At 70.1% G+C, this 57,671-nt stretch carries 43 protein-coding genes, 1 tRNA gene and 6 pseudogenes (1 of these 50 running past the window's edge); 28 read left to right on the top strand and 22 right to left on the bottom strand.

The window, feature by feature from the left end; genetic code table 11:
* Positions 1 to 380 carry the 5' portion of a helix-turn-helix domain-containing protein gene (locus OG485_RS19795; protein WP_328674566.1) on the bottom strand. Its footprint begins 472 nt before the window's first position, so 380 of the gene's 852 nt are visible here — the first part of the coding sequence; its start codon is at positions 378 to 380; the stop codon falls past the left edge of the window.
* 211 nt (positions 381 to 591) lie between these two features.
* Here OG485_RS19795 and OG485_RS19790 point away from each other — a divergent pair, with 211 nt between their 5' ends.
* The 4 genes from OG485_RS19790 to OG485_RS19775 all read left to right on the top strand — a co-directional run bounded on the left by OG485_RS19790 (position 592) and on the right by OG485_RS19775 (position 3,008).
* Positions 592 to 1,032 (top strand): ATP-binding protein, encoded by a 441-nt coding sequence (locus OG485_RS19790; RefSeq protein ID WP_328669658.1) that lies wholly within the window; start codon positions 592 to 594, stop codon positions 1,030 to 1,032.
* A 101-nt stretch (positions 1,033 to 1,133) separates the two neighbouring features.
* A complete protein-coding gene (locus OG485_RS19785) occupies positions 1,134 to 1,409 on the top strand; it encodes a hypothetical protein (protein WP_328669657.1) in 276 nt (91 codons plus the stop codon).
* On the top strand, positions 1,406 to 1,687 hold the full coding sequence (locus OG485_RS19780; RefSeq protein ID WP_328669656.1) for a hypothetical protein: 282 nt from the start codon (positions 1,406 to 1,408) through the stop codon (positions 1,685 to 1,687). The genes OG485_RS19785 and OG485_RS19780 overlap by 4 nt, the downstream gene beginning before the upstream one ends.
* A 487-nt stretch (positions 1,688 to 2,174) precedes the next feature.
* Positions 2,175 to 3,008, top strand: coding sequence for a calcium-binding protein (locus OG485_RS19775; protein WP_328669655.1), 834 nt, complete (start codon positions 2,175 to 2,177; stop codon positions 3,006 to 3,008).
* Positions 3,009 to 3,146: 138 nt separating this feature from the next.
* Here the strand turns inward: OG485_RS19775 and OG485_RS19770 are convergent, their stop codons facing one another.
* Positions 3,147 to 4,661 carry a CehA/McbA family metallohydrolase gene (locus OG485_RS19770; protein ID WP_328669654.1) on the bottom strand — a complete coding sequence of 505 codons (1,515 nt, stop codon included), beginning with the start codon at positions 4,659 to 4,661 and terminating at the stop codon, positions 3,147 to 3,149.
* Positions 4,662 to 4,855: 194 nt separating this feature from the next.
* Between OG485_RS19770 and OG485_RS19765 the strand changes: the two genes are divergently transcribed.
* From OG485_RS19765 to OG485_RS19750, 4 genes are all read left to right on the top strand, one after another.
* Positions 4,856 to 7,450, top strand: coding sequence for a bifunctional FO biosynthesis protein CofGH (locus OG485_RS19765; RefSeq protein ID WP_328669653.1), 2,595 nt, complete (start codon positions 4,856 to 4,858; stop codon positions 7,448 to 7,450).
* A gap of 375 nt (positions 7,451 to 7,825) precedes the next feature.
* Positions 7,826 to 8,950, top strand: a complete 1,125-nt coding sequence (locus tag OG485_RS19760; protein ID WP_328669652.1) for a peptidoglycan recognition protein family protein — start codon at positions 7,826 to 7,828, stop codon at positions 8,948 to 8,950.
* Positions 8,951 to 9,134: 184 nt separating this feature from the next.
* On the top strand, positions 9,135 to 12,452 hold the full coding sequence (locus OG485_RS19755) for a tetratricopeptide repeat protein (RefSeq protein ID WP_328669651.1): 3,318 nt from the start codon (positions 9,135 to 9,137) through the stop codon (positions 12,450 to 12,452).
* Between the two features lie 233 nt (positions 12,453 to 12,685).
* Positions 12,686 to 13,795, top strand: a complete 1,110-nt coding sequence (locus tag OG485_RS19750) for an ADP-ribosylglycohydrolase family protein (RefSeq protein WP_328669650.1) — start codon at positions 12,686 to 12,688, stop codon at positions 13,793 to 13,795.
* A 36-nt stretch (positions 13,796 to 13,831) separates the two neighbouring features.
* Here the strand turns inward: OG485_RS19750 and OG485_RS19745 are convergent, their stop codons facing one another.
* Together OG485_RS19745 and OG485_RS19740 are read right to left on the bottom strand one after the other, a co-directional pair.
* A complete protein-coding gene (locus OG485_RS19745) occupies positions 13,832 to 15,403 on the bottom strand; it encodes a sodium:solute symporter family protein (protein WP_328669649.1) in 1,572 nt (523 codons plus the stop codon).
* 356 nt (positions 15,404 to 15,759) lie between these two features.
* On the bottom strand, positions 15,760 to 16,545 hold the full coding sequence (locus tag OG485_RS19740) for an SDR family oxidoreductase (RefSeq protein ID WP_328669648.1): 786 nt from the start codon (positions 16,543 to 16,545) through the stop codon (positions 15,760 to 15,762).
* Between the two features lie 163 nt (positions 16,546 to 16,708).
* On the opposite strand from OG485_RS19740, the gene OG485_RS19735 reads away from it, so the two are divergent.
* A complete protein-coding gene (locus tag OG485_RS19735; protein ID WP_328669647.1) occupies positions 16,709 to 17,548 on the top strand; it encodes a hypothetical protein in 840 nt (279 codons plus the stop codon).
* 234 nt (positions 17,549 to 17,782) lie between these two features.
* On the opposite strand, the gene OG485_RS19730 is transcribed toward OG485_RS19735, so the two are convergent.
* From OG485_RS19730 to OG485_RS19720, 3 genes are all read right to left on the bottom strand, one after another.
* Positions 17,783 to 17,992 (bottom strand): DUF397 domain-containing protein, encoded by a 210-nt coding sequence (locus tag OG485_RS19730; RefSeq protein ID WP_328669646.1) that lies wholly within the window; start codon positions 17,990 to 17,992, stop codon positions 17,783 to 17,785.
* A 282-nt stretch (positions 17,993 to 18,274) separates the two neighbouring features.
* Complete coding sequence (locus OG485_RS19725) at positions 18,275 to 19,132, bottom strand: helix-turn-helix domain-containing protein (RefSeq protein ID WP_328669645.1); 858 nt, start codon at positions 19,130 to 19,132, stop codon at positions 18,275 to 18,277.
* 533 nt (positions 19,133 to 19,665) lie between these two features.
* Positions 19,666 to 20,421, bottom strand: a complete 756-nt coding sequence (locus OG485_RS19720) for a GOLPH3/VPS74 family protein (RefSeq protein ID WP_328669644.1) — start codon at positions 20,419 to 20,421, stop codon at positions 19,666 to 19,668.
* A gap of 399 nt (positions 20,422 to 20,820) precedes the next feature.
* Here OG485_RS19720 and OG485_RS19715 point away from each other — a divergent pair, with 399 nt between their 5' ends.
* Both OG485_RS19715 and OG485_RS19710 read left to right on the top strand, forming a co-directional pair.
* Positions 20,821 to 23,517, top strand: a complete 2,697-nt coding sequence (locus OG485_RS19715) for a D-alanyl-D-alanine carboxypeptidase (protein WP_328669643.1) — start codon at positions 20,821 to 20,823, stop codon at positions 23,515 to 23,517.
* A gap of 202 nt (positions 23,518 to 23,719) precedes the next feature.
* On the top strand, positions 23,720 to 25,678 hold the full coding sequence (locus tag OG485_RS19710) for an MFS transporter (protein ID WP_328669642.1): 1,959 nt from the start codon (positions 23,720 to 23,722) through the stop codon (positions 25,676 to 25,678).
* Positions 25,679 to 25,760: 82 nt separating this feature from the next.
* Here the strand turns inward: OG485_RS19710 and OG485_RS19705 are convergent, their stop codons facing one another.
* The 4 genes and pseudogenes from OG485_RS19705 to OG485_RS19690 all read right to left on the bottom strand — a co-directional run.
* On the bottom strand, positions 25,761 to 26,696 hold the full coding sequence (locus OG485_RS19705) for an alpha/beta fold hydrolase (protein ID WP_328669641.1): 936 nt from the start codon (positions 26,694 to 26,696) through the stop codon (positions 25,761 to 25,763).
* A gap of 179 nt (positions 26,697 to 26,875) precedes the next feature.
* Positions 26,876 to 27,742 carry a MerR family transcriptional regulator gene (locus tag OG485_RS19700; protein WP_328669640.1) on the bottom strand — a complete coding sequence of 289 codons (867 nt, stop codon included), beginning with the start codon at positions 27,740 to 27,742 and terminating at the stop codon, positions 26,876 to 26,878.
* 74 nt (positions 27,743 to 27,816) lie between these two features.
* Positions 27,817 to 28,323: a glutathione peroxidase gene (locus tag OG485_RS19695; protein ID WP_328669639.1), complete on the bottom strand. Its 507-nt coding sequence runs from the start codon at positions 28,321 to 28,323 to the stop codon at positions 27,817 to 27,819.
* Positions 28,324 to 28,611: 288 nt separating this feature from the next.
* A pseudogene (locus tag OG485_RS19690) lies at positions 28,612 to 29,568 on the bottom strand (ArsR/SmtB family transcription factor); the annotation flags it as partial.
* Positions 29,569 to 29,795: 227 nt separating this feature from the next.
* On the opposite strand from OG485_RS19690, the gene OG485_RS19685 reads away from it, so the two are divergent.
* From OG485_RS19685 to OG485_RS19675, 3 genes are all read left to right on the top strand, one after another.
* Positions 29,796 to 31,028, top strand: coding sequence for an MFS transporter (locus OG485_RS19685; protein WP_328669637.1), 1,233 nt, complete (start codon positions 29,796 to 29,798; stop codon positions 31,026 to 31,028).
* A 151-nt stretch (positions 31,029 to 31,179) separates the two neighbouring features.
* The gene (locus OG485_RS19680; RefSeq protein WP_328669636.1) at positions 31,180 to 32,061 is read left to right on the top strand and encodes a calcium-binding protein; all 882 of its coding nucleotides are present in this window, start codon (positions 31,180 to 31,182) and stop codon (positions 32,059 to 32,061) included.
* A 242-nt stretch (positions 32,062 to 32,303) separates the two neighbouring features.
* Positions 32,304 to 32,603 (top strand): hypothetical protein, encoded by a 300-nt coding sequence (locus tag OG485_RS19675; protein WP_328669635.1) that lies wholly within the window; start codon positions 32,304 to 32,306, stop codon positions 32,601 to 32,603.
* Positions 32,604 to 32,715: 112 nt separating this feature from the next.
* Here the strand turns inward: OG485_RS19675 and OG485_RS19670 are convergent, their stop codons facing one another.
* The gene (locus tag OG485_RS19670; protein ID WP_328669634.1) at positions 32,716 to 33,174 is read right to left on the bottom strand and encodes a hypothetical protein; all 459 of its coding nucleotides are present in this window, start codon (positions 33,172 to 33,174) and stop codon (positions 32,716 to 32,718) included.
* A 274-nt stretch (positions 33,175 to 33,448) separates the two neighbouring features.
* Here OG485_RS19670 and OG485_RS19665 point away from each other — a divergent pair, with 274 nt between their 5' ends.
* Positions 33,449 to 33,844: a VOC family protein gene (locus tag OG485_RS19665; RefSeq protein ID WP_328669633.1), complete on the top strand. Its 396-nt coding sequence runs from the start codon at positions 33,449 to 33,451 to the stop codon at positions 33,842 to 33,844.
* A 1,096-nt stretch (positions 33,845 to 34,940) separates the two neighbouring features.
* Complete coding sequence (locus OG485_RS19660; protein WP_328669632.1) at positions 34,941 to 37,106, top strand: FG-GAP repeat domain-containing protein; 2,166 nt, start codon at positions 34,941 to 34,943, stop codon at positions 37,104 to 37,106.
* Between the two features lie 405 nt (positions 37,107 to 37,511).
* Here the strand turns inward: OG485_RS19660 and OG485_RS19655 are convergent.
* Positions 37,512 to 37,670, bottom strand: a pseudogene (locus tag OG485_RS19655) (alpha/beta fold hydrolase); the annotation flags it as partial.
* A 17-nt stretch (positions 37,671 to 37,687) separates the two neighbouring features.
* Between OG485_RS19655 and OG485_RS19650 the strand changes: the two are divergent.
* From OG485_RS19650 to OG485_RS19630, 5 genes and pseudogenes are all read left to right on the top strand, one after another.
* A complete protein-coding gene (locus OG485_RS19650; protein ID WP_328669631.1) occupies positions 37,688 to 37,981 on the top strand; it encodes a hypothetical protein in 294 nt (97 codons plus the stop codon).
* Between the two features lie 249 nt (positions 37,982 to 38,230).
* Positions 38,231 to 38,911: a hypothetical protein gene (locus OG485_RS19645; protein WP_328669630.1), complete on the top strand. Its 681-nt coding sequence runs from the start codon at positions 38,231 to 38,233 to the stop codon at positions 38,909 to 38,911.
* Between the two features lie 632 nt (positions 38,912 to 39,543).
* A pseudogene (locus OG485_RS19640) lies at positions 39,544 to 40,703 on the top strand (IS3 family transposase).
* Positions 40,704 to 41,568: 865 nt separating this feature from the next.
* On the top strand, positions 41,569 to 42,438 hold the full coding sequence (locus OG485_RS19635) for an IS5 family transposase (protein ID WP_328669629.1): 870 nt from the start codon (positions 41,569 to 41,571) through the stop codon (positions 42,436 to 42,438).
* Between the two features lie 135 nt (positions 42,439 to 42,573).
* Positions 42,574 to 43,047 carry a hypothetical protein gene (locus OG485_RS19630; RefSeq protein ID WP_328669628.1) on the top strand — a complete coding sequence of 158 codons (474 nt, stop codon included), beginning with the start codon at positions 42,574 to 42,576 and terminating at the stop codon, positions 43,045 to 43,047.
* Positions 43,048 to 43,452: 405 nt separating this feature from the next.
* Here OG485_RS19630 and OG485_RS19625 read toward each other — a convergent pair.
* Positions 43,453 to 43,746: pseudogene (locus tag OG485_RS19625) on the bottom strand (NUDIX hydrolase); the annotation flags it as partial.
* Between OG485_RS19625 and OG485_RS19620 the strand changes: the two are divergent.
* A pseudogene (locus OG485_RS19620) lies at positions 43,724 to 44,126 on the top strand (tyrosine-type recombinase/integrase); the annotation flags it as partial. The pseudogenes OG485_RS19625 and OG485_RS19620 sit on opposite strands and share 23 nt — an antisense overlap.
* Before the next feature lie 68 nt (positions 44,127 to 44,194).
* Here the strand turns inward: OG485_RS19620 and OG485_RS19615 are convergent.
* The 3 genes and pseudogenes from OG485_RS19615 to OG485_RS44035 form a co-directional block, all read right to left on the bottom strand.
* Positions 44,195 to 44,701, bottom strand: a complete 507-nt coding sequence (locus tag OG485_RS19615; protein ID WP_328669627.1) for a hypothetical protein — start codon at positions 44,699 to 44,701, stop codon at positions 44,195 to 44,197.
* 106 nt (positions 44,702 to 44,807) lie between these two features.
* Positions 44,808 to 44,883 (bottom strand) — tRNA-Arg (locus OG485_RS19610).
* Between the two features lie 292 nt (positions 44,884 to 45,175).
* Positions 45,176 to 45,286, bottom strand: a pseudogene (locus OG485_RS44035) (IS5/IS1182 family transposase); the annotation flags it as partial.
* Here OG485_RS44035 and OG485_RS19605 point away from each other — a divergent pair.
* On the top strand, positions 45,287 to 45,730 hold the full coding sequence (locus tag OG485_RS19605; RefSeq protein ID WP_328669626.1) for a hypothetical protein: 444 nt from the start codon (positions 45,287 to 45,289) through the stop codon (positions 45,728 to 45,730).
* Positions 45,731 to 45,904: 174 nt separating this feature from the next.
* Positions 45,905 to 46,177, top strand: a complete 273-nt coding sequence (locus OG485_RS19600) for a hypothetical protein (protein ID WP_328669625.1) — start codon at positions 45,905 to 45,907, stop codon at positions 46,175 to 46,177.
* Positions 46,178 to 46,518: 341 nt separating this feature from the next.
* On the opposite strand, the gene OG485_RS19595 is transcribed toward OG485_RS19600, so the two are convergent.
* The 3 genes from OG485_RS19595 to OG485_RS19585 all read right to left on the bottom strand — a co-directional run bounded on the left by OG485_RS19595 (position 46,519) and on the right by OG485_RS19585 (position 51,063).
* Positions 46,519 to 47,187, bottom strand: coding sequence for a ScbR family autoregulator-binding transcription factor (locus tag OG485_RS19595; RefSeq protein WP_328669624.1), 669 nt, complete (start codon positions 47,185 to 47,187; stop codon positions 46,519 to 46,521).
* 208 nt (positions 47,188 to 47,395) lie between these two features.
* On the bottom strand, positions 47,396 to 49,279 hold the full coding sequence (locus OG485_RS19590) for an IclR family transcriptional regulator domain-containing protein (RefSeq protein ID WP_328669623.1): 1,884 nt from the start codon (positions 49,277 to 49,279) through the stop codon (positions 47,396 to 47,398).
* Positions 49,280 to 49,788: 509 nt separating this feature from the next.
* Positions 49,789 to 51,063, bottom strand: a complete 1,275-nt coding sequence (locus OG485_RS19585) for a M6 family metalloprotease domain-containing protein (protein ID WP_328669622.1) — start codon at positions 51,061 to 51,063, stop codon at positions 49,789 to 49,791.
* A 279-nt stretch (positions 51,064 to 51,342) separates the two neighbouring features.
* On the opposite strand from OG485_RS19585, the gene OG485_RS19580 reads away from it, so the two are divergent.
* Entirely contained in the window at positions 51,343 to 51,987 is a 645-nt protein-coding gene (locus tag OG485_RS19580; RefSeq protein WP_328669621.1) for a TetR/AcrR family transcriptional regulator, read from the top strand.
* Between the two features lie 285 nt (positions 51,988 to 52,272).
* On the top strand, positions 52,273 to 53,823 hold the full coding sequence (locus tag OG485_RS19575) for an MFS transporter (protein ID WP_328669620.1): 1,551 nt from the start codon (positions 52,273 to 52,275) through the stop codon (positions 53,821 to 53,823).
* A gap of 319 nt (positions 53,824 to 54,142) precedes the next feature.
* Here the strand turns inward: OG485_RS19575 and OG485_RS19570 are convergent, their stop codons facing one another.
* Positions 54,143 to 54,652: a MarR family winged helix-turn-helix transcriptional regulator gene (locus tag OG485_RS19570; RefSeq protein ID WP_326787211.1), complete on the bottom strand. Its 510-nt coding sequence runs from the start codon at positions 54,650 to 54,652 to the stop codon at positions 54,143 to 54,145.
* 139 nt (positions 54,653 to 54,791) lie between these two features.
* Here OG485_RS19570 and OG485_RS19565 point away from each other — a divergent pair, with 139 nt between their 5' ends.
* The gene (locus OG485_RS19565; protein WP_328669619.1) at positions 54,792 to 55,598 is read left to right on the top strand and encodes a dioxygenase family protein; all 807 of its coding nucleotides are present in this window, start codon (positions 54,792 to 54,794) and stop codon (positions 55,596 to 55,598) included.
* A 151-nt stretch (positions 55,599 to 55,749) separates the two neighbouring features.
* Here OG485_RS19565 and OG485_RS19560 read toward each other — a convergent pair whose 3' ends face one another.
* Positions 55,750 to 56,274 (bottom strand): GNAT family N-acetyltransferase, encoded by a 525-nt coding sequence (locus OG485_RS19560; RefSeq protein WP_328669618.1) that lies wholly within the window; start codon positions 56,272 to 56,274, stop codon positions 55,750 to 55,752.
* Positions 56,275 to 56,443: 169 nt separating this feature from the next.
* Here OG485_RS19560 and OG485_RS19555 point away from each other — a divergent pair, with 169 nt between their 5' ends.
* Positions 56,444 to 57,442, top strand: coding sequence for a sigma-70 family RNA polymerase sigma factor (locus OG485_RS19555; RefSeq protein WP_326787214.1), 999 nt, complete (start codon positions 56,444 to 56,446; stop codon positions 57,440 to 57,442).
* Positions 57,443 to 57,671 lie beyond the last annotated feature (229 nt).

Raw genomic sequence — 57,671 nt, 5'->3', positions numbered from 1 at the left:
ACGGTCTGGAGCAGGCCGGGGATGTGCATGCTGTGTGCGGTGTAGAGACTCGTGCCGTGGTGTTCGATCTCGGCAAGGTCGAGCAGCCTTGACGGCAGGATCTCCCGAAACGTCTCCCACCAGCCTCGCGTCTTGTCCGTCGCCATCTCGACCAAGGCTTCGACGAAAGCCTGATCGGGGCACGAGTACAAGCGGGCCAGGGCTCGGATGCGGTCGGGGCTCACGCCGAACCGCGCCACTTCGACGTTGGAGAGCTGCCCTTGACTCGTCCCGAGGGAACGCGCTGCCTCGGTTGACGTCATGCCCGCGCGCTCGCGCATCTTGCGCAGCTCTGCGGCCAGGCGGATTCGCCGCGCCGTGGGGGCAGGCCGTGCAGTCATGCGAACTCCTCTGGCACGCAAGTTCAGTTGAGTTGTCACTCACACGAGGGAAGTCGGGCGCGATCATCTCGAACTCGCGCAAATTTCATTTGCGGGGGCCCTATCTTCGTAAGCAGGCGCCCCGCCCAGAAGAACCCCGTTCGACGGAGCGGCCAGGTCACTGGGCACCGGAGACGAAGAGTCAACCCCCTCTCGTGATCGGAGACTTCCGATGGCCACCGTATCGCCGCCCTGGGCCTACACCCTCCAACTCCCGCACGATCCCCGTGCCCCCGGTATCGCCCGAGCCACCCTCCGCACCGTCCTCGCCGCCCACGACCTCATCGAACTCGCCCCCACCGCCGAACTCCTGGCCTCCGAACTGCTCACCAACGCCCACCTGCACACCAGCGGTCCGTACGCCCTCCGTGTCCTCTCGACCGAGCCGGACCGGCTGACGGTCGCCGTCTGGGACACCGACCCGAGAGTCCCGCCCGGCTACGGGCAGCCCCATGCTTCCGTGCCCCCGGCGGATGCCGAACACGGCCGCGGCCTGCACCTCGTACGGGCCTGCGCCGACGCGTGGGGTGTGTCCGTGCTGCGTGAGATGGGCGCGTCGAGAGGCGGGAAACTGCTGTGGGCGGAGTGCGGGGGCGGGGCGGCGGCCCGGTGACCGCGCAGGTGTCGCTTTCGCGGCCATGCGTGCGATGTCCGTCCTCCCCGGGCGGCGCCATACTGAGAGGTGCAGCCATGCCCGTTCGTCAGGAGCAGACCATGAGCGCACAGCCTGAGTACGCCGGGGGAACGGCCCCCCTCCCGGAGATCCGGACCGTGGACGATCTGCGCAGGGTGCTCAGCCGCTACGGGTTCCCCGGCGACCGGGAGAGGTTCGAGGACGAGCTGGCAACTGCCATAGGAGCCTCGCCGACCAACGACTTCGAAGGCGCGGCGGCCGTGGTCAGGGCCTACCGTCACAGGGTCCAGATCAGGAATTCCCCGGAGATCATGGCCGCCCTCGAAGACGCGCGTGCGGGAGGCAGTGGTACATGAACGAAATCCCGCTGGAGGAGGCCGAGCCCGCCAAGAAGGCGCTCACCGGCCTCACGGAGGGGGAGCGGGAGGCCGTCCGGGACGCACTGGCGGCCATCGGACGGGACCCGGCGGTCGGCCGCGAGATTCCTGGCTGGCGCCCTCCCTCCGTGGAGTACACGTACACCACACCGCTGGCCCGGGACTCGGCCGAAGCGATCACCGTCGTCTACACGCACACTCCCGGGCTGGGAGTGACCGTCGTGTACTACTTCCGAGATCCTCTGATGGTGGACTGACCAGCACGAATGTCACTCACGGCCGTCGGCTCCGCCAGGCAGTTTCGTCTGGATCACCGGGACGTCGATCCGGGCATGTCGCTGACTGACACTCGGCGGCCGCAGGCAGACCCGCACGCACCGACAGGACCGCGCTGTGGGCGCGGCGAGAGGCGGAAAGCTGCTGTGGGCGGAGTGCGGGGCGGGGCGGGCGCCCGGTGAACCGAAGAGAAGGCGGCATGCCGGTGTCCGGCCGGTAAATGGCAGGGGAATCAAGGTCGCCTGCGTGAACTGAGTGGAATTCCGCTACAACCCCTGCCCGGGGTGCGGTGTCCAAACGCGTGAACCAGAAATAACAGCAGCCCCGCACGTAGGTGCGGGCGCACGACTTGATCACCGATCACCGATCACCGATCGCTGACCGCCGTGACGACGGTGACGGCGAATTCACCGGCGCTTTTCTTCGTCGGGCCTGATCATCACTGATTCCGCGAAGGGTTACTTCCGCATGCGCACGTTAAGGACAATTTCCGCCACCGCCTCTCTCGCCCTCGCCCTCGGCGGAGGCCTGTTCTCGGTGTCCACCGCCCAGGCGGCCACGGCGAGCTCGGCCTCCATCAGCCTCGCCCCCTACCACGTGCTCCGGTACAAGGCCGCCGCCGGGCAGACCAACAACCTGAGAGTCACCGCGAAGAGAGTCGACGTCGGCTCCTTGGACTACTACGAACTCCACGTCACCTTCCGCGACAGGTACGACATCACCATCTCCACGGACGGGTGCCGCTATCCGTCGGCGGCCGACCACAAGGTCGTCGAGTGCACGGTGGTGGTCGGTACGGGCGGCACCCACGACTCGGACTACGAGGCCTACCTCGGTGACGGCAACGACACCGCGACGGTCGCCGACGCGGAGGCCACGATCGACGGCGGCACGGGCAACGACGTCATCAAGGGCGATTCCGGCGCCGCGTTGTACGGGGGCGACGGCAACGACCACCTCGACGGCGGCAACGGCTTCTACGGCGACGGCGCGGACGGCGGCGCGGGCAACGACACGCTCACCAACTGCGAGTTCAAGTGCCAAGGCGGGCCCGGCAACGACAGCCTCACCGGCACTTCCACCGGGCACCAGAACGACTTGTACGGTGACGACGGCAACGACGTCATCCACGCCGGCGCCGGTGCCGACTTCGTCTACGGCGGCAGGGGCAACGACAAGCTGTACGGCGACAGCGGCAACGACACGATCTACGGCAACACCGGGAACGACCTGCTGCACGGCGGCACGGGCACGGACAAGCTCTCCGGCGGCGCCGGCACCGACAAGGTCTACCAGAACTAGAAACAAGAGCCAGGGCCAGGACCAGGGTCAGGGCCAGAACTGGAGCCGGCCCCAGATCAACGAGAACTCAGGGCCCCCAGGGGCGGGCGTGAGGGAGCACGGTCTCCCTCACGCTCTCTCCCTCACGCTCCCCTTGGGCTACGACCCCAGGAAGACCGGGTTCGTGAACGCCGCCAGCGCCCCCGGCACCGGCCCCGCCGCCGTCTCGTGGCGCAGCTCCGCGCGGACGTATGCCGCGTAGGACGCCGTCGTACGCCACTCCACCGTGCCGGATCCCGCGACCGGCAGCGGGTCGCTGGTGAACAGCGTGCCCTGGTCGGTGACGAAGCGGACCGTGCAGCGCGGGGCGCCGGTGACCTCCAGGCGGACGGTGACCGGGGTGTCCGGAGCGACCCTCAACCGCTCCCCGATGCCCGCGTGTTCGCCCTTCGCGCCGGACGCGGTGAAGGCGAGGGAGACCAGCTTGGACTCGGCGACATAGGAGCGGCCCGCGCGGATGCCCTCCTGGATGGCCTCGCGGGTCAGGTCGTCGGCGAGGACGACCGTCTGCGGGCTGCCGACCGGGTCGGGGGAGCGGTGCGCGTCGCTGTTGCCCATCGCCGGGAGCCAGTCGTGTCCCCCGCGCACGGAGGCGACCAGCATGCTGTCCCAGTCGGCGAGGGCGACCTCGTCGTCGGGGGTGTACGGGCCGTTCCACACCTCGACCGCGTCCGCCTCGCCGAAGCCGAACTTCCAGCCGCAGCCGACACAGGTGGCGTGCGGGTGCGCGGGCACCACGAGCCCGCCGGCCCCGCGGATCCGGCGCGCGAACCGGCCGAACCGGTTGTCACGGGCCCGGTAGCGCCAGTCGACGAAGGTCCCGGGCTCCGTGCCGAGCGCCAGCACGTGCCCGTTTCGGGTGGTGACCTCCTCGCCCAGCATGATCAGCAGATCGTCGCCCGCCTGGTCCGCCCAGTGCGGATGCGCGGCGTGCGTGTTGTGGTCCGAGGAATTGATGAAGTCCAGGCCCGCCGCCCGCGCCAGCGCCGCGATCTCCGCGGGGGTGCGCCGGCCGTCCGAGTACCAGGAGTGCAGATGGCAGTCGCCCCGGTACCAGGCACGGCCGCGGCCCTTGGCACGCGAGGGCGGGTACACCGGTTCCGGAGCCGGAGCGGGCTTCCCGTACGTGAGGGTGATCGTGACCTCGTACGCCAGTCCCTGCGGCGCCACCGTGTACGGGCCGAGCGCGATGTGCCAGGTGCCGGGGCGGACCGGCCCGGGGATGTAGCCGGGGGTCGCGTCGTCCGAGCGGATGAAGAACTCCGTGCGCGCGCCGCCCGACCAGCCCCGGAAACCCCGGCCGCCCAGCTCCGTGCCGTGCTCGTCGAAGATGCCGATGTCGAGGGCGTTGCCCGCCGTGCCGGCCGGGACGGACGGCCTCTCATAGGTGTAGGAGACCTTGATCTCCGCGACCCCGGCCGGTACTTCGACCGGGAGATACACGAAGTCGGGGGAGCCGGTGGGGAGGGTGCCGCGCACCGTCCGGGTCTCCTGGTCGTCCGCCGCTTCCGCGTGCGCGCCGCTGGGGAAGGTCACGCTTCCCAACGTAAGCGCGGCCGCCGCTCCCGTCACGAACAGCGCGCGTCTGCCGATGCCGTGGTCGTCCTCGCACATACTGCTGCTCCCCTGGGGCCGGGTGTGACAGTGACATGAGTGATGCGAAGTGCCACGGACCACTGTGCGAGCGGGCGGTGAACGCGGGTGCACACCGGGGGAATCGACGTCTTGCGGGGAGACCGACAGATGACGCGCGCCCCGAATCGGGCACGCCCGCCGATACCTGATCACCTCGACCGTATGCTCGAAGGATGACGACCTCCGCTACGGGCACGACTCCCGGATCCGGGCCGACGGCGAACTCCATGCGACGAGCGCTCAGGCGCGCCCGGGACGGCGTCGCGCTCGACGTGACCGAGGCCGCGGTGCTGCTCCAGGCGCGCGGCACGGACCTGGACGACCTGGCCGCCTCCGCCGCGCGGGTCCGGGACGCCGGCCTGGAGGCGGTCGGCCGGCCCGGTGTCATCACGTACTCCAAGAGCGTCTTCATCCCGCTGACCCGGCTGTGCCGGGACAAGTGCCACTACTGCACCTTCGTCACCGTCCCCGGCAAGCTGCGCCGGGCCGGCCACGGGATGTTCATGTCCCCGGACGAGGTCCTCGACATCGCCCGCCGGGGCGCCGGACTCGGCTGCAAGGAAGCGCTGATCACCCTCGGCGACAAGCCCGAGGACCGCTGGCCCGAGGCCCGCGAATGGCTGGACGCGCACGGCTACGACGACACGATCGCCTACGTACGGGCCATCTCGATCCGCATCCTGGAGGAGACGGGCCTGCTGCCGCACCTCAACCCGGGTGTGATGTCGTGGACCGACTTCCAGCGGCTCAAGCCCGTCGCGCCGTCGATGGGCATGATGCTGGAGACCACCGCGACCCGGCTGTGGTCCGAGCCCGGCGGCCCGCACCACGGCTCCCCGGACAAGGAGCCCGCCGTCCGGCTGCGGGTCCTGGAGGACGCGGGCCGCTCCTCCGTCCCCTTCACCAGCGGGCTGCTGATCGGCATCGGCGAGACCTACGAGGAGCGCGCCGACTCCCTGTTCGCGCTGCGCCGCGTCTCCCGGTCCCACCACGGCATCCAGGAACTGATCATCCAGAACTTCCGCGCCAAGCCGGACACCGCGATGCGCGGCATGCCGGACGCGGAGCTGGACGAGCTGATCGCCACCGTCGCCGTCGCCCGGCACATCATGGGCCCGGCCGCCTGCCTCCAGGCCCCGCCCAACCTGGTCGACAGCGAGTACGGGCGGCTCATCGGCGCCGGGATCGACGACTGGGGCGGGGTCTCGCCGCTGACCATCGACCACGTCAACCCGGAGCGCCCCTGGCCGCAGATCGAGCTGCTGCGCGAGCGGTCGGCCGACGCGGGCTTCGAACTCCGCGAACGGCTTTGTGTCTACCCGGAGTTCGTGCAGCGCGGCGAGCCCTGGCTGGACCCCCGCCTGCTGCCCCACGTACGGGCCCTGGCGGACCCTGAGACGGGCCTAGCGCTTCCGGACGCGGTCGTGGAGGGCCACCCGTGGCAGGAGCCCGAGGAGGCCTTCACGTCCTCGGGGCGCACCGATCTGCACCACACCATCGACACCGAGGGCCGCACCGGTGACCGCCGCGACGACTTCGACACCGTGTACGGCGACTGGGAGGCGCTGCGGGAGGCCGCGGCCCCCGGTATGGTGCCGTCCCGCATCGACACCGACGTACGCGCCGCGCTCGCGACCGCGGCCGACGACCCGACGAAGCTGACCGACGACGAGGCCCTCGCGCTGCTGCACGCCGACGGCCCGGCGCTGGACGCCCTGTGCCGGATCGCCGACGACGTGCGCAGGGCGGCGGTCGGCGACGACGTCACGTACATCGTCACCCGCAACATCAACTTCACCAACGTCTGCTACACCGGCTGCCGCTTCTGCGCCTTCGCCCAGCGCCGCACGGACGCCGACGCCTACACGCTCTCCCTGGACCAGGTCGCGGACCGTGCCGCCCAGGCCTGGGACCTCGGCGCGGTCGAGGTGTGCATGCAGGGCGGCATCCACCCGGACCTGCCCGGCACCGCCTACTTCGACATCGCGAAGGCCGTCAAGGAACGCGTCCCCGGCATGCACGTCCACGCCTTCTCCCCGATGGAGGTGGTGAACGGCGCCACCCGCACCGGCCTGTCCATCCGCGAATGGCTGACGGCGGCCAAGGAAGCGGGCCTGGACACCATCCCCGGCACGGCCGCGGAGATCCTGGACGACGAGGTCCGCTGGGTCCTGACGAAGGGCAAACTGCCCGCGGCGACCTGGATCGAAGTGGTCACCACGGCCCACGAACTCGGCATCCGCTCGTCCTCCACCATGATGTACGGCCATGTCGACCAGCCCCGGCACTGGCTCGGCCACTTCCGCACGCTCTCCCGTATCCAGCAGCAGACGGGCGGCTTCACGGAGTTCGTGACCCTCCCCTTCATCCACACCAACGCCCCCGTCTACCTGGCCGGCATCGCCCGCCCCGGCCCGACGACCCGTGACAACCGCGCGGTCATGGCGATGGCCCGCCTCCTGCTGCACCCGCACATCCCCAACATCCAGACCAGCTGGGTCAAACTGGGCACCGAGGGTGCGGCCGAGATGCTCCGATCCGGCGCCAACGACCTGGGCGGCACCCTGATGGAGGAGACCATCTCCCGTATGGCGGGCTCCAGTTACGGCTCCTACAAGTCGGTCAAGGAACTGGTCGCGGTGGCCGAGGCGGCGGGCCGCCCCGCCAGGCCCCGCACCACCCTCTACGGCGAGGTCCCCCAGGAACGGCAGCGCGCGGCGGCGGCCTCGGACGGCCATCTGCCGGACCTGCTGCCGGTGCTCGACTGAGGGAAGAGGATCAGGATCGGCCGAGACCCGACTGTCCGAAGGGGCCCGTCGGGCGCTCGGTCTGCCGTCGGGTGGGGCGACGTGCCGGCACCACGCGTGGGCCTACATCGCGGCTGACGGGATGTCATACCAGCGTGCGGGGAGCCGCCTTGTGTGTTCTGACGGGCAACTCCCCATGACTGAACGGCTTTTGGGCAGCGAGATGCGCCCCCGGTCGAGTGATGCGTACCGCTGCCTCGTATAAAGAGTCAGTAAAGAGTCAGTTCTGGGGGAGGCCGCTTCCTGTCTGCCCTCTGCGGCCCGCCCGGCGTGCGGTCCGTAGGTGGAGGTGGGCGGCAAGTTCCCCTCGCTCTACGCCACTTGAAAGGATCCATTGTGCGCAAGAAGCTTTTGAACCGTCGTGCCGTCCTCATGGCGGCCGGTGCCGCGGCCGGCGTCGCGACCGGCCTGGTAGCCGTTCCGGCGATCGGTGCGACAACCCCCGCCACGACGACTTCGGGTGCGCGTACGGTCCGTGTGCCGCGTACGCGTGCGAAGTCCGTCACCGGTGCCGCCGCGCGGACCGTACAGGCCGAATTCCCCGTGGAGCACGTCGGTGTCAGCTGGACCGGGCCCAGGCGGGGCGCGAGCATCCGGCTGATAGGCCAGGACGGCAGCCGTGGCGCGTGGACGGCGCTGCAGCCGGTCTGCGGGGCCGGTGCCGACGGGGATGCCGGGGACCCGGCGAAGAGCGTGAGCGCGCTGGTGCCGGCCGGCGGGGCCGCCGGGTACGAGCTGCGGCTGCCGGACGGTGCGACCGACGTACGTTCCACCGCCCTCGACACGGTCAACGGGCCGTCCGCGAAGGTCGCCACGGCCGCCGCGACTGTGGGGCGGATCGCGGACGTCGAGTACATCACCCGAGCCGGGTGGGGCGCCGACGAGTCCCTCCGCTTCAAGGCGGACGGTACCGAGAACTCGCCGCAGGCCTACTATCCGGCCCAGGTGATGACCGTGCACCACACGGCGGGCGTCAACGGCGACCCCGACCCGGCGGCCACCATCCGGTCGTACTACTACCTCCACGCGATCACCAACGACTGGGGCGACATCGGCTACCACTACCTGATCGACGAGGCCGGCCTCGTCTACGAGGGCCGTTACTCGGGCACGGACGGCATCCCCGCCCATGACGCCGACGGGAAGATGGTGACCGCCTTCCACACCTCCGGCAACAACTCGGGCAACCTCGGCATCGCCCTGCTCTGCAACTCGAACGAACAGCCCCCGACGGCCGCGGCCCGCCAGTCGCTCGTCCGGCTGCTGGGTGCGCTGTCCACGTACCACGGCTTCGACCCCGAGGCCGCCGTCACCTTCGTCAACCCGGTCAACGGCGTCAGCAAGAACGTCCAGATGATCAACGGCCACCGTGACTGGCTCTCCACCGAGTGCCCTGGCACCACGCTGTACGGCGACCTTCCCGCCCTGCGCACGGACGCCGCGGCGGAGCTGTCCCGCTGAATCACCGGCATCGCTTCGGCGTTGACGGGGCCCCGCCCTCTCGGCGCCCCGCCGGAACCCCGGGTTCCGGCGGGGCGTCCGTGCATCGGCCGCCCTCACCGCCGTTCGCCCGGAGGTGGGTTGGGCCACACTGGGGATGCCGGTTCGGGCGGGCCGGTGGTGTGGTGGAGGAGGGAAGAGGCGCATGGTGCGGGGGCAGCCGTCGATGCAGGAGCTGATCGAGGGGCGGAGGCGCCACGGGTTCGTCGGGCGCGGGGCCGAACGGGCCACGTTCCGCGCCAACTTCGACCTGCCTCCCGAGGACGAGCGGCACCGGTTCCTGTTCCACGTGCACGGCAACGCGGGCGTCGGCAAGACGTTCCTGGTCCGCGAGATGGAACAACTGGCGCGTGAGCGCGGCGCGCTGACGGCCTACGTCGACGAGAGCGTCGGCAGCCTGCCCGAGGCCATGGCGGCGCTGAGCCGCCGGTTCGCCGCGCAGGGGCACCGGTTCAAGGAACTGGACCGCCTGCTGGCCGCGTACCACGAGCGGCGGCACGAGGCGGAGGCCGCCCTCCTCGCCCCGCACGAGCCCGAGCGGCCCGGCCCCTCGGCGGGCAGCCTGACGGTGGCACGGGTCGGACTGGTGGGGCTGGGCATGGTGCCCGGGGTCGGCGCCTTCGCCGGAGTCCTGGATCCCGCCCAACTGGCCCAGGGTGCAGACCGATTGAGGGCGGGACTCGGGGCGCGCCTGCGCAACGAGGAGGACGAGCGGCTGGTCCTGTCACCGCACGCCGTGCTCACCCCGGTCCTCGTCAGGGAGCTCTCCGAGGCGGCGTCGGCCGCACCGTGGATCGTCCTGTTCTTCGACACCTACGAGCGGACGGGACCGTTCCTCGACGCCTGGCTCCACGCGGTGATGGCGACCCGGGAGCACGGCCTGCTGCCCGCCACCGTCGTCGTGGTGACCGCGGGGCAGCGCCCCTTCGACACCTCCCGCTGGGGCGGCTTCACCGACTTCGTCACCGACCTGCCCCTCGGCCCCTTCACGGAGACCGAGACGCGCGGCCTCCTCGCGGACAAGGGGGTCGTGGCGGAGCCCGTGGTCGAGGAGGTGCTGCGCCTGACGGGCGGACTGCCCCTGCTGGTCTCGACGCTGGCCGAGCAGCGCCCCGCCGACCCCGACGACATCGGCGACCCCTCGGCCACCGCCGTCGAACGCTTCCTGAAGTGGGAACCGGACCCGGTCCGCCGGGCGGTGGCCCTGGCCTGCGCCCTTCCCCGGAGCCTCGACCTGGATGTGTTCCGGGCCGCCGTGGAGTGCCCCGACGACGACGCCGACGCGTTGTTCGGCTGGCTGCGCGGACTGCCGTTCGTGGACGGCCGCGGCGACCGGGTCCGGTACCACGGCCTGGTCCGCGAGCCGATGCTCCGGCTGCAGCGGCGCCATTCCCCACGCGGCTGGACCGAGCGCCACGAGAGGCTCGCGGAGGTCTTCGGCCACTGGAGCGACGAGGCGGGGACCGGACTGTTCGATCCCGACGAGCTGTGGAAACACGAGCCGTGGCGACGGCTGCGGCTGGAGGCGTCGTACCACCGGCTGTGCGCCCGGCCGCGCGCGGCGCTGGGTGACGCGCTGAGCGACGTGGTCGAGGCCTGCGGGACCGGTCAGGTGGCCGGACGCAACTGGGCCAGGATGATCGAGGAGGCCGGAGACGCGGCGGGCGACCCGGCCCTGCGCGACCTGGGCCGGGGACTGGCCGAGGCACTGGCGGACGACGAGGACGGGGTGGCCGCGGCGATGGACCTGCTGCTGGCCCGCTCCGCGCTGCACGGCGCCGGCCGCGCACTGGCCCACGGGGTGCGGGCCAGGGAACTGCGCAACGCCGGGGAGTACGAGCGGGCCCTGGCCGAGTACGAGCGGGCCGTCGAGATCGATCCGGACGAGGCGCGGGTGCACTACGGCCGTGGCTTCACCCACCAGTTGCGGGGCGACTTCACCGCGGCGCTGGCCGCCTTCGACCGCGCGGACGAACTGCGGCCGGGCACGGGGTGGATCATCGCGGAGCGGGCGGAGACACACCGCCTGGCGGGCCGCTTCGAGGAGGCGGTGGCCGACTTCGACCGGGCCGTCGCCCTCGACCCGACGGACGCCGACTCACTGGCTTCCCGAGCGGTGTGCCGGCATGCCCTCGATCAGTGCGAGGCGGCGCGCGCCGACTTCGACCGTGCGCTGGGCATGGACGGGACCCACCTCTGGGCGCTCGTCCGCAGGGCGCGGCTGCACCGTGACATGGACGCATGGGACAAGGCGTTCGCCGATCTGGACCGGGCCGCCCGCCTGGAGCCGGACTCCGCCTGGGTCGCGTCGGAACGGGGTGACACCTACCGGCTCGCCGGCCGTTTCGAGGAGGCCGTCGCCGAACTCGGCCGGGCCGTCGGCCTCAGGGCCGACTACGCCTCGCCCCTGGCGGGCCGCGGAGTGTCGCACCACGAGCTGGGCGACAGCGCGCGGGCCCTGGCCGATCTCGACCGCGCCGTCGCGCTGGAGCCGGACTACTCCTGGGCCCTGGTGATGCGGGCCCGGGTGAGGTGGGGTCTTGAGGACCTGTCCGGCGCGAACGAGGATCTGCGGCGCGCGCTCGCGGCGAGTCCGGACGCCGACTGGATCGAGGTCGAACTGGGCAACGCACTCCGGATCGAGGAGAGGCACCAGGAGGCGATCACCGTTTTCCGGCACGTCCTCGACCGGGACCCCGGCAACACCTCGGCGCTCGGCTGCCTGGGAGCGACCTACCGTGACCTGAAGGACTACGAGAAGGCGCTGACCTGCCTCGACCGGGCCCTGGCCGACGGCCCGGACTACGCGTTCGCCTACGAGAAGCGGGCCCAGGTGTTCCTGGCGACCGGACGGACCGAGCGGGCCCTCGCCGACTGGGAACGGCTGATCGCCCTGGGCTCGGACGGGGACAAGGCGCGCTGCAGGATCGTGGAGACGCTGATCCACTGCGGCCGGCGGGACGAGGCGATGGCCCGGCTGTCCGAGGCGGGCCCTGAGCCGGGTCCGGACGACCCGCTCGACCTCGACTACGTGCGCGTCGAGGTCCTCCGGCACACCGGGGAGTGGGCGCGGGCCCGGCACCTCGCGGAACGGCTCCGTGCCGAGGAACCGGTGCCGGGCACGTTCCAGCTGGCGATGACCGAGGCGCGGTCCCGGGGCAGGACGGCCGCGGAACCCTGGTGGCGTGAGCTGGAACGGCTCCTGGACACGGACGCCCCGGACGAGCTGACCCGCCGGTCGGGCCGGTGCATCATCGGCTGGGCTCTCGGGGACTGGGCCGACGCCGACCGGGGGCTGGCCGAGGTCCTGGCCATGGAACCCGAATGGGACGATCTGGCCGAGCTCGCGGACATCCTCAGCGAGCTCCTCGCCGGCCCCGGTGCCGATCCCTCCCGTCTCACCCCGCGCCTCACGGCGGTCACCGCGGCCCGCGACGCGGTCCGGGCGCGCTACACGGACTGACGGCGCGGCCCGAAGCCCGCGCCTTCTCCCGCCGACCAACCGGACCCGATCGGCTTTCTCCTGAAGACCGGCCGGACCGATCGGCTTTCTCTCGAGGGCCGACCGGACCCGATCATTCGGGGACGCCGGAAGCACATCCCCTTTCTGGATCCGGGGCCTCAGCCGACCGTTCCCGTTCGATTACAGTGCTGCCCTGTCGGACGTGCGTACGGACAGTGCCTCAGGAGGTCTCGGTGGGTGCGACAGCCGTCTGGGGCCGCGGGGAGCAGCAGGACTTCCGGAGCCGGGTCCGCGGGACGCTTCTGGGCACGGCCGTCGGCGACGCGCTGGGCGCCCCGGTCGACGGGCTCTCGCTGGAGAGGATCCGGGAGACCCACGGCGCGGAGGGCCTCGTCGGGCCGGCCCCCGCGTACGGGCGGCGCGGCGCCGTCACCCACCTCACCCAGCTCGCCCTGTTCGGCGTCGACGGGCTCATCCGCGCCCAGGTGCGCCGCGACACCGGTGCCTGGCATCCGCCCTCCGACGTGCACCGCGCCTACCGCCGCTGGGCGGCCACCCAGAGCGACTGGGGGCCCGACGAACGCCGCAAGGACGACGGCTGGCTGGCCCGCGAGGAGTGGCTCTACGCCCGCCGCGACCCCGCCACGGCCTGTCTGCTCGGCCTCGCCGACGACATCATGGGGACGCTGGACGCGCCCAAGAACCCCGGCGAGCGGGGTCCCGGGGCCGCCGCCCGTTCCGCGCCCTTCGGGCTGCTCGTCGGCTGGGAGCCGCAGCTCGTGATGCAGCTCGCCGTCGAGTGCGCCGCCCAGACGCACGGCCACCCCTCGGCGTACCTGACGGCGGGCGCGTACGCCGTGATCGTGCACGCGCTCGCCCGCGGCGAGAACCCCGACGCGGCCGTGCAGCAGGCCCTCGCGCTGCTCGCGGCCCGGCCCGGGCACCAGCCGGTCGCCGCCGCGCTCCAGCACGCCCTGGGCGCCGTACGGCAGGGCATGCCCTCACCCGAGCGGGTCCAGGAGCTCGCCGTGAGCGGCATCGCCGAGGGGCCGCTGGCCGCCGCGGTGTACTGCGTGCTCGTCGGTGAGGACGTCCGGCACGGTCTGTGCCTCTCGGTGAACCACGGCGGGCCCTCCGCCGTCACCGGCGCCCTCGCGGGAGGTCTGCTGGGCGCCCTGCACGGCGAGACGGCCCTCCCGCCGGCCTGGCTGGCCGAACTGGAGGGCCGTCCCACGGTGCTGGTCCTCGCGGACGACTTCGCGATGGAGATGACCCAGGGGCCCGCGCTGCACGGGCCCGCCGGATCGTCCCCGGGCTGGCTCGCCCGCTACCCCCGCGCCTGAACCGGGAACGCGACGGGCCCGGTTCCGGTCGGGGCGCTAGTCCTTCACGGGCGTGCCCACCACCCCGTCCGGCGCACCCGCCGGTGCCGGGACCGCCGCGGCGGCCGATCCGCCGTCGTCCGTGTTGATGATCTCGATGAGGGCGTCCCGCTCCGGGGTGTCCTCGGGCTTCAGGAAGCCGATGAGGATGTACAGGACGAGCGAGATCGCCATCGGCACGGAGACCTGGTACTCCAGCTTCACGTCCGTGCGCTGGGAGAAGTCCAGGTTGTAGTTGACGAAGAAGAAGGCGAGCAGACCGCAGGCCCAGCTGGTCAGCGCCGCCGTCGGGCCGGACTTACGGAACGGCCGCAGCAGACCCAGGATGAACGGGATCGCGATCGGTCCCATGAGCCCCGCCACCCACTTGATGACGACCGTGATGATGTCCTTGAACGTGGGGGAGTTGACCTGGGTGGCCACCGCCATGGAGAAGCCGAGGAAGGCGACGGTGGTGACGCGGCCCGCGATGAGCCCGGCACGGGTGTCCCAGGCGCGCGCGGTCTTGGAGAGCACCGGCGCCACGTCCCGGGTGAACACGGCCGCGATGGCGTTCGCGTCCGAGGAGCACATGGCCATGGTGTGCGAGAAGAACCCGACCACGACCAGGCCCAGCAGCCCGTGCGGCAGCAGCTGGTCGGCCATCAGGCCGTACGCGTCCGAGCCGTCCGGCTTCTGCGCCGTGACGAGCAGCGGCGAGAGCCACATGGGGATGAACAGGATGACCGGCCACACGAACCAGAGCCCGGCGGACAGGAACGCGGAGCGCGTGGCCTGCTTGGCGCTGCCCGTGGCCATGTAGCGCTGGGCCTGGTTCCACATGCCGCCGTTGTACTCGAACAGCTTGATGAACAGGTACGCGATGAAGAACACCGTCAGGTACGGGCCCGCGAACCCGTTCGCGTGACCGTGCAGCTTCGGTGAGTCCAGCGCCTTGGAGAGACCGCCCTGGTCGGAGATCTTGTTCAGCGCGATGACCAGCATCGCCAGACCGGCCATCAACTGGATGATGAACTGGCCGAGTTCGGTCAGCGCGTCGGCCCACAGCCCGCCGATCGTGCAGTACACGGCCGTGATGCCGCCGGTGATGACGATGCCCTGGGTGAGCGTGACGCCGGTGAAGACGCTGAGCAGGGTGGCGATGGCCGCCCACTTCGCGCCGACGTCCACGATCTTCAGCAGGATGCCGGACCAGGCCAGCGCCTGCTGCGTCGGCACGTTGTAGCGGTCCTTGAGGTATTCGAGCGGTGAGGCGACGTGCAGCCGTGAGCGCAGCCGGTTGAGCCGGGGCGCGAAGGCCTTGGCGCCGATGGCCACGCCGATGGCGATGGGCAGCGCCCAGGTGACGTACGAGGTGATGCCGTAGGTGTACGCGATGCCGGCGTAGCCGGTGAACATCACCGCGCTGTAGCCCGACATGTGGTGCGAGATGCCGGACAGCCACCACGGCATCTTGCCGCCCGCGGTGAAGAAGTCGCTGACATCGTCCACACGCTTGTGGGACCAGACACCGATCGCGGTCATCACGCCGAAGTACGCGACCAGGACGGCCCAGTCGAGACCGTTCATGTGCCCCCTCCAGGGGTCCGCCTTGTGAACTTGCAGATACCGGACGGCACTTCGCCAGTACGCGTGGTTCCCCCCTGCTCGGGGGAGGGCGGCGCCCCCGTGCGGGAGCGGGGACTTCGGGGATTGAACCGCTGGTCCGACCGGCCGGTCAAGACCTCGCGCGGTCACAGATATGAACACAGATCAGAAAGCAGAACGATTTTGCCTCTACTTTACCCACCGGGCTGTTGTCGTGCTCGTGACGTGGACCACACCATGAGCGGGCACTTCGTCAGACCACAGCAGCAATGACACGTCGGCAGCCGTACGGGATGCGGGTCCCGTGCGCCTGCGAGAGGAGCCGCCTGCCGGATCGACTACCGCATGAGTTCGCCCGCGTTCACGAGCAGGGACTGGCCCGTGATCGCCCGGGCCCGGTCGGACGCCAGGAACACCGCGGCGTCGGCGACGTCCCCGTCCGTGGCCAGCTCGGGCAGGGCCATCCGCTCGGTGAGCCGCTTCAGGACGTCCGCCTCGGGCACCTGCTCGGTGTACGCCGTGAACTGCACGTACGCCTCGACCGGAGGGCCCCACATCCAGCCGGGCAGCACGGTGTTGACCCGTATCCGGTGCGGGCCGAGCTCCCGCGCCAGGGAGTACATCGCGCTCGTCAGCGCGCCCTTCGAGGCCGCGTACGCCGCCTGTCGCACCTGGCTCGGCGCGGCGACCGACGACTGCGTCCCGATGACGACGACGGAGCCGCCGCGCTCCTTCAGCGCGGGGAGGCAGGCGCGGGTCATCCGCAGCGTGCCGAGCAGGTTCACATCGATGACCGACTGCCAGGTCGCGAAGTCGGCGTCCTCCAGGCCGCCGAAGTAGCTGTCCCAGGCGGCGACATGGACCACCGCGTCGATCCGCCCGAAGCGTTCGGCCGCGAGCGCCGCGAGCGCGTCGCACTGCCCCTCGTCGGTGATGTCCGTCGCGCGGAACGCCGTGTGCGTGCCGTCCGGGTCCAGTTCGGCCGCCGCCTTGGCGAGATTCGCCTCCGTGCGCGCCCCGAGGACGGCGTTGCCGCCGTCGCGCACCACGGCCGCCGCGACCTGATGACCGAGCCCGGCTCCGACACCCGACACGACGACCGTCCTGCCCGCGAGCAGTGACATGTGAGGCCTCCCTCGTCTCGTGGCCCGGTCCGCCCGAGGCGCGCCCGTCCGGCGCACCGGCCCCGACGCGACTCTGGCGCATTGTCTGACGGGCCGTCAGAGTATGGGCGTCCGGCGGAGGAAGGAAGTCCCGCGCACGTTCCACCGAGGAAGGGGACCGTCAATGTCTGAGGAGACCCGCAGCGAGACCTACGCGGAGCTGGCCGCCCTCGGCCCGTACGGCGTCCACCCGGGCCACGCCCTGATCACCATGGTCGAACCGCACCCGGGCCACGAGTACGCCTACAACCGCTGGTACGAGGACGATCACTACTACGCGGGCGCGATGGCCATGCCCTGGATGTACGCCGGACGCCGCTGGGTGGCCACCCGTGACCTCCAGCTGCTGCGCTACCCGGAGAAGTCGGCGGTCGCCCAGCCGGTCACCGCCGGCTGCTACATCTCCACGTACTGGGTCACCGACGGCCGCTACGACGACCACATGAAGTGGACCGTCGGCATCAACAGGCGGCTGAACCGCGACGGCCGCGTCTACCAGGACCGCACGCACGTCTTCACGGCCTTCCAGGACCACGAGGCCACCGTCTACCGTGACGGCGCCGCGGGTCCCCGCGACTTCCACGCCCTCGACCACCCCTACGCCGGTCTCGTGGTCGAGGTCGTCGACGCCGAATCCGCCGACCGGCGAGCCGAGTTGCTGGAGTGGCTGCGCTCCCGCCATCTCCCCGGGCGGCTGGCGGGCTCACCCGCCGCCCTCGTCACCGTGTTCCGGCCGACCCCGCTCCCCGGCGACCGCATGACCTACGTCAAGCAGGTCGAGGGCGTGGACACCCGGCTCACCCTGCTGTGGTTCCTCCAGGCGGATCCGCGCGACTGCTGGGAGGCGCACTTCACGGGCCTGGACGAGGCCGTGGCCGAATCGGGCCTGGGGCGTGTGGAGCTGGTGGCCCCCTTCATCCCCACGGTGCCGGGAACCGACACCTACGTGGACCGCCTGCGCTAGAAGGGCGCCCTACGGCGAGTGGGCCCAAGGGGCGCGTCGGTGTCGAGAAGCCGAGCGCGCGGCGGCCCCATGAAGGAGGGGGCGAGCACAGCACGGCTTCTCGACACCGGCTTCAGCGCCCCGGAGACGAACCGAGCCCCCGAAAAAAAGGGGCCGAGCCCCCTCGGCCAGGACGGCGGGCCGGTCGAGAGGGCTCTGTCGGTGGAGCGTATGAAGGTGTCCCGTCCATGTGGGTCAGACGAGGCTGGACGCTCCGCGGCTCACCTCGGTGACGAAGGCGTTCCAGGCAGCCGCGGGAAAGGCGAGCGTGGGGCCGGCGGGAACCTTGGAGTCCCGGACGGCCATCGCCGACAGGACAGGGGATTTGACCTCGACGCAGGCGCCGTTGCCGGTGGAGTAGGAAGACTTGGTCCAGGTGTCGAGGGCGCCCTGCTGAATTGCCATGATCGCTCCAGAAAGCTGTCGTTCGTCGATGAGTTGCCGCCACGAAGCCATTGGCGCAGTGCCACCGGACCGTGGATCCGTCAGGAGCCCCGCGGTCCGGATTGCGCCAACGTTGTTGCTCGATGGCGTGATCGACGCTACTCGCCAACATCGGCTGGCGAAGCGACTATTCACTCGACTGGATGGCATATTCCATGGGGGTCTTCCCCGTTGGGGCGGCGACAGTGTAGGGTCCGGCCGCTCATCGCACGGGGACGCCCGTCGAGGCCGCCCCCGTGCCGATCAGCGCGCGTAATCCTTCGCGATGTCCGCGATGAACTGGCGCGACTGCTCCACGTTCAGGGCCTGGGCCCGCAGGTGCTCGTACATCACGCTGTACTTCTGGACGTCGTTCGCCTTCTCCAGGTACAGGTCGCTGGTCACGCCCTCGATGTAGACGACGCTGGAGTCGGCCGCGTCGGGGAACTCCAGGATCGCGTACTGGCCGTTGAGGCCCGGGTGCGCGCCCATGTCGAAGGGGATCACCTGCACGGTGACGTGCGGAAGCTGGGACTGCTCGACGAGGTATTCGAGCTGCTCGCGCATCAGCGAGCGGTTGCCGACGGCGCGGCGCAGGGCGGACTCGTCGAGGACGGTCCACAGGCGCAGCGGGTTGTCGGGGGCGGAGATTCGTTCCTGCCGCTTCAGCCGCACCTGGACGCGCTTGTCGATGTCGACGGGCGCGGTCTCCGGCAGCGCCCCCGCGATCAGCGCCTCGGCGTACTGCCGGGTCTGCAACAGGCCCGGGACGACCTGGGGGTCGTACACGCGCAGGCTCGCGGCGTCGGTCTCCAGACCGATGTAGACGCTGTACGGGATATCGCCGAAGGAGTGCCACCAGCCCTGCTGACGCGAATCCTTGGCCATCTGCATCAGCGAGTCGACGATCCGGTGGTCCTCGACCTCGTAGACCCCGCACAGATCGCGGACATCGCGCTGGCTGATACTGCGCCGGCCGTTCTCCAGCCGGCTGATCTTCGACTGTGACACCAGCAGGCGCTCGGCGACCTCTTCGGCCGTCATGCCCTTGAGTTCGCGGAGCCGCCGAAGCTCCTGCCCCAGCCGGCGCCGCCGGACGGTGGGATTGACACTTGACGCCACGGGACGTGCACCTCCGGCTGCGGGCCTGTACTTTGCGTATCTGCTGTTGAGCAGATTGCCACCAAGGTGCTTTCTACCGCTGGGAAACGGCGTATATGCGCCTGGTGGGCGCAAGTTCGCAGATTCGCCGTGTATACACGGCCGTACGCCGTCGTCATCACCGCGGTTGTCGTCATCACCGCCGTCACCGCTGTGGCCGCCGTCGCTGTCGGCGCGGACCCCGCGAACTCCCCTGAGACATACGGGAGATCGCCGCCGACGCGTGATCGTGCCCGGCCTGCCGCCCGGGTGCGCCCGGCCCCACGGGGACGGGATGCTCCTCGATGCGGTCGCGCGGGGTGGCCGGGGCCGTGTCGTCGTCCGGACGTACGGTTTCGGCCACCCCGCGCGAGCCTGCGGCTCCCGAACCGGATCATGGGGACTGCGGTGCGGCGCTGGTGTCTTGCGGCGGTGCTGGCTGTACTGGCGGTGCGGGTGCTGCGTGGTGCGGGTACTGCCGACGGCGCGTGACACGGGCCGCGTGGGCCCGCGGCTCAGTGCGCCACGGCGCGCGCCATCGAACCATGGCGCGGTTGCATCGGAACACCGCGTGCGGTCTCCGGTGCGGACCTGACGCCGGCGGTGGCCGGGCGGCCTGCCGGTGCCGGGCTGCGGCGCGGCTGTGCCGCCACACCGCTCTGAACGTCCATCACGGCGTGCGCCACGAGGCCGCCCATGGGGTCGTGCCTGATCAGGTCCCGCAGCCGGGAGCGGGACGAACGTCCCTCGTTCCCCGGATACAGGTGCTTGCCGAGACCGACCGCGTGGGCCAGCGCGGCGAGCGCCGCGGTCCGCGGGTCCGGCGGTACGCCGGTGCGGATCGCGTTGTCCAGCCGGGTTCGGATCTCCCGGCTGATATCCGTGTCCGTCGCTTGGTAGCGAGTCGTCGGAAGCACCCCGCACATCTGGCCGGCCACGGCATGGACCATGCCGCACCTCTCCAGATGCGAGAGGTAGGTCTGGCGGAGCCCCAGGCGGGGTCCGCCGATCCAGTTGACCGCGCGTACGGGTGCCCCGCGCCGCCGAAGGAGTTCCAACGCACAGTCCAGTGTTGGATCTCCGGTCGGCCGTGGCACCACCACGGCGATACGATCCCCGTCTGGGGCTATCCGTCCGGCCAGCGCCAGCTCCACTAGCTGTGCTCCGGCCAGACCGAGGTCGAGCGACTGCGGCTGCGCGGTGGTACCCGTGGTCGGGTCCAACGCCAGCAGCAGAAGCTCCTCCGGAATTGTTCTGCGGCTCTTGCCCATCCATGCCTCCCCGCGTGGATGAATGACAGGGTGACCCCTCTCACATTGGTCTGTCGAGAGCGCGTGACCGGAATATGAGGGAACCGGCAGGTATGTCGTTCTCGTCTACCGCAGGAGTCGAGCCCTCGCACAGGACACTGGTACTTGGTTCGGGCAGCGGTGTCCGGGCGGCGGTTCAAGGGTTTGACGGTTCGTTTTCGGCGCGCGGCGGGCGCGCGCCGCATGGAGGAGGCATCGGTGGCGGGCGAGTCCCCCGACAGGTCGAAGCAGCATGAGTCGTCGGCGTCGTCGGCAGAAGCGACGCCGGTGACCCCGACGTCGGTTCCGAGTCCGGCGCGGTCGGGCGCGCCGGCGTCGACGTCGACCCAGAGCTCGGCTCCGGCCGACCCCCGGATGGCGATGGCCCGCGAGAGGGCCGCCACGGTACGGGTGGATCAGGCGACGGCGGTGTTCTCCACGAAGGCGCTCTCGGCCGAGACGGCCCGCACGGCGGACGCCTCCCGTACGGCGGAGCCGGAGCGTGTCTCCGAGCCCGCGGGCGGCGAGGGCGAGGCCGGGGGCAAGGCCGCCGAGGGTGACACCCGGCTGCGCGCGGCGGTGGCCGCGTGGGTCTCCGGATCGGACGAGCCCGCTCCGGCGGGCACGACCGGGGCCGGGGCCGGCTCCGGGAGCGGCGACGAGCCCGCGGACGACGACAGCCCCGCGGGCGGCGACGGCGCCGTGAACGACGCCGAAGCCGCTGACGCTGACGCCGACGCCGGCGAGAGCGACGCGGACACGGACGGCGCGGACACGGGCCGCACGGAGCCGGCCGACGCTGTCGAGGGTGACGACGCCGACGCCGACACTGACGCCGACGCCGACGCCGACGCCGACGCCGAGGCGGAGCTCGCCGAGGGGCCGGGCGAGCCCGCGGACTCCGCGACGGCCGCAGGCGTGTCCGAGGCGCCCGACGTGGCGTCCGGCACGGACGAGGAGGCCGCCGAACCCGCCGCCGACCTCGGCCCTGACCTCGACATCGATATCGACACCGACAGCGACAAGAAGCCCGAGTCCGGCCAGGAGCAGGAAGCCGCCTCCGACGAGACTTCCGCGGACCAGGCGGACCAGGCGGACCAGGCGGACGACGACGAGCCCGCGTCCGCCTCCAAGGACGAGCCCGGGAGCGGCGGCGACGCCGAACCCGAGGACGAGCCCTCGGACGCGCCCCAGGGCGGGCTCGACGGCGACAGCGACTCCTCCGACGAGCCCTCGGACGCCACCCCGGCCGACGAGCCCTCGGACGCCGCGCCGGACGAGATCTCGGACACGGAGGCCGGAGAGGACTCCGCCCCCGAGCCCCCCGTCGATCAGCCCACCGCCGTCTTCAAGACCCCGCGGCGCCCGGCCGTGGACCAGCCCACCACCATGCTCAAGCTGGGCGGCGCCACCCGGAAGCAGGCCGACGGGAAGCCCGTCGCCGAGCCGACGGACGCCCCCGCCGACAAGCCCGCCGAGCAGCCCACCGACGGGCCCGATGCCAAGCCCGCCGGCGCCCCCGTGCGCACCAGCAAGTTCGTCCCCCTCAACCGGCTGGACGACTTCGCCCCTCCGGCGCGCCCGAAGCCGACCCCCGAGCCCTCCGCGAAGCCGGAGCCCTCCGCGAAGCCCAAACCCTCCGCGAAGCCCGAGTGGCCCGCGAAGCCCGAGCGGACCGCCGCGCCCGCGCCCGCCCCCGCGCCCAAGTTCGCCGACAAGCCCGCGGCGGCCACCGCGGCCATTCCGCAGGTCGGCCCCGAGCGCACCACCCAGCTCCCGCTTCCGCCGAAGCCCCCGCTGGACCTGCTCGCCGAGCTGACGAACACTCCGCCGCCGCCGCAGACCCCGGTCCGCACCCTCGTACGGCGGGTCAAGATCTGGACGCCGCTGGCCCTGCTGCTCGCGGTGATCTTTGCAGTCGCGCAGGCCTTCCGCCCGCTGCCGGCCCCGGCTCTCACGCTCAGCGCCGACAGCACGTACACCTTCGGCGGCGGCGCCCTCGACCTGCCCTGGCCCGGGCAGGGCCAGTCCGCGATCGAGGTGGACGGCGTGGGCAGCCTCGGTACCGACGGCAAGCAGACCCCTGCCCCCACGGCGAGCGTCGCCAAGATCATGACGGCGTACGTGATCCTTCAGGAGCACCCGCTGAAGGGGAACGAGGACGGCGAGAAGATCACCGTCGACCAGCAGGCCGAGGACGAGTCGAAGCTGCCGGACGAGTCGACCGCGGCGCTGTCCAAGGGCCAGCAGTTCAGCGAGCGCCAGATGCTCCAGATGCTGATGATCCCCTCGGGCAACAACGCGGCGCGGCTGCTGGCCCGCTGGGACTCCGACAGCAAGGGCTTCGTCACCAAGATGAACGCCGCGGCCAAGGACCTCGGCATGACGAACACCACGTACACGGACCCGAGCGGTCTGCAGAAGACGACGGTCAGCACGGCCACCGACCAGATCAAGCTGGCCAAGCAGGTCATGAAGAACGACGTGTTCCGCAGCATCGTCGGGATGGCCAAGGCGGACATCCCGGGGCTGCCCGGCACGATCTACAACAACAACGACCTGCTGGTGAAGCAGGTCGGCGTGATCGGCCTGAAGACCGGTTCGTCGACGCCCGCGGGCGGCAACCTGGTGTGGGCCGCGACCAAGGTCGTGGACGGCAAGACGCAGACGATCTACGGCGCCGTCATGAACCAGGACGCCGGCACCGGCAAGGTCTGGGACAGCCTCCAGCTGGCGATCACCAACAGCCAGAAGCTGATCGACAAGGTCCAGAAGAGCCTGGTCACCGCCACGGTGGTGAAGAAGGGCCAGGTCGTCGGCTACGTGGACGACCAGCTCGGCGGCCGTACCCCGGTCGTCGCCACCAAGAACATGACCGCGATCGGCTGGCCCGGCCTGAAGACGAAGCTGAGCATCGGCCAGGGCAAGTCCGCCGTCCCGCACACCGGCGAGGCCGGCAAGGTCGTCGGCGAGCTGAGGGTCGGCGACGGTTCCAGCGAGGCCGTACGGATCCCCGTCGCGCTCAAGTCGGACCTGGCCGAGCCCGGCTTCGGCGCGAAGGTGACCCGGGTCGGCTGAGCGGAAGCGCACACCGATGACGTACGCGCGCACGCGTCGGTGACGTACGGCTGGGAGCGGCACGCGCACCCGCACTCCGTCGGACGGCCCCACTCGGGGGCTGTCCGGCGGAGTGCGTGCTAGCGTCGCGCTAATCGGGGCTGCTCGCGAGCCGCGGGTCCCGGCCCAGAACGGACCAACGGGACACGGGGAGAACCTTGCAGTGGCGACAGCGGAGCCGACACACGCCGACGACGCCGATGCGGGCCAGGGAACGGGCCCGCGAATACCGCTGCGCGCCGGCACGCGCGAGGCGGTCCGTGACGTAGTCGCGGACACAGGCGCCAGCGCGGGCACGGGCGCAGACACAGACACAGTCGTGGACCCGGGCGGTAGCGCCGTCGGGGAGCCCGGGGAGCCCGGGGAGCCCGGCGGGACCGAGTCGGCCGCGAAGGGCGCGACAGCCGGAGCCGTGCCGCTCGGCCTTCTCCGCCGTTACCCCGTCCTTCTCCTCACCGCCTTCGCCGGCGTGCTCCACATTGTGTGGTTCTTCACGTTCGCGAACAGTGGTGGTGACCTCGCGGCGCAGGACGCGTGGGCGGAGTTCGTCGGCCGGCACCCGGACTCGGCGTACAACCTCGCCTGGTACGGCGGAATGCACCCGGTCTCCTACAGCGTGGTGTCGCCGTATCTGATGTCGGTGCTGGGCGTCCGGACGACGATGATGATCGCCGGGACGGTCTCGGCCGGTCTGCTGACGCTGATTCTCGTGCGCAGCCGCGCCGTCCGGAACCCGATCGCCACCTCGCTCGCGGGCATCTTCGCGCTGGTGTGCAACGCGATCTCCGGCCGGGTGACGTACGGCCTCGGCACGGCGTTCGCGCTCGGCGCGGTCGCCGTCGTCTTCTGCTGGCCCCACCGCTGGCGCTACAAACGCTGGGCGAAGGCCCTGTGCGCCGCGCCGCTGGCCGCGCTCGCGACGGCCGCCTCACCGGTCGCCGGACTGTTCGTGGGCCTGCTGGCCGCGGCCATGTTCCTCCAGAGGCGCCGGCCCGGCGCCTACGCCCTCGGTATCGCCCCGACGATCGTGGTCGCGGTCTCGGCCCTGCTGTTCCCCTTCTCGGGCACCCAGCCGATGACGTTCTTCTCGGTCATCCTGCCGTTCGCGTCCGCCGCCTCGGTCTACTACGTGGTGCCCAAGGAGTGGACGACGGTACGGATCACAGCGGCGGTGTACGGCCTCGCCGTGCTCCTCGTCTGGCTGATCAGCTCCCAGATCGGCTCGAACATCACGCGCCTGGCGATGCTGTTCGCGGGAGTCGCCCTGGTCGCCGCGCTGCCCTTCACCGTGCCGAAGTCACGGAAGTGGTACACCACCGTCATCGCCCTCGCCGTGTTCACCGGCTGGATCGGCGTCAAGACGGTCGACGACATCGTCCACACGACCCCGGCGGCGTCCTGGGCGCGCGAGCTGGCCCCGCTCGTCAACCAGCTCCAGCTCGTGGATGCCGAGAAGGGCCGCGTCGAGGTGGTCCCCGCCCGCTCGCACCGTGAGGCCTCCGCCCTCGCCCCCTACGTGAACCTCGCCCGGGGCTGGAACCGTCAGGCCGACATGGAGCGCAACCCGCTCTTCTACGACGACACGCTCAACTCCGCGAACTACCACGAGTGGCTCCAGCGCTGGGCCATCCACTACGTCGTGCTGCCCAAGGGCGAACCGGACGGCGACGGCGGCCAGCGCGAACGCGAGCTCGTCCAGCGGGGCATGCCGTATCTGCGGCAGATCTGGGGCGACGCCAACTGGCAGCTCTTCACCGTCACCGACCCCACCCCGCTCGCCGAGCCGCACGCCGTGGTGGACCTGGCCGAGCAGGGCGAGATGACCATCGAGGTGAAGCAGGCGGGCCGCGTCCTCATCCGCATCCCGTACTCGCCGTGGCTGAGCATCGTCGACGAGGACGGCAAGAGCCTGAAGGCGCCCCAGGAGACGAAGGCGTCGAAGCGCCGCACGGACGACGCCCCGAAGACGTACGAGAACCTCAACGGCTGCCTGACGCCGACGGAGGAGACCGCGGCGGGCGACATCTGGACGGAGCTGCTCGCCCCGAAGCCGGGCACCTACCGGCTCGCGGCGCCGTACCAGCTCCCCCGGGGGACACCGTGCCCGGAGGAGCTGCGCTGACCCCTCCACGACGGCTCCGGTGCCCCTGCGGGCAACGTTCGCCCCGCCGCGCGAACGTTGCCCGCAGGTCCTGGGACACGCCCTAGTACCGCTCGAAGGGCCCGCAGTAGGACAGACCCGCGTCCTGCGGCCGTCCGTCGCGGAAGAAGCGGACGAGCAGATCGCAGAAGTCCTGGGGCCGCTGGAGATGGGCCAGATGGCCGCACTCCGTGATCGTGGTGAACCACGAGCCCGGCAGGTCCGCCGCCACCGAGCGGACCATGCCGGGCGTGGTCAGCGTGTCGTGCTCGCCGGTGAACACGAGATACGGGACCGCGGGGACGGGCGCCCGCCGGTACCACTCGTGGGCCAGCAGCCGCCGGTTCCGCTCGACCGTCACGGTGACGTCGCGGGGCGTCTGCGCCGCGAACTGCTGGTACATGAGCCGGGTCAGCGCGGCGTGCTTGCGTACGGTGCGGTCGCCGGGCGGCGGTACGAAGCACCGTACGAATTCCTCGGCGGTCTCCTCGACGCGTCCCTGTTCCAGAAGCCGGACCCAGCCCACGAGCGCCTCGGCGAACCAGTCCGGAATGTGGTCCGACATCCCCTGCACGGCGACCCGGCGCAGCAGTTCCGGATACCGCTGGGCGAGCCGGAGCCCGACCGCCCCGCCGTAGCACCCCGCGTACAGGTTGACCGGGCCGAGCCCGAGCCGGCGCAGCATGTGGCCCGCACACTCGGCCAGGAAGTCGATCCCGTGCTCGGCGGGCAGGAAGTCCGCGTCCCCGAACCCGGGCAGGTCCACGGTGACGACGGTCCCGAGTTTCCCGAGCCACCGCTCGTGCCGCATCCACGAGTACCGCGTCTGGTCCGACCCGCCGAGCACGAGCAGCGGCTCCGTGACGGGTGGGCCGTGCCGGGCGACCCGCGCGGTGTACCCGTAGCCCTCCCACGAGAGCCGGTGCTCCGCCACTTCCGTGGATGCCCCGGCCTTCGGCACCGGGACGAGGACATGGACCGAGGAAGCGACAGAAGGCACAGCGAACTCCCGAGAGGGGACGAGACCACCGAAACACCCACTCGTACACGTCTCCCGGGTGCGGTGCCCGCAATGTCACACGAAGGTGGGCGCTGCACCGGGCGAGATGGGCGTGGCATCACACGAACGTGCGGGGCGCGGCGGCCGCGCCGCGCCCACCTCGACGCGGTCCCTTCAGGTCACCTCACCGGGAACGCCACGTCGCACACCGGGTCCTGCGGCCCCGCCGCGTCCCAGTCGGCGAAGTAGATCTCCCGGCACGGGCCGTCGACGGACAGCCCCCGTTCGGTGACCCAGCTCTCGACCGCCTCGAACGCGGCCAGGATCTGCGGGTGGGCGACCTGGGCCTTGCTGATGCGGACGAACGCGACGCGCCGGGCCGGCTCGACACGGACCCCGGCCCCGGTGGCCCGGCCCTGCCGCTCGGCCCAGACCCGTGCCGCGGCCTCGTCGGTCACCGGCACGCACGTCTCCGCCGGACCGTCGCTCTCCACGCCGACCTCGGCGTGATAGACGACGAACGGCGGCCCCGTGATGCCCCCGGCCTCCCGGGCGCCCTCCTCCAGCCGGCCCAGCGAGGCGGGGATCCACACCGGCAGCTCGGGCGCCAGGACGTGCCGTTTCTCGGTCAGCACGATCTGCTCGGGCACCTCGGCGGTCTCGACGACGAACTTCTCGTACATCTCGGAACTCCTCCCGGAAAGACGTCCACGGAGGTAGTCGGCGAGCGCCCGCTGCGAGGCGAAGCGGGCCTCGGCACCGTCCCAGTACGCGGCGAGCAGCGAGGCCGCTTCTGTGCCGCGCGCCTCCACCACGTCCGCGATCCGCGCCAGCGGCATGTCGAGCTGGCGCAGCAGCGCGACGAGCCGGGCCCCTTCGGTCTGCTCGGCCCGGTAGTACCGGTAGCCGCTGACCTCGTCGACGTACGCCGGGGTCAGCAGTCCCAGCCGGTCGTACAGCCGAAGGGCCTTCGCCGAGAGCCGCGCCCGCGAGGCGAACGCGCCGATGGTGAGCAGGTCCTTGTCCACCCTGTCATCCTCCGTCACCGGGCGCCTTCCGCCCGGTGACAGGGACGCTCCCCCTTGCCCCAGGGGCAAGGTCAACGGCGGAGCCGCGAGAGTCAGCCGATGGCCTTCTCCAGGGCGGAGACCAGCTCGGCCGACTCGGGCTCGGTCTGCGGCGAGAAGCGGCCGACGACCGTGCCGTCCCGCCCGATCAGGAACTTCTCGAAGTTCCAGCGGATGTCGCCGGAGTGCCCCTCGGCGTCGGCGGTGCCCACCAGACGCTCGTACAGCCCGTGCCGCGCGTCACCGTTCACCTCGACCTTCTCGGTCATCGGGAAGGTCACGCCGTAGGTCGCGGAGCAGAACTCGGCGATCTCCTCGGAGCTGCCGGGCTCCTGGCCGAGGAACTGGTTGCAGGGCACGCCGAGGACGGTGAAGCCCTGGCCGGCGTAGCGCTCGTGGAGCTTCTCAAGGCCGGCGTACTGCGGGGTGAGACCGCACTTGGAGGCCACGTTCACGATGAGGACGGCCTTGCCCGCGTACTGGGACAGGTCGGCGGAACCTCCCTGGAGGGCCCCGATCTCGACGGCGAGCACAGAGGAACCGGTGTTGTCAGTAGTCATAAGCGGATGCTAACTCCGTTAGGTGCCGGCCCTGCTTGCCCCACCGGTCCTACCGATCCCACCGGTCCTACCGATCCCACCGGTCCTACCGATCCCACCGGTCCTACCGATCCCACCGGTCCTACCGATCCCACCGGTCCTACCGGTCCCACCGGTCCTACCGGTCCCACCGGTCCTACCGGTCCCACCGGTCCTACCGGTCCCACCGGTCCTACCGGTCCCACCGGTCCCGACGGTCCGCTCCCGGCGCCTGTCCGGCGGTTCCGGTCCGCCGCCCAGGCCCTGGCGCTGCGCTGTGACGAGCACCTCACCGGCTGCCGTGCGCGAGTACAGCACCGACCGTCCCGCCCGCCGCCGCTCCACGAGCCGCGCGTCCAGCAGGACCCGCAGATGACGGCCGACCGACCCCAGCCCCTGCCCGGTCACGGCGACCAGCTGACTGGTGGACAGAGGCGAGTCGAGACGGACCAGGACACCGGCCCGGGCCGTTCCGAGCAGCGCCCCCAGACTCTCCGGCACCACCGCGGCCCGTACGTCCGCCAGCGCCCCCGCGCACGGGTAGACCACGGCGTAGCGGCTTGACCCCTCCCAGGACACCCATCCGGCCCTCGGCGTGACGGGGACGAAGACGAGCTGGGCGCCGGAGATCTCGCGCGGCGGGTACTCGTGGAGGTTGACCTGGAGCCGGCTGCCGCCGAGCCAGCGCGTCCCGGGCCGCAGCCCGTCCAGCGCCGCCGCCCAGCCGCCCTGGCCCAACCGCGCGGTCCGGGCCACCACATCGGCCTCCAGGACGCGCCGCCGCCGTTCCCAGTCCGGGCGTACGGACTCCGCCCAGACGGCGGTGAGCAGCGCGGCGGCCCGCTCGGGCAGATCGTCACGGTCCGCGAGAGCCGCGGGCAGCGGGCCGCCCATCGAGCGGACGAGATGGCCGTGGGCGTCCCGGGGCGAGACCTCCCGCACCCGGGCGACCTCGGTCTCGAAGGTCTCGTCGCCGTACGGGGTCGGGGTGAGGAAGTCGGCGATCCACGCCTGCCCGAGCCCGCAGCGCACGAGCAGCGCGGTGACGGGGTCGGCGGCCAGCCGCCCGCGGTACGCTGGCAGATGGACGTTCAGCCAGGCGCGTTCACCGGGGTGCGTGGCGGTTTCCGCGTGCAGCAGATTCAGACACGCGAACGTCTCGGCGAGCGGCGACAGCACGAAACGGCTCCCGGCGAGGGTGTCCGCGTTCACCTGCCACCAGCCCATGCCCGCCCCCTGTCTCCCGGGCCCTCGCGTGCCGGCCCCCGGTTCTCTGCCCGGACCTTTCGCGTGAGCCTCAGCCTTCGCGTCCGCATCGGCCCGGCCTTTCGCGTGTGCTCTGCCTGAGCCCTTCGCCTGCGCTCGGTCTGAACCCTTCGCGTGCGCTCTCCCCGGACCTTTCGCGTCCGCGCGAAACAATATCGACCGTCCGTACGACCCCGCAGACTCCGCGGATGCGCAGCTACTCCGAGCTCTTCCGCACGCGGGAGTTCACCCCGCTTTTCCTGTCCTCCTGCTTCCAGACCGCCGCCTCGACGGTGAGCGGTCTGGCTCTCGGCACCCTGGTGTACCGGGCCACCGACTCGCCGCTGCTCACCGCGCTCAGCATGTTCGGGCCCTCGCTCGCCCAGATGGTCGGCGCGGCCACCATGCTGTCGGCCGCCGACCGGCTGCCGCCGCGGGCGACCGTGGCGGGCATCGCGCTCCTCTTCGGGCTCGGCACGGCGGCGACGGCGATCCCCGGGCTGCCGATCTGGACGATCTTCGCCGTCCTGCTGCTCCTCGGCCTGATCCAGTCCTTCGGCGGCGGGGTCCTGTGGGGCCTGCTGACCGAGATCCTCGCCAAGGAGGGCTATCTGCTGGGGCGTTCGGTGTTCAACATGATGAGCGGGATCGCCCAGATCGCCGGATACGCGACCGGTGGCGTCCTCGTGGCCCTGCTGTCCCCGCGCGTCACGCTCCTCCTGGCGGCCGGGCTGTACCTGGCGGCAGCCCTGACCGCCCGGCTCGGCCTGACACCCCGGGCGCCCCGAGCCCTGGGCCGCCCGTCCATCGCCCGGACCTGGCACACCAACGCCCGCCTCTTCTCCTCACCGGAACGCCGCACCCTCTATCTCCTGCTCTGGGTGCCGAACGGCCTGGTCGTCGGCTGCGAATCGCTGTACGTGTCGTACGCGCCGAGCCGGGCCGGCGCGCTGTTCGCCTTCGCGGCCCTCGGCATGTTCGCCGGGGACGTGACGACGGGACGTCTGCTGCCGCCCCGGGTCCGTGCCCGCCTGGGCATCCCGTTCCTGCTGCTCCTGGCGACGCCGTACCTGTTCTTCGTCCTGCGTCCGGGCGTGGGGGTCGCCGCCGTTCTCGCCGCCGTCGCCTCGATCGGCTTCGGGTCGGGCCTGATCCAGCAGGAACGCCTGGTGGCCCTGATCCCCGACGAACTCAGCGGCCACGCCCTCGGGCTCCACACGGCGGGCATGCTCACCATGCAGGGCGTGAGCGCGGCGCTGGCGGGCGGCATCGCCCAACTCACCTCGCCCGCAACGGCGATGACGGTGATGGCGGCCGCCTCGATCGCCGTGACGCTGACCCTGGCCCTCTCGCTGCTCCGGCACCGCGCAGCGCCCCCGGAGGGGCAACGCCCGGAGCCGTCCGCACCAAGATCGTGGCAATCAGAGGTGAACTCTCCCTGAACCGAGGAAAGTTGTACGACACGGGTCACAACCACCCATCCCCCGGCGACGTCGAACGGGATGTCCGGACACGTACGTTCCGGGCGCCCGGAACGCGGAACGGCAGCGCCGCCAGGCCCGCCGAGCCGCGGAATCGCACCGAGGGGGAAGCATGTTCAGTCGCCGTAATTCCGTCCTTCCGAAATTGCTGGTGCTGGCCGCGGCCACGGCCGCCGTCTCCGCGGCGGCCGTCGCCCCGGCGAGCGCCGCGACCACCGCGACCACCGCGAGCGCCACCGCCGCTTCCACCGGCCAGAAGCTCTTCTACACGGCGGCCGCCGGCCAGACGAACCACCTGAAGATCTCCTGGGCGCTCGGCGCGACCGACCCCGACTCCCAACTCGCCGACTTCATCTACACGTTCGACGACAGCGTGAAGATCTCCCTCGGCGCCGGCTGTGTCCGTCCCGCATCGGGCGACACCACCCAGGCGGTCTGCACGGTCACCGAGCCGAACACCTCGGCCTCCGACCTCGACACCCTGATCGTCAATCTGGGGGACGGCAACGACACCGCGACGGTCGCCCCCGGCAACAGGGGCTACTCCCGCGTCTACGGCGGGTCCGGCAACGACACCATCACCGGTCACGGCCGTGACGTCCTCTACGGCCAGGACGGGAACGACCACCTGTACGGGGGTGGCGGTGCCTACAGCGAGGGCGCGTTCGGCGGTGCGGGCAACGACACCCTCAGCTCCTGCGGCTACACCTGCCACGGCGGCACGGGCAACGACGTGCTGAGCGGCGGAGTGAGCGCGGCCGACGGCAGCTACCGGGACTACGACAACAGCCTGTTCGGCGACGACGGCAACGACATCGTCTACGGCAACGCGGGCGCCGACCACATCGAGGGCGGCCGCGGCAACGACCGCCTCTACGGAGGCTCCGGCAAGGACAAGGTCTACGGCAACAGCGGCAACGACCTCCTGCACGGAGGCTCCGGCACGGACACCCTCTCCGGCGGTCCGGGCACCGACCGGGTCTTCCAGGACTGAGCAACCCGCCGGGAACCATGACGCCTGCGGAGCGGGGGACTCGGGACGAGCGTACGAGGCCTTCCGCAGGCGCCGGTGTGCCTCCGCGCGCTCTGTCCGGCGCGGCTCGGCGGGTGGAACGATCCCGATGCCCAGTACCGGCAGGGGAACGCCTTTGGCCGCCGTGGAGATGTGAGCGGTGGCGAGCGGATGTTTGCTGATCCGAGAACGGCGTCACCACTACGAGCAGCAAGGGGCCGGACATGGCAATCGTGATGTCGATGCACTGGGCGGAAGCCACGCCGGAGCAGTACGACACCGTGCGGGACGCGGTGCAGTGGGAGGAGGTCCCGGGGGCCGGCGGTCAGATGCACGTGGCCTGGTTCGACGCGCAGGGGCTGCACGTCACGGACGTCTGGGAGTCCCAGGAGGCGTTCGAGGCCTTCTTCGCCGAACGCCTCGCCCCCGCGATCCAGAAGGCCGGCATGACCGGCGCCCCCGACACCTCCATCAACCCGCTCCACCGGCGCTACATCGCCCCCGGCATCAGCGGTGCCGCGTAGAGAAGGGAAACGGAACGCCGAACCCGCCCCGCTCCACCCTGGAGACGCATGTCCGCGCGTCCCCACGAAATGTGCGACGAACCCCGGTGCCGGGACAGGCCCCGGGGTTCGTTCACACCTTCTCGATCCGCCAGGCGACCATCCCCGCCGCGTCCGGCCTGCCCCGGACGTCAAGAGCGAGCCCGCTCCGGCCGGTGAGCCGCTCGAAGACGAGGGTCCGGTCACAGGGGACCATCCGCCCCGAGCCCGCTCCGGCCGGACTGAACACGATCTCCGCCCCGCCCTTGCCGACGCACACGACGATGAGCTTGTAGCCGGCCCCGTCGTCCAGAGTGGGCCGCGTGTGGATGCCCTCGGTCACGCGTTCCACCCCCGACTCGACCATCGCCCCCTGGGCGGGAACGGCATCGAGCGCCGACTGGACCTCTGCCGCGAGCTTCGTCTCCGCCTGCAGCGCCGCGCGATGCCCGTCGGGGGACGAGGAACCGACGGGACGGCCCCCCGGCTCGGGATCCGCCGTACACCCCGTCAGAAGCAGCCCCGGAACCAACACCCAGCCAAGAAGCCGCACGCGCCCCAGGACCCCACGCCGAACCTGGCCGCTGCCGCTGCCACCGCCGTTGCCCACGCGCCCCCCAATTGACGACCACGGCCCGCCGGCCGGATCCCCGAACACTATGAGCCGACCGAAGCCGCCTCATGAAAACGAACAGTTCCCTGAGCGAGATTTGAGGAAGAACCCATGGCCAGTTGCCGTGGGGGAATTCGTGTGGAAGTCGCCGATGATCTCGGGACTGCCGGACGGGCGGCATACCCTGAGCCCGTCCGAACCATCTGGGAGAGACATGACAAGTAGGTTCACCGAGTTGGTCGTCGACTGCCACGACCCGGAGAGGCTCGCGGCGTTCTGGTGCGAGGTCCTGGACTTCAAGGTGATCGACCGGAGCCAGGGCAAGGTGGAGATCGGCTCCTGGGTACCGACCGTCGAGGACGTTCAGGCCCGCCAGATGCCGCCCACCCTGCTGTTCATCCAGGTGCCCGAGGGTAAGACCGTGAAGAACCGGCTTCACCTCGACGTCAGCCCGATCGACTGCAGCACCGAGGACGAGGTGACCAGATTGCTCGGCCTCGGCGCCACCAGGGCGGATGTGGGCCAAGGCCCGGACCGGAACTGGGTGGTCATGACAGACCCCGAGGGCAACGAGTTCGACGTCGTACGGACCCTGGCACCGCAGAACTAGTGCCGCGGCAGGCAACGTTTGCCCGTCAAGGAGCGGCGCCCGGTGCGTGCTCTCGGCGTGCCGGCCGGAAGTCCTCGTACTGGATGTACTTGGGCTTTCGGCCGGTGCGGCGAGTGGGGGTCCCCCCTGCTCGAAGAGCTTGGGGGAGCGTGCCGGGAGTCGCGACGGGGCGAACGTTGCCTGTCGCGGCACTAGGTCGCCGGCTGCGCTCCGGCGGGCGCCGAACCGCTGTTCCCCGATGGCCGCCGCGCGGTCGGGCACGCAGCGGGCATGGCAGTCCGGGCACCGGTGAGTGACGGTGACCAGAAGGAGGGGATGTGCCCAACCGGCCGAAGCGCTGGTGGACGACTGCGTTGCTGTGTCTCGTGTTGTACGGAGGCGTTCTGGTCAACATGGGACGAATCGCGGAAGAAGTGACCGGGGCAACCGTCGGGTGGTGGGACGTCGTGTCTCGGGCGATTTCAATGACCGGGTTCGCCTGGGTCGCGATCAAGATGACCCGTTGGGCAGGGAATCTGCACAAGGAGCAACAGGGGACTGGCCGGGACCAGCACGACAGGGTCCCGCAGTAGCCGGTGGAGTCTCCATGGGCGAGTCACCTCGGACACCGGGGGTTCCCCGAGGACGAACGCCCCATCCCCATCGTCCTGTTCGTCGACCAGGTGGCCGAACCCTGTCCGTGGGAGATCAGGCCATGGACGTACCCGAGTGACGAGGAGACCTGACCTGCTGCCCAACACGCTTTCCAACTGCGGTGGTGGGGTGTTGGGCTGTGTGCAGGGGTGTTCACCTTGGGTTCATGACCGGCCGGCCCGTGGCCAGGAGCGGCCTTCTGGTCTCGGCTGAACGTCGGCGAACGGTGGGGGTGGGCACAAAGGTCTTCGGGAGCCACCTCGGGACTACGTCACGGTGCGGCTCGCGGACGACACCAGGGTCCGCCGGCTGCCCTGCTGGACGCGCTGGCCGAATTTCTCTGAGCAGGGGGAGGAAAACCCTCGCGCGGGCCGATCTTGACTGATATACGCTGCGCCTGACTTGATCGAACAGATCGGCGAATCCGTGCCACCGGATACGCCCTGCCCGGGGGGGCATTCCCATGACTTCGCAGTTCCGCGCGGTGCTCGGCATCGCGCTCACTCCCGTCCTCGCCCTGGCGGCCGCGGCCCCGGCCGCCGCCCACACCACCCCCACGACCACCGGCACCACCGCCACGGCCACCGGCACTGCCCCGGCCGCCGTCGAGACGCGTGCGCCGGGCCCGTGGGGCACCCGCACCCTGCACGCCCCGAACCCCAACCCCGTCTCCGCCTCGGGCGGGGTGAACGCCTTGGAGTCGGCCGGGAACGGCGCCCTCGTCTCCCTCACCGGCGACGGGCTCTCCCGTTCCACCCGGATCCGGCCCGTCGGCAGCACCCGCTGGCTCGCCCCGCAGACCTGGCCGGACGCCGGCGGGTACAACACCGAGCTTGTCTCGCTCGGCGACGGCTCGGTGCGCCTGGTCTGGCGGGGCGAGCGTGCCGACGACCACAACAACTACTGGCTGAAGGTGGCCACCCTCGCGCCCGGCGCGACCGCCTTCTCCGAGCCCGAGTACGTCGCCGCGGTCCCCCAGAAGGGCTACCACCACCTGGCGGCGGCCCCCGACGGCCGGCTGGTCGCCGTGTGGTCGGTCTCCGGTGTCGTGAAGGCCGCCGAGAAGACCGGCCCGCGGGCCGCGTGGACCGCTCCGGCCGACCTCAACGAGCAGCCGCCGTCCGGCAGCCGGGACATTTCCGGCATGGACCTGGCGATCGCCAAGGACGGCACCGCCCTGCTGGTGTGGCAGTGGCAGGCAAGCAAGGCCGTCGTCGCCCTGGAGAAGGCCCCCGGCGCGTCCGCCTGGACCGCGGTCCAGGGCTTCCCGGTCCCGGGCGTGGACCTGGCGCGCCCGAAGGTGTTCGCTGATCCACAGGGCGGCTTCGACGTGTTCTACGACGACATCGCGCACCTCATGCACACGCGCCGGCCCGTCGGCGCCACGCAGTGGAGCACCCCGCGGTCCGCCGCCAACTACGGCAGCACGTACGGGATGACGGCGCCCGTCTACCTGCCCAACGGCGACCTCTTCGTCGCCGGCGGGCCCGGCTACTCGACCGGCCCCTGGTACGCGGTGCGCTCGGCGGCCACTGGCGCCTGGCAGCCGTACACGCAGCCCTTCTCCACGCACGAGAAGGTGCGCGCGGTCGACGCGGCCGCCACCTCGGGCGGCACGGTCACGGTGACGTGGCGGGAGGGCTACTCGAGCGAGGAGTACACGATGGCCGCCGTCTTCAAGGGCGGCACCTGGTCCGCCCCGCGGCGGCTGAGCGCGACGAGTGCCCAGTTCACCGGGGCGCCCCAGGTGGCCGCCGACGAGCTCGGCCGGCCCGTCGTGCTGTGGGACGAGTACAAGCGGACCGAGACGAACAGCTTCGTCCTGGACGGCGTCTACCAGGCCACCACCACCAGCCGCGCGTTGCCCAAGTGGCGTGACTACACGGACGACGGCAAGGCCGACCTGTTCGGCCGCAACGGCACCGGGCTGAAGGTGTACGCGGGCGACGCGACGAAGCTGTCCGCGGGGCAGCGCGCGAGCAGTTGGCCGACGGGCACGCTCGTGCTGCCGTTCGGCGACCTCGACGGCGACCGCTGCAACGACGTGTTCGTCCGCTACCCGAAGGGCGAGGCCCGCGTCTACCCGACGATCTGCGGCGGGCTGCCCGACCAGCAGTCGTTCCACGTCAAGGTCTCCTCGGACTGGAGCGGGTACGACGCGGTCGTCTCGCCCGGCGACGTGACGGGCGACGGGCGGGCCGACCTGCTGACCCGGTCCGCCTCGACCGGGAAGCTGTACTTGTACGCGAACAACGGCGCGGGCGGCTTCAAGGCCCGCTCGCTCGCCGGGTCCGGCTTCGGCGGCTACAAGAGGCTGATCGCCGCCGGGGACCTCGACGGCGACGGCAAGAACGACCTGCTGGCCCTCGACGCGTCGAACGAGCTGTGGCGGTTCAGGGGGACCGGCGCCGGCACGTTCACGCCCCGGTCGCTGGTCTTCAAGGACTGGGGCACCTCCTACAAGGACGTGGTCGGCGGGCTCGATCTGTCCGGGGACGGCCGGGCCGACCTGATCTCGCTGGACAAGGACGGCCGGGCCTGGCTGAACCGGGGCAACGGCCACGGCGGCTTCGACAACCGGTCGCAGGTCGGCAAGGCCACGAACTGGTCGGACATCCGCATCTCCTAACGGCGCGGATCCGGGGGCCACTCGGGACCACGGGGGTCCCGGGTGCCGGCTTCGCGTCTGGTTCCGGTTCCGGCGGGTCCGTCCGGACCACCTCGACCCGGAAGGGCAGCGGACCGGCCGGGTCAGGCATCCGCAGTCGCACCGTGACGCCCGGCCGAGCAGGGCGCCGTCCACTTTTATGGACGGCGCTCTGCCCTTGGGGCGTTCCAGGCCCGCTGCCCCTGCACGGACGACACCCTGCGGCCTGAGTCAGACACCTTCGAGACCAAGCGGGACGCGGAGGCGTTCCTCGTCCAAGTCCAAGCGGACCGGACGCGGGGCGACTGGATCGATCCGACAAACGGTTCCTTCGAGGCCAGTGGTTCGTAGCCGCCACACCGACGCGGGTGTTCCCAGCTGCAGGTCCTACGCGTCGACTGCGCCGTCAACGGCGGCCGGGCCGAGGGAGTCGACGTCCTCCATGAATCTCAGCATCCGGGCGTTGACCAGCTCGGGGTGGTCGATCTGCGGTCCGTGGCCAGTTGCCGCGACGATTTCGGCGCGGGCGCCGGGGATGACACACGGTCACCTGGGCCGATGGTGTGGAAGTCATCGACGAGGTGGCACACGACGAGGAGGAGCCGTTCTCCACAGTCGTGGTCACCCCACCCGTGCAGGGGGGACCCTGGTCGTCGGACCGTACTTTCGGACTGCCCTATCCGCAGCAGACAGTGCATGTCACCGGCCTGTGCCGAGAGTTGAGCGCGCACTTCGGCGCAGCCCAGCTCTTCTTCCACAGTGAGCAGAACGACGGGGAGGTGTGGCTGATCGCCGAACGCGGACGGACGGATCCTCAGGTGTTGGATCAGCGAGTACCCGGCGCTCGCCCTGGGTGAACCGTTCGGAGTCGAGCGACGACTCCTCGGCGCCTACGGCATCACGGGCAAACCCGAGGATCTCGATCCCGGCAGCGACCTGGCCGGCGACTGGGCGGCGACCTGGGGGGATCGCTGGGCGACAACGGTCGCAGAGGAATCCAGCATCAACCCCACCACTGCCGCCGCCGATACGACCTCAATCAGCAGCATGCTGGTGGCAGCCGCTCCACTCACGAGTATGCCTACCGGCGGTCCTGCACCAACACAATGACATCACCGCAACCACGGCAGATTTCCTGCCATAACGACACTCCTACCGCTTCCGCGTCACCCGCGACAGTCGCACGAAAATCAGCCACGCCAACAACACTTCAGGCCAATAAATCTATCAATTTAACCCTTCTGGCGCCCATTCACCCGATTTTGCGAAACGAGCGAATCCGGTACTTCCAATTTTCCTGGGATAAAATTTTCTTTTCACAGGATGGGCAAGATTTATTTTTGGAAGGTGTGAGAGTGATGCGCATCAATAAAGGCGTTCAAGCTCTAGGAGTTTCTACCGCAGCGATGGTGGTCGTAGGATTGGCCGGATCTCCTGCGAGCGCAACGACCTGGGGTGTGCAGTGCGCTGTTTCTGGCGCTTCCGGCTACGTCAACTACACCAAGACCAGTTCGACACGAATAGATCTGCGGATCGGCGTAAATGACACGGCGGGGGATGGTCACCACGCCAGGGCCAGACTGCTGACGAAGACGGCTTCTGGGGAAATTCACTACTGGTCGTGGCGCAAGGATCTCGACGGCGCCGACAATGGATGGGTAATCGACGACACCTACGCCGTCGACAGTAACGGCATCACCGATGTCGGCGTTCAAGTGGGTCGATATGAAGGGGACGAGCCGCTGGACCTCTGCTCGGACTGGACCGAGCGGGATATCTCTCAGTAATCGGGTTAGGTTCGGGAAAGTTGATCGATCCCCGAATTCTGAATCACTCTCACTTTAGCCCTTTGCTGAATTGATCCATCATTCCAAGGCTCCGACCTTAGAACTGTGGGGAAGCCCTTCAGGTCCCGTGCTCGACAAGGAAAAGCAGGAACACGTGCGCCTTGTTCAGTGGCTCTTCCGCCGCGGTGAGCTCCTGCTTGATGCGGAGGCGAACGGGGTGGCGAAATAGTAAGCCGGCGCAACCAGGTTGCATCGCGCGAACGAGCCAACGCAGGTGGCATGGGTCGTGCTGCGCCGCGGCGATGCAACCCATTTGCTCTGGCTTACTATTCGCCCGCGGCGCTTCGCGGGGTGTACTCGTTCGTCGCGTGCTTGGGTGCGATTCTGGGAGCGATCGGCATCCGAGGCGTAACTCACAAGGAAGCCCTGTGGGTCTCTCTCAGTAGGGAGACTTTCATTGGTTGCGGTCGGCCCGCGTAGCTCAGCGAGATCTGTTCGTGCCGTTGGTGCGGAGTCCATCCGGTCAACAGTTGGGGGTCTGCCGCACGAACGGGTGACGTCTTGACCTGCCCCAGGTCCTGGGTTCCAGTTCTGGTGGCTGACTGACAGTCCTTCACGGAAGGCTGGCAGTCATGCCTCGCCCTTGTCCTCCGGAGTTCCGGGCACGTGCCATCGCGCTGGTCCGCGCCGGCAAGCAGGCCAAGCAGACCGCAGTCGAGCTCGGTATCCATCCCGTCACGTTGTCGAAGTGGTTGCGGCAGGACGACATCGACAACGGGCGGCGACCGGGAACGCCGTCGAGCGAGTCCGCTGAGCTGCGGGCCGCTCGCCGGCGGATCCGTGAGCTGGAAACCGAGCTGGGGATCGTCCGGCAGGCGGCGAAGTTCCTTGACGAGGACAAGCCCCGCCCAAAAGGCTCTACCCGGTGATCGACCGACTCGTCGATGCCGGGGCACCGGTCGACCGATGCTGCCGGATCCTTGGCGTCACCCGGCAGAACTACTACAAGCACAAGCGCACCCCGACCACACCGCGCCAGCTACGGCGGGACTGGCTGACCGGGCTGATTCGGGAGGTCCACGTCGCCTCCCATGGCACCTACGGCTACCGCCGTATCCGCGCCGAGCTCACCCTGGGCATGGGCATCCAGGTCTGCTCCAGGACCGTGTCGGTGCTGATGACGCGGGCCGGGATCCACGGCCTGCCCGGACCGGTGCGCGTGAAGCGCCTGCGTGGCATCGTCACCGCCGAGGACCTGGTCAATCGCACGTTCCATCGGCTGCGTCCCGACGAGCTGTGGGTCACCGACATCACGCAGCACCGGACCAGGGAAGGATGGGTCTACTGCGCGGCGGTCCTGGATGTGTTCAGCCGCAGGATCGTGGGCTGGTCCATCGACTCCAGGCAGGACTCCACCCTCGTGGTCAACGCATTGGACATGGCCATCCGCAACCGCCGCCCTGAGCCGGGCGGGATCGTTCACGCCGATCACGGAACCCAGTTCACCTCCTGGGTCTTCGGGGAGCGGATCCGCTCCGCCGGCCTTCTGCCGTCGTTCGGCACTGTCGGGGACGGCCTGGACAACGCGATGACGGAGTCGTTCTGGTCCTCGATGCAGATCGAGCTGCTCAACCGCCGGCGGTGGAAGACCCGGGTCGAACTGGCCAACGCGATCTTCGAGTTCATCGAGATCTTCTACAACCGCCAGCGGCGACACTCAGCATTGGGCTACCGCACCCCCATCGAGTACGAACTACTGTCCGAGAACGACACCGCTCCGGCTGCTGGTTAGTCACCGAGCCTGGAGCCCAAATGGTGGGGCAGGTCAACCTGTCACCCGAACCTGCATCAGACCCGTTCTTGCACGTGAGTGGCACGCCTTGGGGGGCGTGCCATCACCTGGCCTCGTCCCTGTCGACGCGGCTCTGGCGGTCGACCGCTGCAGCCAAGGCGAGGATTGCTTGGACCTGAGCAGCGGCGATGGCGAGTGCTCCAGAGCGTTGGAAGTCCTTGGCATGAACCGTGTCCAAGAGTTCCTGGGCCCTGCTCGCGTGAGTCTCGTAATCCGGCATTGTCCCCCCTCGCAATGGTGATCCGCACTGTAGTGAACACGGCTACAGATGCCACCTGATCGGGATGTAAGGGCGCGGCGTCTTGAACCTGTGGCCTGATTCTTATCAGGTCAATGACGGGTGACTTTCGACAGTGACCAACCGGCCCTGCGCTTCGGTCGGGCATCCGCTTAGCTCTGGGGTTGGTCGTCGCTGTTCGCGTCTGTTGGTGTCAGCCGTTGATGTCAGGCCGCGCCGGCCTCTCGACCTGGCGCGGTGAGATTGTGTCGCGTGGTCGCCGTGGCAGCGGTCTTGCCATGACTGCGGGGATGGCTCACCGGACAGTGCCTCCACCATCAGCAACGACGTCTAAGAGGTCGTTTTCATCTGCCTTGCCCGTAAATAGATAGTTTCTTGAAGTGCAGGAATGTGGTGCGGGAGAGAGCCTCGGTGTGGTTGGGGCATGCAGGTCGGATGGGGTGACGGGTGGGGCGGGATACGACTTGTGCCTGTCTCATTCCAGAAGGCCCGCTTCGCTGCCCGTGTGCTTCCGTCGGCATTGCGGTGCGCCTGGGCGCACTCGCTTCGCAGCGATACGCCCCGAGTGTGACAACGCGACGTCCGTATCCGAGTGATCTGTCCGATGCCCGCTGGGAGTTGATCGAGCCCGTGCTCTCGGCTTGGCGCTTCGAGCGCCGCGGCAGGGCCCTGGACTTCGGCCGGCCGCCCGAGCATGACCTGCGCGACATCATGGATGCGATCTTGTATGTGGACCGGACCGGGGTCCAGTGGCGCTACCTCCCGCATGACTTCCCGCACTGGAACACGGTCTACGGCTACTTCGCCAGGTGGCAGCAGGAAGGCGTGTTCGCCCAGCTCAACGGCCTGCTCAGGCAACTCTTACGACAGAAGGAAGGACGGGAGGCCGAACCGTCGGCCTGCGTGATCGACGCGCAGAGCGTCAAGACCTCCACCAGCGTACCCCTCTCCAGCCAGGGCATCGATGCCGGCAAGAAGATCGTGGGCAGGAAGCGGAGCATCGTCACCGACACCATCGGCCTTCTCCTCGCCGTGCTGGTTACCGCGGCGAGCGTGCAGGACTCCGTCGCCGGCACCAGACTCCTGGACCATGTCGCCGCCGAACACCCCCGCGTCCGCAAAGCATGGGTCGACGGCGGCTACCGCCAGCACCTCGTCGAGCACGCCGCCACCCTCGGCATCGACATGGAAATCACTCAACGCAGGCCCGGGAAAAGGGGATTCACCCCCATCCCGAAACGCTGGGCGGTCGAGCGGACCTACGGCTGGCTCATGCTCCACCGCCGCCTGGCCCGCGACTATGAGACCCTGCCCGTCCGCTCCGAAGCCATGATCCACATCGCCATGACCGACCTCATGGCCCGCCGCCTCACCGGTGAGAGCGTCATCTCCTGGCGCGACCCAACACCACAGACCAAACACCAGATTCCGGGATGAAACAACGGGAGAAAACGACCTCTAAGATCCTCATCCGCGTGGGGCTGAGGGGGGACAGGACATATGTCGCAGGTGGTGACTGGCGGCCAGAGCATGGCCGTCGCATCCAGACGAGTGGGCAGGACGGTCTGCTGGATGATCGTACTGATCCTATGGTTGGCTCTTTGTGCCGAATTGCTCCGGGAGGTCTGGCACTTGGAAGCGTGGCAGCGCCTCGCCTTCTGCACGCTCGCGGGGATGGGGTCCTACTGCGTATGGCGTCTCGGTCTGTGTGCCTACATCAAGGCAAGCCCGACCGCGCTGACGGTCAGGAACCGCTTCTCCAGGTGGCACATCCCCTTTAGCGACATCGCCGACGTGACGTGGCTACCTGGCCAGGGCCCTCGACTCACATTGCACAGCGGCCCCACGGTCCGACTGGACGCCTACACGGGCTGGCCTGCCGGGCCCCTCGGCCGGCAGATGATGACAGACCTCACCGACGCATGTCGCAGCAGCGCGAGCGGCACTCCAGTGGTCAGCAGCAAGCGACTGGCTAGCGGCATGGCCGAGGTGCTCCTCCTATCCCTTGGGGCGTGGTTCTACGTCACCGCTCACATGGCTTCGTGAGGGCGTGACCGCACGTACGCTCTTCACCGGTTCACGCCGAGTCGTGCTGCCACCAGGCTCCACAAGGTCGGCGGAGCGACTTTGGGCGGGAGCTGCCATGGGGCGAGTGATCATGGCCCCGTAAGCTTCCGGCGCGTCGGGCAGTCTGTGGACCTGCCCGTTAAAGCACGACGTTGGGGCCATGATCTTCGAGGCTCGCCCCATGGTGGCTGCCTAAAGTCGTGGAGCCGACCGCCCCAGCCACGACGGGTTCTGATCTCATGTCGCCGGCCAACCCTCTCCAGGGGCGCGCGTCGGCGCAGCGAGGGCGGAGCGGGCCGAAGGCAGGAGCGGCGCCCGCAGCGGAGCCGGGAGCGCGCCCGGCGGAGCGGAGCGCAGCCGGGGCTTGATGATGGAGAGAAGGTTTTATCCCGCTGGGATGAGGCGCTGTCCGTCACGGCTCCGGACGTGGGGGCCGCTGTCGTCCAAGGCGTCCAGGAGTCTGATGGCGAAAGCCTCGGACATGCGCTCGCTGACCTCGTCGGGTGTGAGCCACGAGACCGCCAGGGACTCGCTGGAGGTACGTTCGGTGCCGCCCGAGGGCTTGCAGCGGAAGACCAGAGCCACGATGCCGCGGGTCATGTTCTTGTAGACGCCGGTGAGTTCGTCGACCTCGACGTGGATGCCAGTCTCCTCCAGGACCTCGCGGGCGACGCCGGCGCTGTGCATCGCCCCGCTGCGCTGGCACCGGATACGGCAGTCCGCAGCGCGCGTCAAGGCGGGGAAGCAGTGGCACGAGTCGGGGTACGTATTCACCACTCGCACCGGCCGGCAGGTCGAGCCGCGGAACGTCTATCGCTCCTTCACTCGCGTCGCTGAGTCCGCGGGCCTTCGCGTGATTCGGTTGCATGACGCTCGGCACGGCACGGCCACCCTGCTCACGGCGGCCGGAGTGGCGCCTCGCGTGGTGATGGAGATCCTCGGGCACTCTCAGATCAGCATCACCATGGGATGTGTACATGCACGTGGTGCAGGACACTCAACGGGACGCCATCAACCACATGGACCGGCTGTTGAAGCGGCGTCCCGGCTCGCGCTGACTGCTGTTGTTGCTCTCGATATGGACGCGGAGCCCCAGGCCGTGACAGTCCTGGGACCTCGTAGTCCTTCAGAGATCGGACTCGGGTCCTCCGCGTGCAACGAGCGCGCGGGCGGCGACAACGACCTCTTCTTTGAGCTGTTCCAGCGGAGTGCTCCAGTTGGCGTTCCAGTCGTCCAGGTCACTGGCACGGTCGACGATCGGTTGCAGGCGGTTGGGATAGCCGAGTTCTGACGCTGCTTCGACCCATATGAGGTTGGCACCGGTCGCCGGGTCCAAGGAGCCGTCGACGATCTGAGCGGCCAACCAGTAAGCCAGGGCCCACCTGGCAGCGATCGGGTCCGCCGGCACCTCGAATCCCAGCCCCAGCTCGTCCACGACGTGATCGAACAGCTCCCGTGCCTCATGCTCCTCACGACGGCCCAGGCCGGCGAGGAGGGCAAGCGACGGGGCATCGACGTCGGCCAGAAGCGCGTCGAGGCCGGCCTGGATGAGTCGGTCCGAGCCGACGTGACGTCCGAATGCCTGAGCTTGTGCCAGTCGCCTCAACCGGTCGAGAGCCTCGTCTCTTGTCACGCCGGATGCGCTCCGTTCCGTCCCCGTTGATGTCAGAACTGGATGTCAAAGGCCCCGGACCATGATCGGTCCGGGGCCTTTCTGATACATCGTGCCTGTTCAGGCATGGTGCCCCCGGCAGGATTCGAACCTGCGACACCCGCTTTAGGAGAGCGGTGCTCTATCCCCTGAGCTACGAAGGCCGGGATCTGTCGGAAAACGTGTCTGAAAGTCTGCCGGGATCGGTGGACCGCTCAGGTTTGTTTGGCGACAGGCCGTGGTGGCAGCCCGTGAGGGCGTAGCCACCGCGGTCAGTGTAGCGGGTGGTGCTTGATCCGAGGGCGGAGAGAGGTGCGCACTGGCTTGGGCGGCGAGCGCGTGGGTGATCTTGGCTCGGGCGGCGGCGTTGTCAGCCAGGCGTAGCCGATGCGGATCAGCAGGGCCGCGTCGGCCCCGTAGCCACGGGCCAGGTGACTCAGTCCGTCAAACCTCGATGCCGGGGTAAGCGCCGTCCGTGATCACCGTCGTGCCTGTCGCCACGGCCGGCAGGTCCGACTCGCGTCAGGCATGTGCGTCCGCCTTGCTGCCTGGTGCCGGCCGGGCGGAGTGAGGCGAGCAGGCTGCCGATCTCCTCGTCGGTGGGGGTGCCTCCTCGTCGCGGATGCTGCCGTAGCGCAGAAGGCCGCCGACAGAGCCGAGGAGGCCGCGAAGGCGAAGCAGATCAACACCGGAACCGTCCCCGACGAGAACGGCCACTCGATCGGCAACGTCTTCCACGTCATCGACCACATCGAGAAGATCGGCGATCCGGAGGTCATCAGGAAGACCGACGGCTGCGACCACTGGTGGAACCACCTCGCCTACAAGGGCAACTGCACGATCACCTCGAAGATCAAGTACAAGGCCGTTGTTGACCTGTACCTGTGCAGTGCCGAGGGCATCGACCCGCAGAAGCTCATGTGCCCGGCCGAGGCCACGACGTATCTCGGCGAGGTCACAACCGACGAACTGTCCCAGGAGGTCACGCACACCATCACGATCGCCGAGTGACAGGACGGCGTCGATCCCATCGACATCCTCTTCGGCAGCTGGATCAAGTGCGCCCAGAAGTTCACCTCCGGTTTCGAGGCCGGCAGCTGGGGCGGATGCGCCTGGGCGTCCCTGGACGTCGCGAGCCTGTTTGCCGGCAAGATCATCCGACCCATCGCGGAAGCACTGCGCGCCATGGACGCAGCTTTCGTCACCGGCATCGGCGTCCGGGACGCGTTCAAGGCCCTCAAAACCCTCAAGGGCGTCGACCCCGCGGCGGTCGCCGCGATCGAGGCCGAGGCGTGCGCCGGCCTCGGCTACCGGCTCTTCCTGCGCGCGGTGAAGACCTACTTCGTGCCGGTGCCGGCCGACGGGGAGACGTACGGCAGGTTCGTCGCCCTCGGTGAGCGCTTCGGCTACCCGTACTGGGTCGTGCGCGAAGGACTCAACGACCGCCGGACCGACTGACGCCGAGGTGTGGGGCGGGCGGACAGACTCCGCCCGCCCCACGCGGCACGTCGTGGCCATCGACGAGAACCATTGCGAAGCCTTCACCGCCCTCGGTGAGCGCTTCGGCTACCCGGAGTTCCTCGTGGACGACAACCTCAACGTCGGACAGGGCCGGTCTGGCCTGACAGCACACGGGCCCTGCCGAGCCAAAAGGCCACGGCTCGGCAGGGCCCGTCTCGTGTATCGCGCCGGGGAATCCGGGGGGCGGTGCGCGGTACGTGGCTGGGTGTCTGTGGTGTGCGACGGTTCCGGACAATCGTCCGGGCCTCGTGGTCGCGGTGACCGTTCGGGGCTGTCCGTCAGCTGGTCGGGAGGTCCGAGAGGGCCGGGCGGGTCAGGTGGAGCATGCGGGTCAGCCACAGGTCACCTGTCGCCGCGGGGGAGCGGGAGGCGAAGTGGGGGGCCGAGGCGGGTCGCGGGTGAGGGGACCGGGGGCTGCCCGGCAGGGCGGCGTCCGCGGGGAGGCGGGGCAGGGCCGTCGTGCCGGTGATCATGGACAGCATCAGTACGGCCGCCGCCCCGACGTCGACGTCGGGGAGCAGTGAGCCGTCGTTCCGGGCCCGGTCCAGGATCCCGTGCAGGGCGCCGAGCCAGTTGGCGTGACAGTGGAGTGACGGGTCGTCGGGAGTCCTGATCTCCTGGGCCAGACGCGCCCCCGCGCGAACGGTCGTGTCGCTTTCGATGAGGCCCACGAGGGTGTGAGCCATGGCGGTGGCTGTCTCGAACGCCGGCGTCTCGCGCCGCGCCAGCTTCCTCAGTGCGGCCCCCGACGTCGTGCAGGCCTGCGTCTGGACCGCACGGGCCAGGTCGGACTTGGCCGCGAAGTGGAAGAACAGGGCGCCCTTGGTGACCTGAGCCCGTTCGCTGATCGCGGACAGGGTGGCCCGTTCGTAGCCGGACTGGTCGAACACGGTCGAGGCGGCCCGGATCAGGTTGCGCCTGGTCCGCTCGGACCTCTCCTGCCTCACCACGACGCGACCACCCGGACGCTCCTTGTCGCTCGGCTGCTGATTGTCCTGCCGCGAGCGACGCTAGAAACCCGCTTTTGGATCTGTCAACGGGGCCTGCTTCGCGCAGATCATCTTCACGCCAGGTGGCAACTCCCTTGGAGATGTGGCTGGTTGCAGAGTGAAAAGGGGCAGGAGAGTCCGGTGGCCCGGTGGCCCGGTGGTCCGTTCAGCTTTGTGGCACACGGCGGAAGCGGCCCGCGATGTGCAGGTCCGCCTCGATGCGGGTCGCTGTCGTCCGGAGTTCGGGCAGCACGTCACTGACGCAGGCCTCGACGGTGCGGCGGCTGCTGTGCATGGCGACGTTCACCGCGGCCACCGTCCGTCCGGCGAGGTCGCGCACCGGGACGGCGATGGATCGCAGCCCCTGCTCCAACTCCGCCTCGACCAGGGCGTATCCGGCTGCCCGTACCCGGTCCAGTTCGGCCCTGAACAGCTCCGGGTCCGTTCCGGTCCGCCCGGAGACGGCCTCGGTCGCACCGGCCAGTATCTCCGTGGCGCGGGTCTCCGGAAGATCGGCCAGGATCGCTCGGCCCAGCGAGGTGGCGTACGCGGGCAGCCGCGTGCCGACGGTGACGTGGACGCTCATGATGCCGCGGGTGGAGACGTGCCCGGTGTAGTGGATCTCGTCGCCCGTCAGCACCGCGAGCGACACCGAGTCGTGCAGCCGTTGGGAGAGTTCGGTCAGATGCGGGGCCGCGATCTCGGGCAGCGTGGTCCGTGAGAGTGGCGGGAAGCCGAGCCCCAGGACGCGCGGGGTGAGGCGGAAGACGCGGTCGTGCGTGGTGACGTATCCGAGGTGTTCCAGCGTGATCAGGGCGCGGCGCGCGGTCGCGCGGGCGAGTCCTGTCGCCTGGGCCACCGCGGTGAGGGTCAGTTCGCCGCGTCCCTCGCCGAAGGCCGTGATCACGGTCAGGCCCCGAGCCAGCGACTCGATGAACTCCCGCCCCAGTTCCTGCTTGGAGGCACCGGTCCAGTCGGCGAGTCCGGAGGGGCTGGTGGCCTTCCCCGAGGGTTCCGTCCTTCCCGGGGGTTCCGTGCTCCGTGCGCTTCCGGGGCCCCCCGCGGTTCCCGGAATTCCCGCGGTTCCGGGGCTTCCGGCGTCGACTGTGCCGCTCGGGCCGCCTGCGTCGCCCGTTCCGGTCGGTGCGTCGCTCCGCGTGAGCTCGGACTTCCGCTCCGGCGTCGGTTCGTCGTCCCGTGCCAGTGCCCGTTCCATCTCGGCCACGGCCGTCCGTAGGCGCGGCAGCAGCGCGTCCCGCAGTTCGGTGGCGCCGTGCCGGCTGGTATGGCTCACCACGTTCACCACGCAGGCGATCCGCCCCGCCTCCCGTACGGGCATAGAGAGCGCGACCAGGCCTGGTTCGATGAGCTGGTCGTCCAACGCCCAGCCGACCGAGGCCGCTTCGGCCGTCCGTTGCTCGAAGTCGTCTCCGAGGGTGGGGCGTTGGGAGGCCGGCAGAGCGGAGGTGTCCGCGCTGCCCTCGTACGGTCTGCTCCTCGCGGGCACGGCCGGGAAGCCGCGGTCCTCCGGATCGGCCGCGCGGCGCTCCCGCCAGCGTGTCCACTCCTCCTCGCTCCACTCGGACGCGAACAGCGGTCCCGGTGCCGTGCGTTCGGCGGGGAGCAGGTCGCCGATGCGGAACCTCAGGGACATCGCGCGGCGCCGGGTCGCCTGATGGATGAAGCGGATGCCGTCCCGGTCGCAGACGGCGATGGACACCGACTCGTCGAGCTCGTCGGCGAGCGCGTCGGCGTACGCGTCCAGGACACGGGGAAGCCGGAGGGCGGCGAGATAGGCGTTGCCGAGCTCCATCAGGCGGGGGGCGAGTACGGCATCCCGGCCGTCGAGGCGCAGGTAGCCCATGCGTGCCAGGGTCGCGGTGATCCGGTCGACGGTGGACCGCGCGAGCCCGGTGGCCCGTTCGAGTCCGCTCAGACTGGCCGAACCGTCCGCCTCGGTCAGCCTGCGCAGTACGGCGAGCCCGCGGATGAGCGGCGTGACCGCCTCGTCCGGCACTTCGGCCCCGGCGGCGGCCCCGGAGCCGGACACCGCGGAACCGTTGCCCGTCCCGGCCGACACGCGGTTCGCCGGCGTGACAGGGGACGACGACGTGGGGCTCGATGGCCCGGGGCCTGATGACCTGGAGCTCGATGGCCTGGGGTTTGCTGACCCGGAGCTTGATGACCTGGGGCTTGATGGCATGGGCTCTCCGGTGGGGCTCTCAGAAGAGTCACTGTGCGGCGGATCTCGGACGAGTCACCGGTGGCGGATCTCAGAAGAGCCACGGTAGTGCTTGCCCGCCCGATGAAGCAGGTGGGCAAGGTGGGCTGCTTCCGGGCACGGGCGCCGGTCTGCCGAGCGCGCCCCATCCGTCCGGCTGCGCCTCTGGCCTCCGTCCGGTTGCGCCTCTGGCCTCCGTCCGGCTGTGCCTAGGGCCTCCGTCCGGTTGGGCCTCGGGCCTCCGTCCGGCTGTCCGGCTGTCTCGAGCTTCCCCGCCCGGGCCATCGGCGGCCGGCACCGAGCTCGTCCGTCCGCTGGTCCGGCGGCTCGCCCCGTGCTCAGCGGCGCGTCACGTACACCCGGTACTTCCCCGCGGCGTCCGCCGACGCGACCTGGACGGTGAGTCCCGCCTTGGCGACCTTGAAGGTCTCTCCGGGGGCGAAGGGCGCGTCGGAGAGTTCCGCCTGCACATTGGGTGAACGGGTGCATCCGCCGCTGTCGCGGTGGGAGTCGTACACCGTGACGGGCCCGTTCCCGGTGTCCACGTCCGCGTCGACCTTGTAGATGAGGATGCCGGGACGGCAGACGGTGGAGTCGTTGCCCGCGCGGGTGCGCAGTTCGAGGACGTATCCGCTGCGGGGGCCGACGGGTATGACGACGAGTTTGGCGCCGCCCCGCCGGGCCATCGGGGTCAGCGTGTATTCGCTGGTCCCGTGTGCGGCCGCGCAGCTCACCTGGGAGGCGTCGAGCCAGCCGAGCTTCCACTTGTGCCAGCCGAGCAGATCGTTGTCGGCCCCCCAGTCCTCGCTCATGATGTCCCAGTGCCCGACCGCCCCGCCGCCGTCCTGGGTGTAGAGGTCGGGCAGGCCGAAGGTGTGACCGTTCTCGTGGGGCAGTACGCGGTAGCCGGTGTCGGCGTAGGAGCCCGAGCCGTCGTCCTGGCGGCTGTAGACGAAGGACGCGTTGGCGACCGGGACGCCGTCGGCCACCGGCGCCTCGGTGTTGCCGGCGAAGGTCACGGACAGCACGGTGTCCAGCGCGGAGGGCCCGGCATTCGGTGTGACCAGCACGTTCAGGATGTCGTACGACCGGAAGTCGACCTCGGGATCGGCCGTGGCCACTATGTCCTGGACCAGTTCGCGGTACCCGGGGTCGAAAGGCGCGCCGCGTTCTATCCCGTACGCCCTGAAGGGCTTGGGCATGCGCAGCCAGTGCCGGACGGGGGCCTCGGGCCGGTAGTCGAGGCGGCCGTAGGAGGCGGTGCGGAACCATTCCTGCGTCTTCGGGAAGAACTCGTCGTACCGGTCGCGGGCGCTGCCCTTGCCGGGCGCGTCGGAGAAGTCGACCATCAGCGTCAGAGCCCGCAGGGTGCCGGTGGAGCGGGCGTATCCGGGTGCGGTCGGAATCCCTTCCCCCATCTGGACGTCCGACGGGCCGTTGATCAGGCAGGGGCCGAGCGCCGTGGAGCGGGCCAGTGCCGCGGAGCCCGCCGTGGCGGAGCCGGCCGTCAGATGTCCGGTGCCCGCGGAGGTGCTGACCGCCAGCGTCAGAACGGTCACCGTGGCCAGCGCGGCCACACGGCGCGGGCGTATGCGGCGGCTGGACGGCAGCATGCAGGGGCCCTTCGCTCCACGGCAGCCACCGGTCTCCGACTGCACCCTTTCGATCACCCTGAGTCGCCGACTCGCCGGGCGCGCGCTGGATGGGCCCGATCGGGTTCATCTGCGGGAGGTGCCGAAGGGAGGAAGAATGTGTGACGTAGGTCACATCATTCTCTTCTCGATCCGGGAAATAACCGGGGATCGTTTCCCCGTTTAGTCATACGTCCGAGCGAAACGGGGACGGAATCCCCGGATCGCATACATGTTCCGAGAAGTTCCGAGGAGGACGCCGTGGAGACCGCGACCCCCGTGCAGCGCCGAGTGGCCCGGCCCCGTGCCGATGCCCTGCGCAACCGGGAGCGGATCGTCGCCGCCGCCCGCGAGATGTTCGTCGAGTTCGGCGCCGAGGTGCCGTTCGACGAGATCGCCCGCCGGGCCGGTGTCGGCAACGCCACGGTGTACCGCAACTTCCCCGACCGCGACGCCCTCGCCCGCGAGGTCGTGTGCTCGGTCATGGACCGCACCTCGGAGTGGGTCGAGGAGGCGCTCGCCGTGGACGGCGACGCGTTCGAGGCGCTGAGCGGCTTCGTGCACTTCGCCGCGGACGAGCGGATCGGCGCCCTGTGCCCGATGCTCTCCGAGAACTTCGACCAGAACCATCCCGACCTGGTCGCCGCGCGCGACCGGATCACCGATCTGCTGCAGCAGCTGATGGCCCGCGCGCGCGAGGCCGGACAGCTGCGCCCCGACGTCGAGTTGGGCGATCTGATGGTCGCCGTCAGCCAGCTCACCAGGCCGCTGCCCGGCACCGCGTGCCAGGGCATCGACCGCTTCGTGCACCGTCATCTGCAGCTGTTCCTGGACGGTATGCGGGCTCCGGCCCGCTCCGAACTGCCCGGAGTGGCCGCCAACCTGGAGGAACTGCGACGAGTGTGACCGGTGCCGGAGTGGCAGCCGAGGTGATCGGTCGATCGGTGACCGATGAGTCCGGCGCCCGGCGGCAGTCAGGACTCGTAACCCGAACTCGTACTCGATAACGCACAACTCATCGCCCGTACAGCCCGTACACCTCGTACGGCCCGTACACGTCACGCGCGAGGCGCACTCGTCATCTGGGACGAGCCGCGCCGCGCCGAGCCGAGGCGTTCCCGGCCGTCACCGTCGACGAGCCGTCCCTTTTCACTGACTTTTTCGCTACGAAGTCCCGGAGTGGGTACCCCCATGTCTGAAACAGGCACGTCCAAAGCAATTCCGGATCTGGAGTCCGACGCGCACAGCAACCGCTGGAAAGCGCTCGTCTTCATCGCGCTGGCCCAGCTGATGGTGGTGCTCGACGCCACGATCGTGAATATCGCCCTGCCCTCGGCCCAGCAGGACCTGGGTATTTCGGACGGCAACCGGCAGTGGGTCGTCACGGCCTATGCCCTCGCCTTCGGCGGTCTGCTCCTGTTCGGCGGCCGCATCGCCGACCTGTGGGGCCGCAAGCGCGCGTTCGTCGTGGGTCTGGTCGGCTTCGCCCTGGCCTCCGCCCTCGGCGGCGCGGCACAGAGCGGCGCGATGATGTTCGGCGCCCGTGCCCTTCAGGGCGTGTTCGGCGCGCTGCTGGCGCCCGCCGCGCTCTCGCTGCTCGCCGTGATGTTCACCGACGCCAAGGAGCGCGCCAAGGCCTTCGGCATCTACGGTGCGATCGCCGGTGGCGGTGGCGCCGTCGGCTTCATCCTCGGCGGTGTCCTCACCGAGTACATGAACTGGCGCTGGACCTTCTTCGTCAACATCCCGTTCGCGATCGTCGCGGCCGCGGGCGCGTACTTCGTCATCCGTGAGCCGAAGGGCGGCCGCAACCGTTCGCCGCTCGACATCCCGGGCGTCGTCCTGTCCACCCTCGGTCTGGTCTCCCTCGTCTACGGCTTCACCCGCGCCGAGTCCGATGGCTGGGGCGACTCCATGACCGTCGGCCTGTTCGTGGCCTCCGCCCTGCTGCTGGCCGCGTTCGTCTTCACCGAGTCCAAGGTCAAGGCCCCGCTGCTGCCCCTGCGCGTCATCACCGAGCGCAACCGCGGAGGCGTCTACCTCTCCCTCGGTCTCGCGATCATCGCGATGTTCGGCACCTTCCTCTTCCTCACCTACTACCTGCAGATCGTGAAGGGCTACTCGCCGATCTCGACCGGCTTCGCCTTCCTGCCGATGATCGCGGGCATGATCACGGGCTCCACGCAGATCGGTGCCCGCCTGATGACCCGGGTCGCGCCGCGGCTGCTGATGGGCCCCGGCTTCCTGGTCGCCGCGCTCGGCATGCTGCTCCTGGCGCAGCTGGAGATCGGTTCGTCGTACGTCTCCCTGGTGATGCCGGCGATGCTGCTGCTCGGCCTCGGCATGGGTACGGCGTTCATGCCGGCCATGTCGCTGGCCACGCACGGCATCGAGCCGCGTGACGCCGGTGTCGCCTCGGCGATGGTCAACACCTCGCAGCAGGTCGGCGGTGCGATCGGCACGGCCCTGCTGAACACGATCGCGGCCTCCGCGACCACCGCCTACATCAAGGACCACATGGCGGGCGCCGGGACCAAGGCGCAGCAGCAGCTGGTCCAGGCGGAGGGCATGGTGCACGGCTACAGCAACGCGATCTGGTTCGCCGTCGGCATCCTCGTGGTCGCCGCGGGAATCGCCTTCACCCTGATCAACACCGGCCGTCCGGACGCCTCCGCGGTCGTCGGCTCGGGCACGGGCGAAGGCGCCGAGGACGAGCTGAAGGTGCCGGTCGTCGCGCACTGATTTGGCGACCACCCCGTACTCCGGCACTTCCGTAGCCCACGGCCCGGTACTTCCGTAGCCGACGGTCCGCACCTTCCGCGGTCCGTACGACGGTGCTTCGCGTACGGAAGGGGATGGGGACGCCTCGTCCGTACGACTCCTGAGACTGCCCCGGTTCCACGCCAGACGGAACCGGGGCGGTCCCGTGTCCGGGCGGTCCCGTGTCCGGGCGGACCCGTGTCCGGGCAGTCCCCCTTTGTCCGGGCGGACTCGTGTCCGGGCGGTCCCGCTGCCCGGCCGGACTCGGCGGCAGAGGCCCCGCCGCCCCGGCCGCCCGCTCCTAACGCAGCCAGGGCAGATCCGCCCCCGCGTCCTTCGGCTGGAGCCCCTCGGCGATGATCCGCATGGCCTCGCCGAAGGCCTTCCGCTGGTCCGGCCCGAGCCGGTCGAACAATGCCTGGCGTACGGCGGCGACATGGCCCGGCGCGGTGCGCCGCAGCACCTCGTAGCCCTCGTCGGTCAGCACCGCGAACTGGCCCCGCTTGTCGGACGGGCAGTCCTCGCGGCGTACCCAGCCGTTCTTCTCCAGCCGCGCGACGGCGTGCGAGAGCCGTGAGCGGGTGATCTTCGCGTTCATGGCCAGCTCCGTCATCCGCAGCCGGCGCCGCGGTGCCTCCCCGAGCTGGACGAGCAGGCCGTAGTAGATGTGCGGCATGCCCGCGTCACGCTGGAGCTGACGGTCGAGGTGGTCCTCCAGGAGGGTCGTGGCGTGCATGTACGCACGCCAGATGCGCTGTTCCTCGTCGGTGAGCCAGCGCGGCTCTTCAGCGGGAGCGGGTGCCGTGTTCATGTACCCCACTGTACGAGCCCCTCCTTGAAACTTAAACAAACCCGTCGTAGTCTCGACCCTGGAACTTGAGACTTTAAGTAAAGTGCTTCAAAGATCAAGCACTTCCGCCGTACGATGGAACCCCCTGGAGGGAGCAGCCATGTCCGCCGCCACCGAGGAGCGCCCCGCGCCGCAGCGCATGCCCGCCCTCTACCTCAGCCACGGTGCCCCGCCGCTCGCCGACGACCCGGTCTGGCCCGGCCAGCTCGCCGCCTGGTCCGCCGGCCTGCCCCGCCCCAAGGCGATCCTCATGGTCTCCGCGCACTGGGAGGAGGCCCCGCTCGCCCTCGGCGCGATCGAGACGGTCCCTCTCGTCTACGACTTCTGGGGCTTCCCCGAGCACTACTACCAGGTGACGTACGCGGCCCCCGGCGCTCCGGAGCTCGCCGAGTCCGTACGGAAGCTGCTGCGCGCGCCCGGCACGCCGGTGCAGGACATCCCGGACCGCGGACTCGACCACGGCGCGTACGTCCCCCTCAAGGAGATGTTCCCCGAGGCCGACATCCCGGTGCTCCAGATCTCCATGCCGACACTCGACCCGGTCCGGCTGTTCGAGATCGGGCGGAAGCTGGCGCCGCTGCGTGACGAGGGGGTGCTGATCGTCGGTTCCGGCTTCTTCACCCACAACCTCGCGGCCCTGCGGCACACCGGCGGGGGAGTGCCCGCCTGGTCGAGCGAGTTCGACGACTGGGGGCACCGCGCGCTGGAGGCCGGTGACGTGGACGCGCTGCTCGACTTCGAGCGCAAGTCCCCGGCGGGCCGTCTCGCCCACCCGCGCACCGAGCACTTCGCCCCGCTCTTCGTGACCATGGGAGCGGCGGACGCCGCCGGAGGGCTCGGCGGGCAGCGGTCCGTGATCGACGGATTCTGGCTGGGGATGGCGAAGCGGTCGGTGCAGTTCGACTGAGCGGCCGACGGCCCGACCGTCCGGTGGTCCGACCGTCCGAAGACCTGCTCGTCCGACGGTCGGTCCGTCCATCACACCCGACGGCCCGACCGTCCGTCGGCCCGATGATCCGACCCGCCCGACGGTCCCGGGCCGGGCGTTCGGGTGCGTCCTAGCGGGCGAGTTCCTTCTCGTACCAGGCGACGTCCCAGTAGCGGCCGAACTTGCGGCCGACCTCCCGATAGGTGCCGACGTGCCGGAACCCGAAGCGTTCGTGCAGGCGCACGGACGCTTCGTTGGGCAGAGCGATGCCGGCGTACGCCCGGTGCAGGTCCTCGGCGGCGAGCGCCGAGAAGAGCGCTTCGTAGAGGAGCGTGCCGACGCCCCGGCGGGCGGCGTCGGGGGCGACGTAGACCGTCACCTCCACGGAGGTCGCGTAGGCGGGCTTCGCGCGAAAAGCGCTGGAGGTGGCGTACCCCAGAATCGCCTGTGAATCCGCGTCCGTGGCAACCATCAGGCGGTGCGGTCCGTCTTCAGGGTGGGAGAGCAGCCACGGGCGACGTTGCTCCGGCGTGAAGACGATGGTGTCGAACGTGATGGGCGTCTCACGAACGTAATGGTTGTACAGCTCCGTGAGTGCGTCCAGATCGGCTGCGACCCCCGGCCTGACCTGCACATCTGTACGTTCTGACCGCATCAGACCTCCCGAGTGGTGCGACAGGGTACTGCATGCTCAGAAAAATCAAGGTGCGGGTTGGGAATTCTGTCCTGATTCCAGTCGTTGTTTCCATCGGATGCCGGGCACCCGGGAGGGTGAAACCGGATGTCCGGGACCACCCGCAAGCCCACCACGCAAGGGAGCACGCATGGCAACCCGTGCCGTCGCCCGTCGTAAGTCCGCCACTGGCGGGACATCCGACGCGGCACGCAGTGTTCGCGCCGGAGGCGGCGAAATCGCCGATCGCGACCTGGTCGGCATGTACCTCGACGAGATCGCGCGTACACCGCTGCTCGACGCCGCCAAGGAAGTCGAGTTGTCCCAGGTCATCGAGGCGGGTGTGTTCGCGCGGCAGATCCTCGACGGTGAGGCCGAGGCCAAGGCGGACGCGTCCCGCGAGGAGTTGGAGGCGCTGGTCGCCGACAGCGAGCGCGCCAAGGACGTCTTCATCCGTTCGAACCTCCGGCTGGTCGTGGCCGTGGCGCGCCGTTACCCGCGCAGCGGTCTGCCCCTGCTCGACCTGATCCAGGAGGGGAACGCCGGCCTGGTGCGCGCCGTCGAGAAGTTCGACTACCGCAAGGGCTTCAAGTTCTCGACGTACGCCACCTGGTGGATCCGTCAGGCCATCACCCGTTCGATCGCCGACCAGTCGCGCACGATCCGCCTCCCTGTCCATCTGGTCGAGGAGCTGGGCAGGATCCGTCGCGTGCAGCGTGAGTTCAACCGTGAGAACGGGCGCGAGCCCGAGCACGCGGAGATAGCCGCCGAGCTCGGTTCGACGCCGGAGCGCGTGGGCGACGTCCTGGACTGGGCCCGCGACCCGGTCTCGCTGAACATGGCGGTGGACGACGAGGGCGAGACCCAGTTCGGCGACCTGCTGGAGGACACCTCCGCCGTCTCGCCCGAGCAGTCGGTGCTCACACTGCTGCGCAGTGAGGAGCTGGACGATCTGATCGGCCATCTCGACCAGCGCACCGCCTCCATCATCAAGATGCGGTACGGCATCGAGGACGGCCGGGAGCGGACGCTCACGGAGGTCGGCAAGGAGCACGGGCTCACGCGTGAGCGCATCCGTCAGATCGAGAAGCACGCCCTGCTCGAGCTGAAGAAGCTGGCGCGCGACACCGGATTCGACGCGGCGGCGTAGCGGGGAGGAGGCGCGCGGAGCGCACGGGGCGGGCCGAGTGAGAGGGGCGAGTGGGCCGTACGGGTTGAATCGCCGCGCGGGCGCCGGACCCCTCCGTCCCAGTCCGCGCACGGGCACCCCCGCCTCGATGGCCACAAGTCGACCAGACATGGCCATGTAAGGCCGCTTCAACCTGCCGGGCCCTGGGAACAAGACTTCAGGGCCCACGCTTCGGGCCCCGTCCGAGCGG

Origin of the sequence: Streptomyces sp. NBC_00328, assembly GCF_036139655.1 — a bacterium.
Classification (GTDB): Bacteria; Actinomycetota; Actinomycetes; order Streptomycetales; family Streptomycetaceae; genus Streptomyces.
Note: the sequence above shows the minus strand (reverse complement) of the source record. Positions and strands in the feature narration are given on the sequence as shown.

Bases quoted from the DNA above. Each gene is read 5' to 3' on its own strand.
- OG485_RS19685 (WP_328669637.1), top strand. From the start codon at position 29,796: ATGCGCAGCTACTCCGAGCTCTTCCGCACGCGGGAGTTCACCCCGCTT.
- OG485_RS19780 (WP_328669656.1), top strand. From the start codon at position 1,406: ATGAACGAAATCCCGCTGGAGGAGGCCGAGCCCGCCAAGAAGGCGCTC.
- OG485_RS19785 (WP_328669657.1), top strand. From the start codon at position 1,134: ATGAGCGCACAGCCTGAGTACGCCGGGGGAACGGCCCCCCTCCCGGAG.
- OG485_RS19600 (WP_328669625.1), top strand. From the start codon at position 45,905: ATGGACGCAGCTTTCGTCACCGGCATCGGCGTCCGGGACGCGTTCAAG.
- OG485_RS19630 (WP_328669628.1), top strand. From the start codon at position 42,574: ATGATCGTACTGATCCTATGGTTGGCTCTTTGTGCCGAATTGCTCCGG.
- OG485_RS19680 (WP_328669636.1), top strand. From the start codon at position 31,180: ATGTTCAGTCGCCGTAATTCCGTCCTTCCGAAATTGCTGGTGCTGGCC.
- OG485_RS19555 (WP_326787214.1), top strand. From the start codon at position 56,444: ATGGCAACCCGTGCCGTCGCCCGTCGTAAGTCCGCCACTGGCGGGACA.
- OG485_RS19565 (WP_328669619.1), top strand. From the start codon at position 54,792: ATGTCCGCCGCCACCGAGGAGCGCCCCGCGCCGCAGCGCATGCCCGCC.
- OG485_RS19740 (WP_328669648.1), bottom strand. From the start codon at position 16,545: ATGTCACTGCTCGCGGGCAGGACGGTCGTCGTGTCGGGTGTCGGAGCC.
- OG485_RS19765 (WP_328669653.1), top strand. From the start codon at position 4,856: ATGACGACCTCCGCTACGGGCACGACTCCCGGATCCGGGCCGACGGCG.
- OG485_RS19560 (WP_328669618.1), bottom strand. From the start codon at position 56,274: ATGCGGTCAGAACGTACAGATGTGCAGGTCAGGCCGGGGGTCGCAGCC.
- OG485_RS19575 (WP_328669620.1), top strand. From the start codon at position 52,273: ATGTCTGAAACAGGCACGTCCAAAGCAATTCCGGATCTGGAGTCCGAC.
- OG485_RS19645 (WP_328669630.1), top strand. From the start codon at position 38,231: ATGACATCACCGCAACCACGGCAGATTTCCTGCCATAACGACACTCCT.
- OG485_RS19770 (WP_328669654.1), bottom strand. From the start codon at position 4,661: ATGTGCGAGGACGACCACGGCATCGGCAGACGCGCGCTGTTCGTGACG.
- OG485_RS19720 (WP_328669644.1), bottom strand. From the start codon at position 20,421: ATGGGCAAGAGCCGCAGAACAATTCCGGAGGAGCTTCTGCTGCTGGCG.
- OG485_RS19730 (WP_328669646.1), bottom strand. From the start codon at position 17,992: ATGGCAATTCAGCAGGGCGCCCTCGACACCTGGACCAAGTCTTCCTAC.
- OG485_RS19775 (WP_328669655.1), top strand. From the start codon at position 2,175: ATGCGCACGTTAAGGACAATTTCCGCCACCGCCTCTCTCGCCCTCGCC.
- OG485_RS19715 (WP_328669643.1), top strand. From the start codon at position 20,821: ATGGCCCGCGAGAGGGCCGCCACGGTACGGGTGGATCAGGCGACGGCG.
- OG485_RS19665 (WP_328669633.1), top strand. From the start codon at position 33,449: ATGACAAGTAGGTTCACCGAGTTGGTCGTCGACTGCCACGACCCGGAG.
- OG485_RS19745 (WP_328669649.1), bottom strand. From the start codon at position 15,403: ATGAACGGTCTCGACTGGGCCGTCCTGGTCGCGTACTTCGGCGTGATG.
- OG485_RS19570 (WP_326787211.1), bottom strand. From the start codon at position 54,652: ATGAACACGGCACCCGCTCCCGCTGAAGAGCCGCGCTGGCTCACCGAC.
- OG485_RS19755 (WP_328669651.1), top strand. From the start codon at position 9,135: ATGGTGCGGGGGCAGCCGTCGATGCAGGAGCTGATCGAGGGGCGGAGG.
- OG485_RS19660 (WP_328669632.1), top strand. From the start codon at position 34,941: ATGACTTCGCAGTTCCGCGCGGTGCTCGGCATCGCGCTCACTCCCGTC.
- OG485_RS19790 (WP_328669658.1), top strand. From the start codon at position 592: ATGGCCACCGTATCGCCGCCCTGGGCCTACACCCTCCAACTCCCGCAC.
- OG485_RS19585 (WP_328669622.1), bottom strand. From the start codon at position 51,063: ATGCTGCCGTCCAGCCGCCGCATACGCCCGCGCCGTGTGGCCGCGCTG.
- OG485_RS19735 (WP_328669647.1), top strand. From the start codon at position 16,709: ATGTCTGAGGAGACCCGCAGCGAGACCTACGCGGAGCTGGCCGCCCTC.
- OG485_RS19675 (WP_328669635.1), top strand. From the start codon at position 32,304: ATGGCAATCGTGATGTCGATGCACTGGGCGGAAGCCACGCCGGAGCAG.
- OG485_RS19695 (WP_328669639.1), bottom strand. From the start codon at position 28,323: ATGACTACTGACAACACCGGTTCCTCTGTGCTCGCCGTCGAGATCGGG.